This window comes from Adlercreutzia aquisgranensis, from assembly GCF_943193145.1.
GTDB lineage: Bacteria > Actinomycetota > Coriobacteriia > Coriobacteriales > Eggerthellaceae > Xiamenia > Xiamenia aquisgranensis.
The window spans coordinates 115,344-172,281 of the sequence record NZ_CALPDA010000003.1; the positions used below are offsets into that span (position 1 = coordinate 115,344).

49 protein-coding genes and 1 tRNA gene (2 of these 50 only partly in view) are annotated in these 56,938 nt (G+C 64.9%); 31 read left to right on the plus strand and 19 right to left on the minus strand.

The window, feature by feature from the left end:
• Positions 1 to 259 carry the 3' portion of a hypothetical protein gene (locus tag NFR41_RS02590; RefSeq protein WP_251230605.1) on the plus strand. The gene continues 176 nt to the left of window position 1, outside the view, so only the last 259 of its 435 coding nucleotides appear in the window; its start codon lies off the left edge, out of view; its stop codon occupies positions 257 to 259.
• A 199-nt stretch (positions 260 to 458) separates the two neighbouring features.
• Complete coding sequence (locus NFR41_RS02595) at positions 459 to 812, plus strand: hypothetical protein (protein ID WP_251230606.1); 354 nt, start codon at positions 459 to 461, stop codon at positions 810 to 812.
• A 57-nt stretch (positions 813 to 869) separates the two neighbouring features.
• On the opposite strand, the gene NFR41_RS02600 is transcribed toward NFR41_RS02595, so the two are convergent.
• The 4 genes from NFR41_RS02600 to NFR41_RS02615 all read right to left on the minus strand — a co-directional run bounded on the left by NFR41_RS02600 (position 870) and on the right by NFR41_RS02615 (position 4,540).
• Positions 870 to 1,445: a molybdopterin-binding protein gene (locus NFR41_RS02600; RefSeq protein ID WP_251230607.1), complete on the minus strand. Its 576-nt coding sequence runs from the start codon at positions 1,443 to 1,445 to the stop codon at positions 870 to 872.
• A gap of 144 nt (positions 1,446 to 1,589) precedes the next feature.
• On the minus strand, positions 1,590 to 2,414 hold the full coding sequence (locus tag NFR41_RS02605; RefSeq protein ID WP_160212657.1) for a zeta toxin family protein: 825 nt from the start codon (positions 2,412 to 2,414) through the stop codon (positions 1,590 to 1,592).
• A 1-nt stretch (position 2,415) separates the two neighbouring features.
• Positions 2,416 to 2,991 (minus strand): helix-turn-helix domain-containing protein, encoded by a 576-nt coding sequence (locus NFR41_RS02610; protein ID WP_251230608.1) that lies wholly within the window; start codon positions 2,989 to 2,991, stop codon positions 2,416 to 2,418.
• A 169-nt stretch (positions 2,992 to 3,160) separates the two neighbouring features.
• On the minus strand, positions 3,161 to 4,540 hold the full coding sequence (locus NFR41_RS02615) for a purine-cytosine permease family protein (protein WP_251230609.1): 1,380 nt from the start codon (positions 4,538 to 4,540) through the stop codon (positions 3,161 to 3,163).
• A 313-nt stretch (positions 4,541 to 4,853) separates the two neighbouring features.
• On the opposite strand from NFR41_RS02615, the gene NFR41_RS02620 reads away from it, so the two are divergent.
• The 3 genes from NFR41_RS02620 to NFR41_RS02630 all read left to right on the plus strand — a co-directional run bounded on the left by NFR41_RS02620 (position 4,854) and on the right by NFR41_RS02630 (position 9,114).
• Complete coding sequence (locus tag NFR41_RS02620; RefSeq protein WP_251230610.1) at positions 4,854 to 7,127, plus strand: MurT ligase domain-containing protein; 2,274 nt, start codon at positions 4,854 to 4,856, stop codon at positions 7,125 to 7,127.
• Positions 7,124 to 8,056, plus strand: a complete 933-nt coding sequence (gene rsmI / locus NFR41_RS02625) for a 16S rRNA (cytidine(1402)-2'-O)-methyltransferase (RefSeq protein ID WP_251230611.1) — start codon at positions 7,124 to 7,126, stop codon at positions 8,054 to 8,056. Before NFR41_RS02620 ends, rsmI begins: the two co-directional genes overlap by 4 nt.
• A 263-nt stretch (positions 8,057 to 8,319) precedes the next feature.
• A complete protein-coding gene (locus tag NFR41_RS02630; protein ID WP_251230612.1) occupies positions 8,320 to 9,114 on the plus strand; it encodes a hypothetical protein in 795 nt (264 codons plus the stop codon).
• A 259-nt stretch (positions 9,115 to 9,373) separates the two neighbouring features.
• On the opposite strand, the gene NFR41_RS02635 is transcribed toward NFR41_RS02630, so the two are convergent.
• Both NFR41_RS02635 and NFR41_RS02640 read right to left on the minus strand, forming a co-directional pair.
• The gene (locus NFR41_RS02635) at positions 9,374 to 9,661 is read right to left on the minus strand and encodes a HigA family addiction module antitoxin (RefSeq protein ID WP_251230613.1); all 288 of its coding nucleotides are present in this window, start codon (positions 9,659 to 9,661) and stop codon (positions 9,374 to 9,376) included.
• On the minus strand, positions 9,645 to 9,932 hold the full coding sequence (locus tag NFR41_RS02640; protein ID WP_349665467.1) for a type II toxin-antitoxin system RelE/ParE family toxin: 288 nt from the start codon (positions 9,930 to 9,932) through the stop codon (positions 9,645 to 9,647). The genes NFR41_RS02635 and NFR41_RS02640 overlap by 17 nt, the downstream gene beginning before the upstream one ends.
• A gap of 357 nt (positions 9,933 to 10,289) precedes the next feature.
• On the opposite strand from NFR41_RS02640, the gene NFR41_RS02645 reads away from it, so the two are divergent.
• Entirely contained in the window at positions 10,290 to 10,832 is a 543-nt protein-coding gene (locus tag NFR41_RS02645) for a M48 family metallopeptidase (protein WP_251230614.1), read from the plus strand.
• 34 nt (positions 10,833 to 10,866) lie between these two features.
• On the opposite strand, the gene NFR41_RS02650 is transcribed toward NFR41_RS02645, so the two are convergent.
• On the minus strand, positions 10,867 to 12,189 hold the full coding sequence (locus tag NFR41_RS02650) for a coiled-coil domain-containing protein (protein ID WP_251230615.1): 1,323 nt from the start codon (positions 12,187 to 12,189) through the stop codon (positions 10,867 to 10,869).
• Positions 12,190 to 12,305: 116 nt separating this feature from the next.
• Entirely contained in the window at positions 12,306 to 13,724 is a 1,419-nt protein-coding gene (locus NFR41_RS02655) for a coiled-coil domain-containing protein (protein WP_251230616.1), read from the minus strand.
• A gap of 263 nt (positions 13,725 to 13,987) precedes the next feature.
• Here NFR41_RS02655 and metG point away from each other — a divergent pair, with 263 nt between their 5' ends.
• The 9 genes from metG (at position 13,988) to NFR41_RS02700 (ending at position 23,516) form a co-directional block, all read left to right on the plus strand.
• Positions 13,988 to 15,577, plus strand: coding sequence for a methionine--tRNA ligase (gene metG / locus NFR41_RS02660; protein WP_251230617.1), 1,590 nt, complete (start codon positions 13,988 to 13,990; stop codon positions 15,575 to 15,577).
• A gap of 7 nt (positions 15,578 to 15,584) precedes the next feature.
• The gene (locus tag NFR41_RS02665; RefSeq protein WP_251230618.1) at positions 15,585 to 16,685 is read left to right on the plus strand and encodes a TatD family hydrolase; all 1,101 of its coding nucleotides are present in this window, start codon (positions 15,585 to 15,587) and stop codon (positions 16,683 to 16,685) included.
• Entirely contained in the window at positions 16,682 to 17,407 is a 726-nt protein-coding gene (locus NFR41_RS02670; RefSeq protein ID WP_251230619.1) for a flavodoxin family protein, read from the plus strand. Before NFR41_RS02665 ends, NFR41_RS02670 begins: the two co-directional genes overlap by 4 nt.
• Positions 17,400 to 18,509: a ribosomal RNA small subunit methyltransferase A gene (locus tag NFR41_RS02675; RefSeq protein WP_251230620.1), complete on the plus strand. Its 1,110-nt coding sequence runs from the start codon at positions 17,400 to 17,402 to the stop codon at positions 18,507 to 18,509. Before NFR41_RS02670 ends, NFR41_RS02675 begins: the two co-directional genes overlap by 8 nt.
• Positions 18,506 to 18,787, plus strand: a complete 282-nt coding sequence (locus NFR41_RS02680; protein ID WP_160212669.1) for a hypothetical protein — start codon at positions 18,506 to 18,508, stop codon at positions 18,785 to 18,787. Before NFR41_RS02675 ends, NFR41_RS02680 begins: the two co-directional genes overlap by 4 nt.
• The gene (locus NFR41_RS02685; protein WP_251230621.1) at positions 18,784 to 19,614 is read left to right on the plus strand and encodes a tyrosine-protein phosphatase; all 831 of its coding nucleotides are present in this window, start codon (positions 18,784 to 18,786) and stop codon (positions 19,612 to 19,614) included. The genes NFR41_RS02680 and NFR41_RS02685 overlap by 4 nt, the downstream gene beginning before the upstream one ends.
• Positions 19,615 to 19,632: 18 nt before the next feature.
• On the plus strand, positions 19,633 to 20,094 hold the full coding sequence (locus NFR41_RS02690; protein WP_251230622.1) for a low molecular weight protein-tyrosine-phosphatase: 462 nt from the start codon (positions 19,633 to 19,635) through the stop codon (positions 20,092 to 20,094).
• A 124-nt stretch (positions 20,095 to 20,218) separates the two neighbouring features.
• Positions 20,219 to 21,547, plus strand: coding sequence for an MFS transporter (locus tag NFR41_RS02695; protein WP_251230670.1), 1,329 nt, complete (start codon positions 20,219 to 20,221; stop codon positions 21,545 to 21,547).
• Positions 21,548 to 21,632: 85 nt separating this feature from the next.
• Positions 21,633 to 23,516 (plus strand): ABC-F family ATP-binding cassette domain-containing protein, encoded by a 1,884-nt coding sequence (locus NFR41_RS02700; RefSeq protein WP_251230623.1) that lies wholly within the window; start codon positions 21,633 to 21,635, stop codon positions 23,514 to 23,516.
• 172 nt (positions 23,517 to 23,688) lie between these two features.
• Here NFR41_RS02700 and NFR41_RS02705 read toward each other — a convergent pair whose 3' ends face one another.
• Complete coding sequence (locus NFR41_RS02705; protein WP_251230624.1) at positions 23,689 to 25,092, minus strand: aldehyde dehydrogenase; 1,404 nt, start codon at positions 25,090 to 25,092, stop codon at positions 23,689 to 23,691.
• A 275-nt stretch (positions 25,093 to 25,367) separates the two neighbouring features.
• Here NFR41_RS02705 and NFR41_RS02710 point away from each other — a divergent pair, with 275 nt between their 5' ends.
• Positions 25,368 to 27,245 carry a S1C family serine protease gene (locus NFR41_RS02710; RefSeq protein WP_251230625.1) on the plus strand — a complete coding sequence of 626 codons (1,878 nt, stop codon included), beginning with the start codon at positions 25,368 to 25,370 and terminating at the stop codon, positions 27,243 to 27,245.
• Between the two features lie 235 nt (positions 27,246 to 27,480).
• Here NFR41_RS02710 and NFR41_RS02715 read toward each other — a convergent pair whose 3' ends face one another.
• Both NFR41_RS02715 and NFR41_RS02720 read right to left on the minus strand, forming a co-directional pair.
• Positions 27,481 to 28,908 (minus strand): CapA family protein, encoded by a 1,428-nt coding sequence (locus NFR41_RS02715; protein ID WP_251230626.1) that lies wholly within the window; start codon positions 28,906 to 28,908, stop codon positions 27,481 to 27,483.
• Between the two features lie 604 nt (positions 28,909 to 29,512).
• Positions 29,513 to 30,268: a transposase gene (locus NFR41_RS02720; protein ID WP_285833846.1), complete on the minus strand. Its 756-nt coding sequence runs from the start codon at positions 30,266 to 30,268 to the stop codon at positions 29,513 to 29,515.
• Between the two features lie 438 nt (positions 30,269 to 30,706).
• On the opposite strand from NFR41_RS02720, the gene NFR41_RS02725 reads away from it, so the two are divergent.
• The 5 genes from NFR41_RS02725 (at position 30,707) to NFR41_RS02745 (ending at position 39,302) form a co-directional block, all read left to right on the plus strand.
• The gene (locus NFR41_RS02725) at positions 30,707 to 31,186 is read left to right on the plus strand and encodes a MarR family winged helix-turn-helix transcriptional regulator (RefSeq protein WP_160212677.1); all 480 of its coding nucleotides are present in this window, start codon (positions 30,707 to 30,709) and stop codon (positions 31,184 to 31,186) included.
• A 183-nt stretch (positions 31,187 to 31,369) separates the two neighbouring features.
• Positions 31,370 to 32,212: a DegV family protein gene (locus tag NFR41_RS02730; RefSeq protein ID WP_160212678.1), complete on the plus strand. Its 843-nt coding sequence runs from the start codon at positions 31,370 to 31,372 to the stop codon at positions 32,210 to 32,212.
• Positions 32,213 to 32,417: 205 nt separating this feature from the next.
• Positions 32,418 to 33,062, plus strand: coding sequence for a TetR/AcrR family transcriptional regulator (locus NFR41_RS02735; protein WP_251230627.1), 645 nt, complete (start codon positions 32,418 to 32,420; stop codon positions 33,060 to 33,062).
• A gap of 12 nt (positions 33,063 to 33,074) precedes the next feature.
• Positions 33,075 to 37,676 (plus strand): 2-hydroxyacyl-CoA dehydratase, encoded by a 4,602-nt coding sequence (locus NFR41_RS02740; RefSeq protein WP_251230628.1) that lies wholly within the window; start codon positions 33,075 to 33,077, stop codon positions 37,674 to 37,676.
• A 408-nt stretch (positions 37,677 to 38,084) separates the two neighbouring features.
• Positions 38,085 to 39,302, plus strand: a complete 1,218-nt coding sequence (locus NFR41_RS02745) for a diphosphate--fructose-6-phosphate 1-phosphotransferase (protein WP_251230629.1) — start codon at positions 38,085 to 38,087, stop codon at positions 39,300 to 39,302.
• A 74-nt stretch (positions 39,303 to 39,376) separates the two neighbouring features.
• On the opposite strand, the gene NFR41_RS02750 is transcribed toward NFR41_RS02745, so the two are convergent.
• Positions 39,377 to 39,532 (minus strand): hypothetical protein, encoded by a 156-nt coding sequence (locus NFR41_RS02750; protein ID WP_160212681.1) that lies wholly within the window; start codon positions 39,530 to 39,532, stop codon positions 39,377 to 39,379.
• 97 nt (positions 39,533 to 39,629) lie between these two features.
• On the opposite strand from NFR41_RS02750, the gene NFR41_RS02755 reads away from it, so the two are divergent.
• Entirely contained in the window at positions 39,630 to 40,649 is a 1,020-nt protein-coding gene (locus NFR41_RS02755; protein WP_251230630.1) for an SPFH domain-containing protein, read from the plus strand.
• A 525-nt stretch (positions 40,650 to 41,174) separates the two neighbouring features.
• Here the strand turns inward: NFR41_RS02755 and NFR41_RS02760 are convergent.
• A complete protein-coding gene (locus NFR41_RS02760) occupies positions 41,175 to 41,390 on the minus strand; it encodes a helix-turn-helix domain-containing protein (protein ID WP_251230631.1) in 216 nt (71 codons plus the stop codon).
• Positions 41,391 to 41,472: 82 nt separating this feature from the next.
• Here NFR41_RS02760 and NFR41_RS02765 point away from each other — a divergent pair, with 82 nt between their 5' ends.
• Complete coding sequence (locus NFR41_RS02765) at positions 41,473 to 42,711, plus strand: hypothetical protein (RefSeq protein ID WP_251230632.1); 1,239 nt, start codon at positions 41,473 to 41,475, stop codon at positions 42,709 to 42,711.
• A gap of 130 nt (positions 42,712 to 42,841) precedes the next feature.
• Positions 42,842 to 44,221, plus strand: coding sequence for a bifunctional UDP-N-acetylglucosamine diphosphorylase/glucosamine-1-phosphate N-acetyltransferase GlmU (glmU, locus tag NFR41_RS02770; RefSeq protein WP_251230633.1), 1,380 nt, complete (start codon positions 42,842 to 42,844; stop codon positions 44,219 to 44,221).
• A gap of 166 nt (positions 44,222 to 44,387) precedes the next feature.
• On the opposite strand, the gene NFR41_RS02775 is transcribed toward glmU, so the two are convergent.
• Complete coding sequence (locus tag NFR41_RS02775; protein WP_251230634.1) at positions 44,388 to 45,350, minus strand: EamA family transporter; 963 nt, start codon at positions 45,348 to 45,350, stop codon at positions 44,388 to 44,390.
• A gap of 386 nt (positions 45,351 to 45,736) precedes the next feature.
• On the opposite strand from NFR41_RS02775, the gene NFR41_RS02780 reads away from it, so the two are divergent.
• From NFR41_RS02780 to NFR41_RS02790, 3 genes are all read left to right on the plus strand, one after another.
• Positions 45,737 to 46,702 (plus strand): ribose-phosphate diphosphokinase, encoded by a 966-nt coding sequence (locus NFR41_RS02780; RefSeq protein WP_160212685.1) that lies wholly within the window; start codon positions 45,737 to 45,739, stop codon positions 46,700 to 46,702.
• Positions 46,703 to 46,711: 9 nt separating this feature from the next.
• Positions 46,712 to 47,269, plus strand: a complete 558-nt coding sequence (gene pth, locus NFR41_RS02785; RefSeq protein ID WP_160212686.1) for an aminoacyl-tRNA hydrolase — start codon at positions 46,712 to 46,714, stop codon at positions 47,267 to 47,269.
• A gap of 244 nt (positions 47,270 to 47,513) precedes the next feature.
• Positions 47,514 to 47,852, plus strand: coding sequence for a Veg family protein (locus tag NFR41_RS02790; RefSeq protein WP_251230635.1), 339 nt, complete (start codon positions 47,514 to 47,516; stop codon positions 47,850 to 47,852).
• A gap of 199 nt (positions 47,853 to 48,051) precedes the next feature.
• Here NFR41_RS02790 and NFR41_RS02795 read toward each other — a convergent pair whose 3' ends face one another.
• Positions 48,052 to 48,249: a hypothetical protein gene (locus tag NFR41_RS02795; protein WP_160212688.1), complete on the minus strand. Its 198-nt coding sequence runs from the start codon at positions 48,247 to 48,249 to the stop codon at positions 48,052 to 48,054.
• A 334-nt stretch (positions 48,250 to 48,583) separates the two neighbouring features.
• Here NFR41_RS02795 and NFR41_RS02800 point away from each other — a divergent pair.
• Positions 48,584 to 48,659, plus strand: a tRNA-Ala gene (locus tag NFR41_RS02800).
• 281 nt (positions 48,660 to 48,940) lie between these two features.
• Here NFR41_RS02800 and NFR41_RS02805 read toward each other — a convergent pair.
• Complete coding sequence (locus NFR41_RS02805) at positions 48,941 to 49,420, minus strand: universal stress protein (protein ID WP_160212689.1); 480 nt, start codon at positions 49,418 to 49,420, stop codon at positions 48,941 to 48,943.
• Positions 49,421 to 49,747: 327 nt separating this feature from the next.
• Here NFR41_RS02805 and NFR41_RS02810 point away from each other — a divergent pair, with 327 nt between their 5' ends.
• Positions 49,748 to 50,266: a ferritin gene (locus tag NFR41_RS02810; protein WP_251230636.1), complete on the plus strand. Its 519-nt coding sequence runs from the start codon at positions 49,748 to 49,750 to the stop codon at positions 50,264 to 50,266.
• A 492-nt stretch (positions 50,267 to 50,758) separates the two neighbouring features.
• On the opposite strand, the gene NFR41_RS02815 is transcribed toward NFR41_RS02810, so the two are convergent.
• Together NFR41_RS02815 and NFR41_RS02820 are read right to left on the minus strand one after the other, a co-directional pair.
• The gene (locus NFR41_RS02815) at positions 50,759 to 51,529 is read right to left on the minus strand and encodes a gamma-glutamyl-gamma-aminobutyrate hydrolase family protein (RefSeq protein WP_251230637.1); all 771 of its coding nucleotides are present in this window, start codon (positions 51,527 to 51,529) and stop codon (positions 50,759 to 50,761) included.
• 242 nt (positions 51,530 to 51,771) lie between these two features.
• A complete protein-coding gene (locus NFR41_RS02820; RefSeq protein ID WP_160212692.1) occupies positions 51,772 to 52,467 on the minus strand; it encodes a response regulator transcription factor in 696 nt (231 codons plus the stop codon).
• A gap of 222 nt (positions 52,468 to 52,689) precedes the next feature.
• Here NFR41_RS02820 and NFR41_RS02825 point away from each other — a divergent pair, with 222 nt between their 5' ends.
• Positions 52,690 to 53,469, plus strand: coding sequence for a type III pantothenate kinase (locus NFR41_RS02825; protein ID WP_251230638.1), 780 nt, complete (start codon positions 52,690 to 52,692; stop codon positions 53,467 to 53,469).
• Between the two features lie 224 nt (positions 53,470 to 53,693).
• On the plus strand, positions 53,694 to 55,382 hold the full coding sequence (locus NFR41_RS02830) for a formate--tetrahydrofolate ligase (RefSeq protein WP_160212694.1): 1,689 nt from the start codon (positions 53,694 to 53,696) through the stop codon (positions 55,380 to 55,382).
• 281 nt (positions 55,383 to 55,663) lie between these two features.
• Here the strand turns inward: NFR41_RS02830 and NFR41_RS02835 are convergent, their stop codons facing one another.
• A protein-coding gene (locus NFR41_RS02835) for an NCS2 family permease (protein WP_251230639.1) crosses the window boundary here: on the minus strand, positions 55,664 to 56,938 show its 3' portion. The gene runs 81 nt beyond the window's last position; the window shows 1,275 of its 1,356 coding nt (coding positions 82–1,356); the start codon falls outside the window, past its right edge; it ends in the stop codon at positions 55,664 to 55,666.

A 56,938-nucleotide genomic window follows, 5' to 3' on the forward strand; every position in this document is an offset into this window, starting at 1 on the left:
GGAGAAGCATTCTGCCCGTATCCACGGCTACGGGGACGAGCGCATGCACGTGCTGAAGTTCTTCGACGTGAAGGGCTACATCGTTATGGCCGTCATGATGGGCGGCGGTATCGCCTTGCGCAGCTTCGGCATCGTGCCCAGCTGGTTCGTCGCCTTCTTCTACACGGGGCTGGGCCTGGCGCTGGCCTCGGCCGGCATCGGCTTCTTCTGCCAGTTCTTCCTGCGGCACCGCACGGGGCACCCCCGCGCCAGCGTTTAACGGCCCGGTTTGTCGGGTCGATGCGCCTGCCCGCTGTCCTCCATGGACGCTGCGTCAAGGAATTGTCAGTTTTGCGGGGTTTTCTGGACAGCCCCGACGGCGAGTTCCACAATCGGGCCTATCCAAGTCGATAGCAGCGCGCCCTCCCTGCAGGATGCTCGGGGGCTGGTGCGTTGCCGTGAAAGGATCTGATCGCAGGATGTTTGTTGCGGAGTTGCTGGAAGCGGGAATGCTCGTGTGCTTCGGGCTGTCGTGGCCTATGAACGCCTGGAAAGCCTACAAGGCGGGGACGGCCCAGGGGTCCAGTTGGCAGTTCCTGGCGCTTATCTGCGCGGGATACGCGTGCGGCATAGCGGCGAAGCTTACGCTGGGGACGCTGAACTGGGTTCTTGCCGTCTACCTGTTGAACTGCGTGTTCCTGGCGGCCAACTGGGCGGTGTACTTCCGAAACCGCCGGCTGGACGCCCTGCGCGAGGTTCCCGAGGGCACGCACGCGGCGCAAGATACGCCCTCCTGCGCGCTTTCGGCCTCTGCCGCCCGCCCTGCAGCTTAGCCATCCGATCTTGCGAGCCGCCCGTCCCTGCGCCCCAAGCCCTCGCGGGCTTCTGTCCTACTCGATGGCGGCCAGTACCTGGAAGGCGTGGGCTGCGGGGGTGGGGGAGCTCTTGCCGTCCTCGTTCACGCTGCGCACGAGCATGCGGTAGTCGCCCTCTTCCTCGGGAATCCAGTCGAAGGTCCACCAGACCCAGCGGACGGCGTCGGTGCCCTCGGTGGACTGGCGGGTCCAGTGCTCGCCGCCGTCCAGCGAGAACTCCACGGCTATGATGCGTTTGTCGTAATCGTCGGCCCATCCTTCGAAACGCATGGTCTGGCCTACGTAGCCCACGTACTCGGCCTTGCACGATACGTTTGGACGGTTCGTGAAGTCGTGCCCGTCGTCGACGAAGTCGGGCAGCGTCGGGGGCTCGTCCTCTTCGGTGAAGTCGATGGCGACGATGTCGCGGATGAAGTACTTGGCGGGAAATCCCGGAATCCACAGCTGGTTCGAGCATCCCATGACGTCCATGATGTTCTCGCTGTTGATCTTGTCGGCGACGATGGCGCCGCGTTCGATCAGGAAGTCCAACGGAAAGGCCACCTTCATGCCGTCGGATGCGGTGAACGTAACAGTGTTGCAGTCTGCCATGGTCCCCCCTCCAGGACTATGAGCGGGCCGAGACGGCTAACATTTCGGCGTCTCGGTCTTCGCAATCATTCATGGTTGCGAATAATACCACAGCTTACCCCAGGGCAAGCTCGTAGAGCGAAAGCTCCCCGTAATCGATGAAGGCTATGGCTGGGATTGCGTGCCTTTGAGCGTTTCCAGCTGTTGTTGGAGGTGGTCGTAATGGAAGCGTTCCTCTTCGGTCCAGGGGCCGAAGAGGATTGACCGCAGTGCTTCCGAAGCGCTCTCGGGCGCTTTCGTGCTGCGCTTCTTTCGCGTGGGCGTCGACTGGTCATCGCCGCCTTCGCTCGCCCACAGGCACGTGCCGGCTCGGCTGTACAGGCGGATGCCTGTGAACGACCCAGAGTGCTCGAGCTCGTCTAAGTTGCTGGCGATATCCTGAACGATCCTGGCATGGTGGGCTGGGTCGGTGGCTCGGGGCGTGGTGCCGGCAACGCGCATCTGCTCGTAGCGTATCTGGCAGCTTATGAGCGAGATTTCCGGCTTCACGGCCATGAGCGCCAACGAAACGTCGTAGCCGCGCGATCTCAGCAGGTCGGCGGTCTTTAGGGGAACGGCGCTCGTGCGCAGAGTGCCTTCGATGACCAGGTTGTAGCCCATTCGCGAAAACGTATCGATCAGCCCTTCGACAAGCTTACCGGACCAGGCTGCCGTGTAGGAAACCCAGTCGTCCCCGTAGGCCTCTTTGAGCGCCTCGAATCGAGGGTGCTTTGAGCGGTACTCGTCGCCGTTGATGACGATGGTGTTGTTCCCGAGCCTTTTTTCGCATACGCGATGGAGGGTCGTTTTCCCCGCTCCGCTCTGTCCGCCGAGCAGGATGGCCTGTGGACGATCGGGGCGCCTGAGACTCGTGGGGGTAAGCAGGCGCCGAATGATGGTGGCGCGTTCTTGCTCGAGCTCTAAGGGCGTGAAGCTTCCATCGGTGTTCATGCTAAGCTGCCTTGGACAGGAGTGCACGGGAGGCGTGCCTGATCACTTCGAGCTTGTCGTCTATGCAGTCCAAAGCGTGATGGTTCGAGTTCTCTTCGTATACGATGGTTGGTTTGAAGATGGCGATTTGCGTGGCGAGGTCATCAAGGATGAGTGCCGCCGTTCTGTCGTTCGCATCATTGGCTTTTCGGATTAGCCTGTCGAGGTCTGCCATGATTTCCGCTGCCTTCTCGTTCAGGATTTCCTGGCGCAGGGTGATCTCGTAAATCTGATTGATGTCGAGGCTCATCTCGTCCTCCTCCTTGGTGATGGTGCAGAGCGCATATACCAGCTGTTCCGACTTCTCCTTCTGCCGCGGCGGGAGCTCGCTTCCGTCCCGTTCCAGGCAGTCGCGCATGAACTGCGGGTTCTCGGCGGCTCGTATGAGGTTGGCCATGGCTTTCGTAGGGGGGTCGCCGGCCTCGTAGCGAGCCATGGTTGCGGTTCCGATGCCTAGCACTTGGGCGAAGGCCTTCTGGGAAAGTCCGTACTTCGACCTAATCTCGCGGATTCTCTGCGCAGTCACGACGTCCTTCACAGCGTCCTCCTTTCATAGGTTGCTGTAATAGTATAGAAAGATTATTCTATAATCAATAGATTATTATAGGTATTAATAGATAGTGTTTTGAGGGGCAGAAATGCCTATCCAACAAAAAGCCCGCCTGAAAAACAGGCGGGCTTTGAATGCCTACGAGAATCGGCGAAGCTTACAGAACCTCGTCGGTCTCCTTGAACCTGAGGACGTCAACGCCCTTAATCTTGGCACCGATGACCATGATGACCCAGTACAGGACGCCTGCGCAAATGAGCGAGTTCAGTCCGGGGATGCCCCAGCCGATGGCGCTGGTGCCGTAGCCCACGGCGAAGCCTGCTAGCCAGCAGATGAGGGCGATGGGGTTCCAGTTCTCCACGCGGCGAGGCAGCACGCCCTCGGCGCGGGTTTCGTCCAGGATGGCGCGGCTGCGGCGCAGGACGAAGTAGTCGATCACCATGATGCCGGCAATCGGCGGAACGAACACGCCCAGCAGCGACAGAAACTCGGTGAAGTAGTTGATGATGCCCAGCACCGACAGGATCGTGCCGACGATGCCGAGAGCCCACACCAGCATGTCTCGATTGGCTGCTTTGTTGAACAGGGCGTTAATGGCGGTGGCCAGGCCGAGGCTCGACGAGTAGAGGTTCATGTCGTTGAGCTTGACGGTGGAGGCGACCACGATGATGACGCCCAGGATGCCCGACGTCGCGTACATGATGGTCACGATGTCGTCGCTGCCGATAGCGTGCGCCATGATGACGGCGAAGAGGTTCATTCCCAGCTCGCCGACGAACGTGCCGATGAGGGTCATCCAGAACACCTGGGTGCCGTTCTTCAGGAAGCGGGCGTAGTCGGGGGTGCAGATAGCTCCCGCGATGAAGCCGCCGGCCACCATGGTGGTGGCAGCGCCCAGCGACAGCGCCGGTCCCGGAGGTGCCGTCGTCAGCAGCTCGCCGATGGAGTGGTCCTGCAGCACGATGGCGGCCGACCAGACAACGGCGATGATGAACAGCGGCACGAAGATGGTGGCAAAGTTCGCGATGGCCTTGATGCCGAAGACCACGAGCACGGTGATAGCAATGCCGGTGATGATAGCCCAGATGGGATACTCCAAGTCGCCCAGGAAGTCCGTGAGCGGAATCATCGTGGCCATGCCCTCGCCGAACACGCAGTTCTGCACGCCGAACCATCCCACCATGGATATGGCGACGATGGCGCCGAAGACGGCCGAGCCTCCCTTGCCCAAGCCGCACCAGCGGGTGAGCAAGCTGGTCGAAAGGCCCTCGTGCGCAGCGGCGGCACCGAGTGCCCAGCTGACCACCTGCAGCAGCACGGAGCCGAGCATCGTGGCCAGGAACGCGTCGAAAAACGTCATGCCGAAGCCGAGCGCCGCTCCTAGCACCAGCTGCGATACGCAGCAGATTGCGCCGATCCTGATGAAGAGAATCCGCCAGAAGGGCTGTTTCGCTTCAGCAGGAACGCGTGATAGGGTGTAGTCGATGTCCTTGACTTCCTCGGCCTGCGCCTGCTCGATCTGCTTCTCTGTTGCCATGGCTCTCCTCCTTTCCAACCCGCGCCTTCCCAGCGCGGGGAATAGAGCGGGGCGACCGATGCGTAGCCACCGCTATTGGATAGATTCGGGGGATTATACCGTTTGCTGAGTCGTTAACCGTGTGATGTCTCGAAAGTTCACGGGCCAGAAACGAATATTGGCCCCGAAGGGTGTGCAAATTTACGTGAATGGCGTCAAGCCGGCCGCCTGGGGAAGGGGATTTCGTATACTGAAACGAAGCAGAGTCGTTTTCCATCGCGCTCGCATCCCGGGGCCGCTCCGGCTGGCGAAGCGTTCGGACAGGAGGGCAATCATGGGCATCCGTCACGGGGCCGCCAAGGCTGCGGGCGCCGTTTCCACCTGGGGGCTGAAGCACGTGTTCCGCCGGCCGGCGGCCAACTTCCCCGGCAAGGTTGGCTTGTACGCCGACCCGCAGCTCATCGCCCACGAGCGGGGGAAGCTCTCACGTGGCAGCATCGTGGTGGTGGGCACCAACGGCAAGACCACGGTGACCAACCTTCTGGCCGACGTGCTGGAGCGCTCGGGCGCGACGGTGGTGTGCAACCGCACCGGCGCGAACCTTGATTCCGGCATTGCCACGGCGCTGCTGCACGCGGGCCGGGCTGATTGGGGCGTGTTCGAGAGCGACGAGCTGTGGCTGGCGAAGTCGCTGCCCCAGCTGCAGGCGCGCTACGTGGTGCTGCTGAACCTGTTTCGCGACCAGCTGGACCGCTGCGGCGAGATCGACCGCATCCAGGATGCCATCGTGGGGGCCTTGGGGCGCTCCCCCGAAAGCGTGCTCGTCTACAACGCTGACGACCCCTTGTGCGCCGCCATCGCCGATCGGGCGCCCAACCGCTGCGTGTCCTTCGGCGTGGCCCGCTCCATGGGGCTTGCCCAGAACAGCGTGTCCGACGCCACCATGTGCCAGCGCTGCTCCACCATGTTCCGCTACGAGTTTCGCCAATACGGGCAGCTGGGGGAGTACGTGTGCCCGAACTGCGGGTTCTCCCGCCCGCCGCTGGACTATGCCGCCGTCGACGTTGCTCTCGGCGCCGTAGGGCTGTCGTTTTCCGTGGAAGAGCGCGGGGAGGATGGCGCTTCTTCGGCCAGCGTGGCCGCCGAGCCCCTCTCGGCGCCTTTTTCCGGGGCCTACATGGTGTACAACCTGCTGGCCGTGGCCGTTGCGGCCCACCTTGCGGGCGCTTCGGCGGCCGATGTGCAGCGTGCCGTCGACGCCTTCGATCCGAAGAACGGTCGCTTGCAGGAGTTTACCGTGGGGGGGCGCCGGGTGCTGCTGAACCTGGCGAAGAACCCCACGGGCTTCAACCAGAACCTCAAGATCGTGGCGGGAGACCCGAACCCAAAGGTGGTGGGGCTGTTCATCAACGATAAGGAAGCCGACGGGCACGACGTGTCGTGGCTGTGGGACATCGACTTCGAGGAGCTGGCCCACAGCGGCAGCCTGAGCGTGTTCGCCGGAGGGCTGCGCGGCCGCGACATGCAGGTGCGCTTGAAGTACGCGGACATCCCCTCGCGGGTGGTGGAAACCCCCGAGTCCATGCTAGAGGCCCTGGCAGCCTTTCCGACCTCGGTGAACGCGTACTTGATCGCGAACTACACGGCGCTTCCCGCCTGCAAGGCGGCTTTGGAGCGGGCGCAGGAAGAAGCAGGTGCCAAGGGTGCCGAGATCGGGCGTGCCGGCGCTTCGGCGTTCCCGGACGGCGCGATGGGCCCGTGCTCGACGGAGCCGAGCGGGCATGCGGGCGAAACCGCGTCCGATGGCGGCGAAACGCATCCCGGCGAGGTGTCGCCCTCCGATGCGTTGCCGCTGGTCATCTTCCATATGCTGCCCGACCTGCTGAACCTTTACGGCGACGGGGGCAACGTGCGCATCCTGGAGCGACGGCTTGCCTGGCGCGGCATTCCCGTGGAGGTGCGTCGCATCATGCACGGCGATCCTGCGCCCTTCGACGAGGCCGACCTGGTGGTGATGGGGGGCAGCCCCGACCGCGAGCAGGAGCTGGCCAGTGCCGACGTGCGCGCCATGGCCGACGATCTGCGGAGCTACGTGGAGGCCGGCGGCCCGCTTCTGGCCATCTGCGGCAGCTACCAGATGCTGGGCCACGAATGGCTGCTGGACGGCCAGCAGGTGCCGGGCCTGGGCATTCTGGATGCGAGCACCCGCCGTCCCGGCACGTCCGCCGACCGTCTTACCAACAACATAGCCTTAAGCGTGCCCGGCATCGACGAGCCGGTAATCGGCTACGAGAACCATGCCGGCCGTACGTACCTGGGCGAGGGCGTGTGCCCGTTCGGCTCGGTGATAGGCAGCGTGGGCTGCGGCAACAGCGAGCAGTCCAAATCCGACGGCGTCCGTTACAAAAACGTGGTCGGCACCTACCTGCACGGCCCGCTGCTGGCGAAGAATCCCCAGGTGGCAGATGATTTGCTGAAGCTGGCGCTGGAGCGTCACGCCCGCCGGACGGGCTGCGATCTGGGCACGCTCGCCCCCTTGGACGATTCCCAGGAGCTTGATGCCAACCGCGCGCTGGCTCAGCGCTTGGGCGTCAAGGGGCAGCGATGAGCGGCAGCGCGCAAGGGGCCACGAACGCGGTGCCGGGTGACGGGACGGGCGCCGGCCGCCTGGTGGTGTGCCCCACGCCCTTGGGAAACCTGGGGGACATGACCGCGCGATCCCGCGATGCCCTGGCAGCGGCCGACGTGGTATGCGCCGAGGATACCCGCGTGACCGGTAAACTGCTTGCGGCCCTGGGCATCAAGAACAAGCTCGAGCGGCTGGACGAAGCCACCATGCGCCAGCGGGCGGAGGGCCTGGTGGAGCGCATGGCGTCCGGCCAAGTGGTGGCCTACTGCTCCGATGCGGGCATGCCCGGCGTGTCCGATCCCGGCATGCACCTGGTCAGGCTCGCGCGGGCTGCGGGCGTGACCGTGGAGGTGCTGCCCGGTCCCACCGCCGCCGCTACGGCCTACGTGGCCAGCGGAACCGAGTTCGCGCGCTTTTTCTTCGGCGGCTTCTTCCCCCGCAAGCGCGGCGAGCAGCAGGCGCTGCTGGATGGCGTGGCCTCGCTCGACGCGGCGCTCATCTTCTACGAGAGCCCGAACCGCCTGGTCGATGCTTTGGCCGTGCTTGCCGAGCGCTTCCCTTACCGGGAAGGCTGCGTGTGCCGCGAGCTCACGAAACTTCACGAGGAAGTCGTCCGCGACACGCTGCCCCAGCTGGCGGCCCTGTTCGCCGAACGGGCGTGCGCGTTCGCGGCAGGCGAGCCGGGGGCTGCGGGCATCAGAGGCGAGATCGCGCTGGTGATAGACGGCCCCAGCGAGCGCGAGGCCCAGGCCGCCAAGGAACGCTCCCTGACCGGCGCCGAAGACCGCGCCCGCCAGCTGCTCGCCCAAGGCGTGCGCTCCAAAGACGCCGCCCGGCAGCTGTCCCAAGAGCTCAACATCCCCAAAAACGACGCCTACCAGCTGGTGCTGAAGGCCGGGCGAAGATGAAGGGTTCCGATATCTTGCTGAAGGGAAGGACTCGAAATTAGCTGAGGGCTAATGCGGGGAGAACTCTGCTACACTATCATCACCACAACAGCAGCTTCACATACTTGTCTTTGAGACCTGGATTCAATGCGAACCGCCGACAAGGAGGGCACCTGCCTTTAGGACGGTTTGCATTGTCGTCTGCTGTTGTGGTGACTGCGGCGGGCGTCCTCCTTATCTTTTCTCGACGTCCTCCGCTTGGCATCTATCAAGAAGGAGGAGAAATGTTTAAAAAGGTACTGTCCGTGGTTCTGGCTGCGTGCGTGTCTCCCTTGCTGTTCGGGTGCTCTTCGTCGTCTGAGCAGCAAGTCGACAAGGAGGCATCAGTTGGGGGGAGCGCTTCTTCCAGTCAGCCGGAATCGGCCGAAGATGCCGAAAAGGTGTCCGAGCCGCAGAAGGTTGAGAAGGAAGAAACCGCCGAGCCCGAGCCCCTCGTTTTGTCTGACTACGGATACGTTGTCTCGGATAACGGCTATATCCATTATGCCGTTGAAATCGAGAACCCCAATGCCAGTTTCGAGGCGGAATTCCCTGTGATTTCGGTAGTGGGGAAGAACGAGGACGGGTCTATCGCATTCAGCGACGACTGGACTCTTGGCACTATAGCTCCAGGCTCGAAAACGTACTGGGCGACGCAAGCGGGCAACGGGAACGTGACCGAGTCGACTGCTGTCGAGTTCTCCATCAAAGTGGATAAGAACAAATGGAAGGATGGGGCCGAGCCGCTACCGAGCGATCTTTACACATTCGACAATGTGAGCGTGGCCGATGGAAGCTACTGGGGGCTGCAGGCGACGGGCGAGATTACCATGGCCGAAGAGGTGAAGGTTGGCTACGGCGACAGCTGCTCCCCCATGCTTGTTTGCATTTTGCGGAATGGCGAAGGAAGTATCGTCACCGGGTTCAATAGCTATTTGCAAAGTGACTTGGTTGCTGGAGAGGCCGCTGTGTTCGATTTCAGCTCCAGCTTCGATGCCGAGTACGCTACGGCTGAAATGCACGCCAATCCCTGGATGTAGATATGGGGGCTGCCTCTGAGCAGTGATATGATTGGGGCTAATTCGTAGCACGTGACTATGTTTCGAACGGCTGGCTTCGGAGGTGTTTCCGAAGCCAGCCGCTTTATGTTGGCTAATCGCCGCCAGAAGCGGTAAGGGCTTGGGTGAAAACTGTCGGCTTAGGGCGCTTTCGGTTGTTGCCTCGCGAACGGCTTTCTGCTTGATGGCTTCGGCTCGTTGCGCTCGACATGCCTTGGAGAGCTTGCGCTTCGTAGATTCGTCAAAGAGCGAGCGCCGTTACTTGCGGCATGTGGGACTCGTCGATAAGCTTCAGCCGGTAGTCCATCTCGAGATTGAGCCAGAACTGGGGAGTGGTTCCGAGGGCCTTTCCCAAGAGCCATGCCATCTCGGCCGTTATGGCCCTTCGGCCGTGGACGATGTCGGAGATGGCGGATTGAGGCTTCCCGATCGCCTTTGCGAGCCGGTATTGGGAGATGCCAAGCGGCTCCAGGAACTCTTCGAACAGAATCTCGCCAGGACTGGATATGTAATCATGAATGGTAGTCACAGAACTCAACTCCTTGAGCCTCTCCGTCGTGCCAGGTGAAACAAAGCCGCCATTGCTGATTGACCCGAATGCTGAACTGGCCCTTCCTATTCCCTTTCAAAGCCTCGAGGCGATTTCCCGGAGGGACGAGCAAATCTCGCAACTCGCAGGCGGCATTTATGAGCTGAAGCTTGCGGTAGAGGGTTTTACGCAGCTGAGCCGGCGCTCTCATAAGGGGAAACGCTGCAGGGTTTTCCCAGAAGAGGGCAAGGTCTTTGTCCTTGAACTGCATAATCACCTCGAATACTTCTGAATTTCAGAAGTATCATAATCGGTTTTGGCGTCCGCGTCAAGAACCCGGCTGGATAGATGCGGGCGAGGTATTGCGCCGCATAGGGCTGGTCTGCTCGGAAAGACGGGAAAAGAATACGGGATAACGCGAGGATATGATTACTGCAGTAAGCGTTTAGCTTACCGGACGCTGCCGGGCAAGCTGGATTGCACAATTCGCTATCAAACCGTAACGGGACCGTCGCTTGAACACAGGTAGAATGAAACGGTGCGCAATCCGTCGCACCAAGCCGCGGCCGGTGTCCGCGAGAAAGCGGGGCACAGGGTGGGCAAAACGCGAAAAGCCCCACGGGCCGCAGTGGAGGAGTTCGAGGTCGCCGGCATTCCCGTGCGCTTGACTCGCAAGCGCGTTCGGCGGCTCAACCTGCGCATTTCCCGAGACGGCACCTACGTTGAGATGTCCGCGCCCCCGCGCATAGACCTCGCGCAGATCGAAGGGTTCGTCCTCGACAAGCAATCCTGGATCCGCGCCCATATGGCCGAGGCCGTCTCGTCGCCTGCCGGTCAGGCCGAGCATGCAACGGCTCAGGAGGTTTCCGAGTGGAAGACTGCGGTTTCGACCGTGGTGCCGCCGCTGATCAAGGAGTGGGAACCCATCATCGGCGTGAAGGCCGGATCGGTGGTCTACCGCAACATGAAGAGCAAGTGGGGCAGCTGCCAGCCCACCACGGGACGCATCTGCATCAACACGCGCCTTGCCCTCTACCCGCCCGAATGCCTGGAGTACGTGGTGGTGCACGAGCTGTGCCATCTGCGGGAGGCGAACCACGGGCCGGCGTTCCATGGGCTTTTGGACGCCTACATGCCCGATTGGAAGAGTCGCCGCGCGAAGCTGCGCTGAGCTTTGCGGGCGCTGCGTCGCGCTGGGGCAGCCGCTAGATCAAGGCCATGGCGGCGCTTGTGCGGTTGTACCACTCCTGCCAGTTGGGCGGGCAGTACTTCTGCGCGCCCGCTTCGGTGATGGTGTAGCCGTAGCCCGCGGCCAAGCCGGCCACATGGGCGCGGATGGCCTCGTCCCAGCTGCCCCAGCTGGCCGAACCCCAACCCCAGGCGTTGTAGGGGAGGAAGCACGCCGCGCCGCGGGAGCTTTCCGTATTGGCGATAGCGGGGGAGAAGCGCGGGTCAACGCCGTAGTCCCAAGCCGCCTCTGCGAAGATGGTGCCGGTGCCGGCCATGGGGGAGCCGGCCATGAACGCGTCGATGCGCGGGGCCCAGGTGCTTACGAAGGCTTCCTTGTCTGTGCTCCAGTCGGCGCCGTCGCTGCCCGGCCCGCCCACGGTGTCGTCGGGGGTCTCCTCGGACGGTCCCGTGCTGTCCACGGGCGCATCGGGGATTTCCGCGTCGGAGCCGTTGCCCTCCTCGGTCTCGTCGGCCGGTTCGTTGCCGCCCTCTTCCTGGGCTTTGCGGTCGGCCTCCTCCTGAGCGGCGCGTTCCGCCTCGGCTGCGGCCCGGCGCTCGGCTTCCAGGCGTGCGGCTTCTGCGGCTGCCTGGCGCTCGGCCTCCTCCTGGGCGCGACGCTGGGCCTCCTGGCGGGCTGCCTGGGCTGCGGCTAGCGCCTCCTGGGCGCTAGCCTGCTCGACCAGCGCGTCGGCGCGGTCCTGGGCCAGCTGGGCCTGGGTGTCGTCAAGCTGCTGCTTCATCTCGCGCAGCTTCGCCACGGTGTCCAGATGACGCTGCTGTATATGGGTGACGTACTGGAAGTTCACGATGAAGTCGGCGAAGTTGTCGGCGTTGAGCAGCAGCTCTATGAGGCTGGTGGACTGGTACTGCATCTTGTACAGTTCGCGCACCGCGTCGGCGCTGCGCTGCAGCTGGGTGGGAATCTGGTTGTACAGGGTGGACAGCTGCTCCTCGTTCTCGGCGATGCGCGCTTCGATTTCGGAAACCCGAGCGTTTGCCTCGTTCAGCGCGGTTCCGGTGGCCTCTATCTGGGCGGTGAGCTCGTCCATCTCGTCGGTGAGGGCGGCGGTGGGGTCGCTTCCCAGCGAGCTGGTTTCCTGGACACTGTCGTCGGCAAACGCCGCCAGGGGGAACGCCGAAGCAGCTACGAGCGCGAAGGAGAGCAGAAAGGAGAACAGAACTGCGCCTGCTTTCGCCGAGGCGTCGCCTTGGCGAGGGGACGAACCGGCCGCGAAAAGGCCGCGGCGTGCGGTATGGGTCCTGCAGTTCAGCAATCGCTCATCCTTGTTCGGGAACATGACGAACGTTCATTATACGAACAGCGCTTGTTTCGGCGAAGGCAATCCACGAAAGCAACCAGAATGCGTTGCCAGGCCGCTCGGGCGGCGAATCCGCGATAGGCGCCGGCACCGGCCTATGCGTCTTCCGTGTCGCCCCCTTCTTCCTCGACCCAGATCTTCTCCATCTGCTCGCAGGTGTTGCGGTACCACTTGATCCAGTTGGGCGGGCAGTACTTGCGGGCCAGGTAGGGGGTGATGGTGTAGCCGTAGCCTTTCGAGAGCCCCTTCACGTGGGCGTCGATGGCCTCCTCCCAGCTGCCCCAGTCGTTCTGTCCCCAGCCCCAGGCGTTGTGGTTGCGGAAGCAGTAGCGGCCCTTGGAGCTCTCCGTGTTGGAGATGGCGGGCGACCAGCGCGGGTCCACGCCGTAGTTCCAGGCGGCGGTGGCGAAGGCCTTGCCCTGTCCTGCCAGGGGGGAGCCTTCCAGATAGGCGTCGATGCGCTCGGTCCAGGTTTCGATGAAGGCGTCACGGCCCACGGACCAGTCGGCTCCGTCGCGGCCCACCACCTCGAAGGTGCCCGAGGGCTCGGGGGTGGGGTCGTCGTCGCGGGCCTGGCGGCTGGCGCGCTCGTCGATCTCCTCCTGTTCCTTGCGGGCGGCCTCAGCAGCCTCCTCGTCGTCGCCTTCCATGATGCGCTTGCGCTCCTCGGCCTCCTCGGCGGCTTTCCTGTCCGCCTCTTCGGCCAGCTCGGTGACCTCTTCGCACACCTTTTCGGCCTTCTCGTAGGCGTCGTCCTGCATCTTGCGCCGGGCTTCCTGGGCCTCCTCCAGCGCTTCTTCGGCCTCCTCGCGGGTCTTCTGCGCCGCGGCCTGCACGTCGTAGGCGGTTAGCTGCTCGTCCGCAAGCGCCGCCTGGTCCGCCTCCAAGCTCTCGCGGATGCGCTGGGCCTGCTGCTGCAGGTCTACCAGGCGGTCGATCTCGGCCTGGTTGTGGTCCTGGATGTTCTGCAGGTACTGCAGGTTCAAAAGCAGGCTGCCCAGGTTCTCGGCGTTCAGGATGAGGTCGATGACGCCCTGGCCGTCCTGCTGCATCTTGTACAGGGTGCGCACGGCTTCGGCGCAGCGTTGCCGCTGCACGGGGATGCGCTCTTCAAGGCGCGCCAGTTCCTGCTGGTTGGCGTCGATGCGCTCCTGCAGGCTGTCGATGCGCGCCTCCACGTCGGCTATGCGCACGCCGGCGTCGCTTACGGCCCCCTCGGCGCGCTCGAAGGCGTCCCAGCTCTGCTCGATGGCTATGGTGAGCGGGTCGGCGTCCTCGGGGGCGTTGGTGTCGGGGTTGCTGCCGGTATGGGGGGCGTCGGGGTCGTTCGGGTCGGCCAGGGCCATGGCGCTGTCGCCCGAGGCGCTGTCGGCTTCCGCAGCGAGCGCCCGCTCGGCCAGTAGGGACGTGCCCGGCGCAGAGCACAAGAGCAGGGCGGCCAGGGCGAAGGTAGCGGTTCGGCTTGCGCGGTGCAAGGCCGATTGCACGTTCTGGAATGCGTTTTCGCTGCTCATGTCCCTCCCCTCTGCTGTTCCGTTCGCCGCATTCGGAAAGTGCGACCCGACCTTTCCTCCCGAAAGCCCGCAGCCGGCCTTTCGGCTCTCTCGCCGCCAGGCGGGCTGGAAGAAGCGCATTATACGCTGCCGAAAGGAAAAACGCACGGCCGCCACACAAATCCTTGCTCGGGCACATCGAGGCTCGTGATAGAATCAACGATTACCGTTTTCAAGGCGGCCCCGTGTCATCGGCGGGGTGCGCCCGACACAAGGAGATGCCCATGACCAAGGGAACCTATTCGTTCACCACTCCTATTTATTATGTTAACGCGGCCCCTCACTTGGGGACGGCCTACACCACCGTCGCCGCCGACACCGTGGCCCGCTACCAGCGCATGAACGGCTACGATGTGGCCTTCGTCACCGGCATGGACGAGCACGGGCAGAAGGTGGCCGACACCGCCGCCTCCAAGGGCATGCCCCCCCAGGCTTGGTGCGATTCCATGGAGCCGGCCTTCCGCGAGGCGTGGGACATGCTGGGCATCACCTACACCGACTTCGTGCGCACCACCGAGCCGCGCCATGCCCGCACCGTTCAGAAGTTCTGGGGCGACTTGCACGACCGCGGCTACTGCTACAAGGACTCCTACGAGGGCTGGTACTGCGTCCACGAGGAAACCTACTACGCCGAAAGCGACCTGGAGAAGAATGAGGAGGGCCAGCTCGTCTGCCCCGACTGCAAGCGTCCCGTGCAGCGCATGTCCTCGGGCGAGGAGAACTGGTTCTTCCGCCTGTCCGACTTCCAGCAGCCGCTGCTTGACTTCTACGCGTCGCACCCCGACTTCATCCGTCCCGAAACGCGCCGCAACGAGATCGTGGCCTTCGTGGAAGGCGGCCTGAAGGACCTGTCCATCTCCCGCTCCACCTTCGACTGGGGCGTGCCGTTGCCCTTCGACGAGGGGCACGTGGCCTACGTGTGGGCCGACGCGCTGCTGGCCTACCTCACCGGCATCGGCTACGGCGACGACGAGAAGCGCGCCGGCGAGTTCGAAGCCCGCTGGCCCATGCAGTACCACTTCGTGGGCAAGGACATCACCCGCTTCCACTGTGTCATCTGGCCCGCCATGCTCATGGCCGCGGGGCTGCCTGTGACGCACACCGTGTTCGGCCACGGCTTCTTGCTGACCAAGGGCGAGAAGATGTCGAAGTCCAAGGGCAACGGCGTCATGCCCGCCGACCTGGTTGAGGTCTTCGGCGTGGACGCCTACCGCTACTACTTCATGACCGACGTGCAGTTCGGCCAGGACGGCAACATCTCCATGGAGCGCATGGTGCAGGTATACAACGCCGATTTGGCGAACACCTGGGGAAACCTGGTCAGCCGCGTGTTCAACATGACGAAGAAGTACTTCGACGGACGCGTGCCCGAAGCCCTCGTGAACGTGCCCGGCATGGACAATCCGCTGGCCGCGGTGGCCGCCGAGCTGTACGGCACCTACGACGAGTGCATGGCCCAGGTGGACTTCACCGGGGCCGCGGCGGCGGTGCAGAAGCTGGCCGAGGCCGCGAACCTCTACGTCGAGCAGGCGGCGCCGTGGACGTTGGCGAAGGACCCGGCCAAGGCCGACCAGCTGGCCTTCGTCATGTACAACCTGCTGGAGTCCATCCGCATCATCGCGCTGTACATGGCGCCCTTCATGCCCAACACCTCCGCCGAAGTGTGCCGTCGCCTGGGGCTGGCCGACCCTGCGCTGGTGGAGGACATCCAGGCGGCAACGGTGTGGGGCCAGCTGCCCGCCGGTAACGCCGTGGAGGTAGGGGACCCGCTGTTCCCACGCCTCGATACCGATGCCATCAGCCTGGAGGAGTAGGCCTTTCGTGGAGACAGCAGACGTGCAGGGCGCAACGAACGACGAGCCGGCCGAGCCGGTCTTCGGCGACGGGCTCTTCCGCCAGAAGCGCAAGAAGGGGAAGTACCGCGTGGTGCCGCCGCCGATTCCGGCGCTGGAAGCGCCCGTGGCCGACACCCATGCCCATGTGCAGATGCTCGCCGATCCGGCGGCCGAGCTGGCCCGGTGCGCCGTGCACGGGGTGGGCTTCGTCGCCTGCGTGGTCGATCCGTCCGAAGATGGCGACGATCGGGGCTATGGCGAGCTTGCCGGTTGGCGCGAAGGGGCAACGGCGCGGGCCGGGGCCTATGCCGATGGGGTGCGCGGGCAGATGGCGGGGGAGTGCGAGACGACCGAGGGGGGTTCGGAGCGCGATGAGGCTGCGGTTTCGGCCGTGCCGACATGCGACCTTCTGGGGCTGCGGGTGCCCGACGTGCGCTTCATCGTGGGCGTCCACCCCCATAACGCGAAGGACTACGAGGGCGCCCGCGGGCGCCTGCGGGAGCTTCTGGCCGATCCGCGGACGGCGGCGCTCGGCGAAATCGGCCTCGACTACCACTACGACCTGTCCCCCCGCGACGTTCAGCGCCAGGTGTTCCGCGACCAGATTCGGCTTGCCAAAGAGGCGGGGCTGCCCATAGCGCTGCATGTGCGCGAGGCTCACGACGACGCCTTCGCCATCCTGGGCGAGGAAGGGTTCCCGGCCGCGGGCACCCTGCTGCACTGCTTCAACCTGGACGAGGTCGAGGTGGCCCGCTGGGTGGAGGCCGGCTGCTTCGTTGCCTTCGGAGGCCCGCTTACCTTCAAGGCGGCCGACGATGTGCGCCGCGCCGCCGCCCGCGTTCCGCGAAACCGCCTGCTTACGGAAACCGACTCTCCCTACATGACGCCGGAGCCCATGCGCGGGATGCCCTGCGGACCGGCTCATACCGTCTTTACCGCAGCCTGCTTGGCGGAGGTGCTGGGATGCGCTGCCGGCGCGCAGCGGCAGCAGCTGCTCGAGCAGCTTATGGCCAATGCGCGCGGGCTGCTTGACCGGGCGCCTACCGCATGGCAGCTCGCCTATGGGAAAGGGGATGATGCCCGATGAAACGCCTGGTGATTTGCGGTTCCCCCCGTGCGGCGGGACGAAGCCGCGCCCTGGCCGAGGCCGTGGGCGAAACCTATGCCCGTGCCGGCGGCGCGGTGAACCACGTGAACCTCTCCGACGTGCGCATCGCCCCCTGCACCGGCTGCGAGCGGTGCGCCGTTTCCGAGCGCACCCCCGGCATCGACGATCTGTACTGCATCATCGCCGACGACATGATGACGGTGCGCGAACTCATGAACGCAAGCGACGAGCTGACCGTGGTGTGCCCGGTGTACTTCTCCGGGGCGCCTTCCCAGTTCAAGGCTTTTCTCGATCGTTTGCAGCCGTACTACTACAGCTCGAAGTGGCGTGCTGCGAAGAAGCGGCCGGCCCACCTGTTCGTGGTGGGGGAGGGCGGCGACCCGCACGGCTTCGCTCCGCTGGTGGGGGAGGTGCGCTCGGCTCTGTCCGTGGCGGGATTTCGGCTTGATGCCGTCCATGATTGGGTGGGCCGCGTTGAGGCCGACGGGTCGCTTGCGGGGTCCGACCGATTGCGCGAGCAGCCCGAAGCGCTTTTAGCGGAAGGGTCCGCGCCGGCGAGCGACTACCTGTTCATCGAACCCGACGGCATCCGCCCGGCTGGCGCGTTCTCGGCCTGCAAGGCGTCGCATACGCAAGCTGCCGCCTGCGTGTCGGTGCGCCCCTTGGACGATGCGGCAGCGCAGGAGGCGGACTGTGGGTAAGGCGTCCCCCTACGCAAGCCTTTCGGCCACGCGGGCCGTGCTGGACGCCCATGGGCTGCAGGCGAAGTACTCGCTTGGACAGAACTTCCTGGTCAACGACGACATCGTGCGCAAGTCGCTGGAGCTTGCCGAGGTGGGCCCCGGCGATGCGGTGCTGGAGGTGGGTCCCGGCATCGGCACGCTCACCTGCGCGCTTCTGGGTGCGGGCGCCCAGGTTGCGGCGGTGGAGCGCGACGCCGATCTGCCTCCCGTGCTGGCCGAGACGACTGCGCCGTGGGCCGAACGCTTCGCCTTGGTGCGCAAGGATGCCCTCGACCTTTCCGCAGGCGACCTAGCGCAAGCCTTCGACTCGCTCGGCGTTGCGTCCGGTCTCGGCGAGGGCGGTGCGGCGCCTTCGCGTTTTGGGGCGGCGGGGACCGAGCTGACGGCGCCCGCGGCCGAACTCCTTCCCGGCTTCAAGCTGGTTGCCAACCTCCCCTACGCCGTGGCCGCCACCCTGGTGCTCGACTACTTCCAGCGCTTTCCCACCATGACCTCGGCTACGGTCATGGTGCAGCGCGAGGTTGCCGACCGGATGATGGCGCACCCCGGCACCAAGGCCTACGGCGCGTACACGGTGAAGCTGGGCTTCTTCGCCCGTCCGGCGGGTCGTTTCCCCGTGGGGCCTGCGAACTTCTTCCCGCAGCCGCGGGTGGAAAGCGCCGTGATCAGGCTCGACCGAGTTGCGGCTCTCGGCGACGCGTGCGCGTCCGACCCTCGCGCGGGCGCCCGTACCGACGATGTGCCCGACTCCCTCGCCGCTTCGGCCGCCGACCTGTCTGCCGCCTGCCTCATGGCCGACGCCGCCTTCGCCAGCCGCCGCAAGACGCTGGCGAATTCCTGCAAGCAGTTCTTCTCGGGCCGGGGGGCGGCAGGGGCGCGCATGGCCGAGCGGCTCCCGGAGCTTTTCGCCGCGGCCGGCATCGATTCGAAGCGCCGGGGCGAGACCCTCGACCGCGCGGAGTTCATGCGCCTGGCCTGCGCTTGGCGGTCTATGTCGGACGCCGCCCGCGGATGCAAGGACGAGCCGTCGATCGAGAGCGAGGAGGGGCCGGCCGTATGAATTCGGGAAACGTCCACCATGTCGGCCAGCCTATAGTGTTCGAGGGTTACCTCGACGATTTCGACAACGGCGTGGCGGCGGTGCAGTTCAGCTTGGACGACGGGGTGTCCTGGACCGACTACGACACCTCCAATGCCGTGGCGGAAGCGGGCTTGAGCTGGCGGTTCGTCTACACCCCCGAGGAAGCGGGCTGCTATCTGCTCAAGGTGCGCGCGAAGAGCCGCTCCGGGGCGGTGTCCCCGTTGGTCTCCGGCTTCGCCTTCGAGGTGCTTCCATGACGGGCGGTTCCGACTGCGTGCGCTCCCGGCGCTGCGATTCGCTCCCGGGCCGCGAGCCGCCTGCGCTATCCGCCGGCTGCTTCTCCGCCGCCGCACCCGAGACGTTCGGCTCCTTCGGGCTTCGCGCGGTGGGGGGCGGTCCGCTTGAGGGGGCTCGCCTGTTCCGCTCGCGTCAGCTTGCCGGCATGACGGCGGCCGAAGCCGACGGGCTCGCTCACGGCCTGGGCGTTCGCGCTATCTACGACATCCGCGGCCAGCGCGAGGTGCTGGCCGCCCCCGAGCCTTACGTTGTGGGAACCAAGACCATCCAGCTGACCCCCGAGGAGGGGCAGCGTCCGAAGTCGGCGAGCCAGCGCCTGGTGGCCGGCGTGATCGGCGAGTACGGCGCTCCCGAGGAGCGCATGCGGGCGAACTACCGCCGCTACGTGCAGGAGTACCCCCTTATGGGCACCGCTTTGCGCTCCATCGCGGCCGAGGGGGTGCCGGCGCTCATCCATTGCGTGAACGGCAAGGACCGAACCGGCGTGCTGAGCGCGCTCATCATGGTGATCGGGGGCGCGCACCCCGACGACATCATGGCCGACTACCTGGCTACGAACCAGGTGAACGCAGCTCAGATAGCCGAGGAGGCCGAGCGCTTGGGAGAGGGCATGACGCCCTACGAGCGCGCCATCCTCCTGTCGTTTCTGGAAGCGCGCCCCAGCTACCTGGCCGCGTTCTTCGACGAGGTCGCCCGCCACTACGGCTCCCTGGAGCGCTACCTGGTCGAGGGGGTGCGCATCACCGCTCCCCAGCTCGCGCAGCTGCAAGAGCTCTACGGGCGATAGCCACAGAAAGGAAGCACCATGCATCGCATCCTGTTCGTCTGCCACGGCAACATCTGCCGTTCCCCCATGGCGGAGTTCGTTATGAAGGATTTGACGGTCAAGCGCGGGCTGGCCGGGGATTTCGCCATCGAATCGGCGGCGTGCCGACGCGACGAGCTGGGAAATCCCGTTCATCGCGGCACCCGGCAACGGCTGGCCCGGGAGGGCATCTCCTGCGCGGGCAAGACGGCCCGGCTGCTGCGCGCGGACGACTACGACGCCTTCGACGTCATTGCGGCCATGGACGAGGAGAACATGCGCGACATGGCCAGGCTCTTCGGCGGCGATTCGCAGGGGAAGGTGCGCAAGCTGATGTCGTTTGCGGGAAGCTCGCGCGATGTGGCCGATCCTTGGTACACGGGTGATTTCGACGCCACTTACGACGACGTGCTTGCCGGCTGCACGGCGTTGCTCGACATGCTCGAACCTGTGCGGAAATGACGAGCGGCTCTGCTGCTGCGCTACAATCTGGTGTATGAGCAACGATCGAAAACCAAACGACCGGGCGCATGGGGGCGCGTCCGCTGACAAACCGCGCGCTGCCAAGGCGCCCTCGGCCGTGTACATGCTGTTCGCCATCGTGGTGCTGGGCTCTGCGCTGGGCAATTTGTCCCAGACGGCCGTGAACGCCATGATGGCCGACATCATGGTCGGCTTCGGCGCTGGAGTGGAGGTGGGGCAGTGGCTTACCACCAGCTACATGCTGGTGCTGGGCGTCACGGTGCCGGCTTCCACGTACCTGCAGCGCCGCTTCTGCGTGCGGGTGCAGGTGCTTCTGGCCTTCGGGCTGTTCATCGCGGGAACGGCGCTCAGCCTGGCTGCGCAGGGCTTCGCGATACTTCTGGCCGGGCGCATCCTGCAGGCGGTGGCGGCGGGCATTCTGCTGCCGGTCATGCAGACCGTGGCCATGACGGGCTTCGGTCCGGGCAAGCAGGCCACGGCCATGGGCATCGCCGGGGTGGCTTTGGGTTTCGCGCCGAACATCGGGCCCACCATCGGCGGCGCCATGAGCTTCGCCTGGGGTTGGCGCAGCTTCTTCGCGCTCATGCTGGCGTTGCTGGCGGCACTGGCGCTGTGGACGCTGGTCGCCGTGCGCCGGCAGCCCTCGCCCGATTCCTCGGCTCGCCTCGACGCGGTTTCCCTGACGCAGTCGACGCTTGGTTTCGGCGGCGTGCTGCTGGGCTTCTCCAACGCCAGCAGCCTGGGGCTGGCGAGCGCGCTTGTGTGGGGGCCGATGCTGCTGGGCGTGTTGTTCCTGGTGCTGTTCGTTCGCCGCCAGCGGCGCGTGGCCGACCCGCTGGTGTCCATGGGTATTTTCCAGTGTCCGCAGTTCACCTGGGGATTTATCGCCCAGTGCCTGCTCACGGCGTCGTTCATGGGCATTACGCTGCTGGTTCCGCTGTACGTGCAGAACCTTTGCGGCGGCACGGCGCTCGACGCCGGCGTGGTGCTGCTGCCGGGCACCGTGGCCGCATTGGTGCTGAACCCCCTTGCCGGCGTGCTGACCGACCGCGCGGGCATCCGCCCGGTAGCCCTTGCAGGAGGCGTCTTGCTGTCGGCAGGAGCCGTGTCCATGGTGTTTCTTTCCGCCGATACGCCGCTCTGGCTTTCCATGGTGCTGCAGGGCGTTCGCGCCTGCGGGGTTTCCACCCTCATAGGGCCTCTGACGGCGTGGTCGCTGGCGAAGCTGCCGCGCCCGCTGGTTGCCGACGGCTCGGCGTTCTCCATCGCGGCCCGCCAGGCCACCGCATCGTTCGGCACCAGCGTCATGGTGCTGTTCGTGTCGGCGGCGGCGGTGGCGGCGATAGGGGCGGCCGCTTATGTCCTGGCCTTCGGCTTTTCGGCGGTGATGGCCCTGGCGCTGCTGGTCTGCATCGTGGCGAAAGTGCGCTGAGCCGCGTCGTCGTCGGCCATCGCGTATAATCCGTACTCCAGGGCCGCCGACGGGGCTGCCATCTCTCTTAACGAAGGGTGCGTACATGGCGTTTGTGCTGGGATGCGAGAAGCTTTCCGTGGAATTTCCCACGAGGCAGGTGCTCGCCGAGGTGTCGCTGGGCGTCAACGATGGCGACCGTATCGGCATCGTGGGCCGCAACGGCGACGGCAAGTCCACGTTGCTGTCCGCCCTGGCTGGGGTGTTGGAGCCCACGGGTGGCCGCGTGCTGCGCAAAGGCGGCACCACGGTGGGGTTGCTGGGGCAAAGCGACGGCCTGCGCGACGACGACTCGGTGGGGCGCGCCATCGTGGGCGATGCGCCCGAGTACGAATGGGCCGGCAGCGCCCGCATCCGCGATATCCTGGACGGCCTGGTCTCCGACATCCCCTGGGACGCGCCGGTGGGCACGCTTTCCGGAGGCCAGCGCCGCCGCGTGGACCTGGCGCGGCTTTTGGTGGGGGAGTGGGACGTGCTGGCGCTGGACGAGCCGACGAACCACCTGGACGTGCGCGCCATCACCTGGCTGGCGAACCACCTGAAAGGCCGCTGGCGTGCGGGCCAGGGCGTGCTGCTGGTGGTCACCCACGACCGGTGGTTCCTCGACGAGGTGTGCACCGGCATGTGGGAGGTGCACGACGGGCGCGTCGAACCCTTCGAAGGCGGCTTCTCGGCCTACATCCTGCAGCGGGTGGAGCGCGACCGGCTGGCCGCCCTGGCCGAGCAGAAACGCCAGAACGCCGTGCGCCGCGAGCTGGCGTGGCTCTCGCGGGGCGCCCGCGCCCGTTCGACGAAACCGAAGTTCCACGTGAAGGCGGCCCAGGCGCTCATCGCCGACGTGCCGCCCCTGCGAAACGAGCTGGAGCTCAAGCGCATGGCCATGGCGCGTCTGGGCAAGCAGGTGGTCGACCTGGAATCCGTGACCGTGCGCTTCCCGCCCCGCGGCGAGGGCGCGCCGGCCAAGACGGTGCTCGACGGCGTGGAATGGATCATAGGGCCGGGCGACCGCTACGGCATCGTCGGCGACAACGGTGCGGGCAAGACCACGCTGCTGAAGGTGATCGAAGGGGCACTGGCTCCCACCGCCGGGCGCGTGAAGATCGGCAAGACGGTGCGCTTCGCGGTGCTCTCGCAGCATCTGGACAGCCTCTCGCAGTTCGGCGACGACCGCGTGCGCCAGGTCATCGGCCGCTACAGCCGGCGCGTTATGCTGGACGGCAAGGAGCAGACGCCCGCGCAGTTGCTGGAGCGCCTGGGCTTTTCCAAGGCCGACCTCAACGAACCGGTGTGCGATTTGTCCGGCGGGCAGAAGCGGCGGCTCGCGCTCATGCTCATCCTGCTGGACGAGCCCAACGTGCTGGTGCTCGACGAGCCCGGCAACGACCTGGACACCGACATGCTGGCGGCGGTGGAGGACCTGCTCGACGCCTGGCCCGGCACGCTTTTGTTGGTGACCCACGACCGCTACCTCATGGAACGGGTGACCGACCACCAGTTCGCGCTGGTGAACGGCAAGATCGTGCACCTTCCCGGCGGCGTGCAGGACTATCTGGACATGACGGCCGAGCCGGGCGCGGCGCAGACGGGCGCAGGCGTCAAGGGAGCGCCGGCGGCTTCGAAGGCCGCGCGGTCGGCGACGGGCGCCGCGGCTGCCGGCTCCCAGGCGGCAGGCGATGGCGCTGGCGGCGACGGCGAGACGAAGCTTTCCGGCGGCGAGATCCGCGCGCTGCGCAAGGCCATGCAGTCTGCGGAGCGCAAGATGGAGACCCTGCGCGGGAAGATTGAGGCGGCGCAGCAGGCCATGCTGTCGGTCGACCCCACGGACTTTCAGGCCCTAGGCTCCAAACAGGCCGAAATCGACGAGCTGCAGGAAAAGCTCGAAGAGCTGGAGGCGGAATGGCTGGAAGCCGCCGAGGCCCTGGGGGAGTAGCGTTTCGGCGAGAAACTGGCGTGGCGCCTGAAAACGTTGCAAAGGACGGACAGGGCGAGGGCGCTGAGCGATTCCGCAGCGGCGGAGAGCTTCGATCAAGGCAACCGCACGAGCGAGGGCAAGCGAAGCGCCCTTGTCTCGTCTGCCCCATTACGGGCTGTAGGCCAAAAGTCTAGCGCATGAGCAGGTGGATGATCCTGTTCTTCCAGTTTGCCGGCGGCATGTTGCGCACAGGTACGTCGCACCAGGTAGGCTTCGCAAGCGTCGACTTCATGTGGGTGAAGCAGTCGAATCCCGCCTTGCCGTGGTAGGCGCCCATGCCGGAGTTGCCCAGGCCTCCGAAGCCCATGTGGTTGTTCGCCAGGTGCACCACGGTGTCGTTCACGCAGCCGCCGCCGAAGGGCAGCTCCTGAATGACCCGCTGCTGCACTTCCCGGCTCTCGCTGAACACGTAGGTGGCCAGCGGGGTGGGGAAGGTACGCACCACGGCGAAGGCATCGTCCAGGTCGCGATAGGACACGATGGGCAGCACAGGCCCGAAGATCTCCTCGCCCATGACGGCGTCGTCCAAGGTCACGCCGGTCATGACCGTGGGCTCGATGCGCAGGGTTGACTCGTCGAAGCTGCCGCCGAAGGCCACCGCCGCCCGTTCCCCGCGGTTCTCGATCAGTCCCAGCACCCGGCCGAAGTGCTTCTTGTTGATCATGTGCGGCCACCAGTCGCAGGTAAGGGCGTCGTCGGTGTAGTAGGCGGCGAAGCTGCGGCGAAGTTCGGCCACCAGGTCGTCCACCACCGACTCGTGGGCCAGGATGTAGTCGGGAGCCACGCAGGTCTGCCCGCAGTTGAGTCCCTTGCCCCAGGCGATGCGCTCGCCGGCGCGGCGCAGGTTGGCGTCAGCATGCACGATGCAGGGGCTCTTGCCGCCCAGCTCCAGCGTGATCGGCGTCAGGTCGCGGGCCGCTGCTGCCATGATGGTGCGCCCGATGCGGGGGCTGCCGGTGAAGAAGATCTTGTCCCACTTCGCTTCCAGCAGCCAGTCGTTCATAGACCTGGAACCGGGGAAGCCGCATACGAATTCATCGGGAAATGCCTGCTCAAGAATAGAAAGCATCACCTCGGAGGTATGCGCCGACTCGCGCGAGGGCTTAAGCGCCACGCAGTTGCCGGCGGCGATGGCGTCCACGATCGGCACGAGCGCCAGCTGCAGCGGGTAGTTCCACGGGCTCAGCACCAGCACCACGCCGTAGGGCTGCGGGTACACCTTCGAGCTTGCGGTGAAGTGGGCAAGCGGCGTGGGCACCCGTTTCGGCTTCGCCCAGCGGCTCAGGCGGGAAAGGCAGGTGGAGATCTCGTCGTAGACCAGCCCGAGTTCGGTGGCGTAACCTTCGAAAGCGCTTTTCCCCAGGTCGGCGGTGAGGGCTTCCAGAATCCTGTCCTCGTTGGCGCGCAGGGCGTCGCGCAGCTGCACGAGCGCCTGCTTACGGAAGGCCAGCGGGCGCGTGAGGCCCGAATCGAAGGCGGCGCGCATGCGCCGTGCCTGGTCGCGGACGGATTCAAGGCTTTCGAAAGAGCTCATGGTACCTCGATTGGTCGGAATCGGCAGGGTGCGGCTGCCATTGTAGCCATTCCCCATCAGGGCAAAGCCACAAAGCGTAAAACAGCTACGGTACGTAAGGATTACGAAGGGTACACCAGTTGGTGTAATTCCATGTCGCAGAGATGACAATCCCTGCGGTCATCTTTTGCGGAAATGCAGACGTGATAAGGTGGCGCCATCACATTTGCAAACGGTGCGACCGCCCCTTCGGAGAGGATCGGCAGATCGCACAGGACCTTTCAAGGAGATCGAACATGAGCGAGACGAACGGAATCCCCCAGAATCCCTCCCAGCAGCCCCAGGGCGGCGAGCCGGTGCAGCCCGAGGCGCGTCCCGTCGAGAGCGCGCAGATCGTCGAAAGCGTTGAGGGCGCGTCGGCGGTGGAGGTTGCCGAAGCGGTCGAAGCCGCACCTGTGGCCGAGGTAACCGAGGTCGTGGAAGCCGTCGAGGTCGTGCCGGCCGTCGAGAGCGTGCAGGTTGTCGAAGCTGCCGAGACCGTGCCTGTCGTCGAGTCCGCGGTCGCGCCGCAGCCGGTGCAGCCCGCAGCGGCGCCCGTTGCCCCTGCGGCCCCGGTGCAGCCCCAGCACCAGGCCCCTGTGGCGGCCCACCCCCAGCATGCGGCCTACGGCCAGGGTCAGACCCAGCCGCTTCACGGCAGCTACGTGACCATTCCCGCCAACCCGGCCCCCTCTTCGGCCCAGCCCCAGGCGCCCACCGGCCAGCCCTACAACTACACGACCCCGGCCGACCAGCGCGCCGCCCATCAGGCTGCTCCGGCTGCCAAGCCCGCTTCAAACAAGTCCGCAGGCAAGACCTTTGCCATGGGCTTCGCCGGCGCCGCCTTGGCGTGCTGCTTGGGACTTGGTGCCTTCGGCATCTGGGAATCCACCAACGCCCAGCCGGCCAACGCCACCCATTCCGACACCCAAAGCGGTGTGACCCTGGGCGCCACCACCGACAAGGAGATCGTGGTGGACGGCGACGACATCACCCTGCCCGAGGTGGTGGCCGACAAGTGCCTGCCCTCCGTGGTGGCCATCGACGTCTACACCGACGCGTCCGCGGCCTACGGCTACGGTTACGGCTACGGCGTGTCCCAGGACTACGGCTCCAACCTGCAGAAGTCCTCGCTCGGTAGCGGCGTGGTGCTTTCCGAGGACGGCTACATCGTTACGAACAACCACGTGGTGGAAGGTGCCGACGCGCTGAAGGTGACCATCGAGGGTCAGGAGTACGATGCCGAGATCGTGGGCACCGACCCCTCTTCCGACCTGGCCGTGATCAAGGCCAAGGACGCCTCCGGACTCACCCCCATGGAGCTGGGCGACTCCGACGACCTGATCATCGGCGAGTGGGTTATGACCCTTGGCAGCCCCTTCGGCTTCGAGCAATCGGTGGCCACGGGCATCGTGTCCGCTACCAGCCGCTCCCAGACCATGTCCGCTAGCACCGACATGTTCGGCAACGCCACCGGTGACACGACGGTGTACGCGAACCTCATCCAGACCGACGCGGCCATCAACCCGGGCAACTCCGGCGGTGCGCTGGTGAACGCCGAAGGAAAGCTCATCGGCATCAACACCCTGATCACTTCCTATTCCGGCAACTACTCCGGCGTCGGCTTCGCCATCCCGGTGAATTACGCGGTCAACATCGCCCAGCAGATCATCGACGGCAAGACCCCCAGCCATGCGCAGCTCGGCGTGTCGCTGTCCACGGTGACGCCTGAGATGGCCCAGCGCTACGGCCTGGCTTCCGAGAGCGGCGCCTACATCGCTGCGGTGAGCCCCGATTCGGCTGCCGCCGAGGCGGGCATCGAGGCCGGCGACATCGTGACCGGCTTCGATGGCAAGGCGGTGGAGTCCGCCGACGACCTGATGCTGGACGTGCGCGGCAAGAACCCCGGCGACGCGGTGACCCTCACCGTGGTGAAGCCCGACGGCTCCACCAAGGACGTGACCGCCAACCTGGGCTCCGACGAGGCCTCCCAGCTGGCTGCCCAGCAGCAGGAGCTCGAGCAGCAGCAACAGCAGCCCCAGCAGGGCCAGGGCGAGCAGTACGGCTACGGCCAGGGCGGTCGCGGCGGCCAGGGCGGCAGCATCCTGGACGAGCTGTTCGGCTCCAACCGCTAGGAAACGGTCCAAGCCCCAGTGCCCCAGGCGCTGTGCCCATAAGCAGCCTAAACGCTGCGCTCCTCGAAGAAGCGGCCCCCGATCGTCGGGGGTCGCTTCCATGTTTTAGGTCTCTCGGGATTGGTGAATCGTCACTTTTTTGGGTCGAACCGGGGAGACGGCTTCGAAAACGACGGTCTGCCAATTCTCTGGTAGCGTAACTAGCGGCCTCTGTGCGGCTGCTGCCTGCGCGCTGCTACTCTTCGCCTGCTGCAGTGGTGGTCGTGCCGTCGTCCGCTTCGCCACCGTCATCGCTGCTGGCAGGAGCCATGTCGGGGCTCCAGCCCTCTACGGGAAAGTCGCTGCCGGTGGCGTGCACCACTTCGGCGCTCTTCTGCAGCAGCCAGGTCAGGGGGTCGTCCAGCTCTCCGAAGGCGACGTGCGCCGCGGCCAGCTCGGCAGCGTAGTCCTTGAGCGCGTAGACGGCGTGCTCTTCGGCAACTGCTTCGGCGTCGTCGGTGGCTTCCTGGGGCTGCACCGTGTGGTTCACGAGCGGAATCCACCTCACGTTCTCGATGCGAACCTCGGTGCTGCCCGCGTCGCGTACGAAATCGCAGGCCAGCATGCCTTCCAGTTCGTTCAAGGGGCGCGGTTCGTCGTGGTTGCTCATGAAGTCTCCAAGGCTGTAGGCCACCAGCGTTTTGTGCCCGCTTTCCCCTTCTACCCACGCTAGCGGGCCGATGACGTGGGGATGCGACCCCAGCACCACGTCTACGTCCAGGTCGGCCAGAAGCTTCGCCAGCCGCAGCTGCTCGTCGTCGGGATCTGTCTGGTTCTCGGTGCCCCAGTGCATGGCCACCAGCACCACGTCGGCGGCTTCCTTGGCGGCGGCCACGTCGTTGGCTATGCGCTCGTCGTCGATGTAGCTCACCGCGTAGCTCGGCAGCTCCGAGCGTTCGTAGCCGTTCACGCCGTAGGTGTAGTCCAGCAACGCGAAGGTGATGCCGTTGCGCTCGATGGTGGCGATGGCGGCTGCTTCGGCTTCGGATGAGGCTGTGCCCGCGAAGGCGACCGGCTTTGCGTTCCACACTTCGCGGGAATGGTCGTTGGCGCCGAAGTAGCCCCAGTCGTAGGAATGGTTCGAAGAGGATCCTACCAGGTCGAATCCAGCGTCCACCACCGCATCGGCCATTTCGTCGGTGACGTTGAAAGAGGGCCATCCCCTAGGTCCTATGTCGTTGCCTCCCAGATGGGTCTCCTGCTTGATGTAAGCCAGGTCCGCCGCTTCCACATAGGGCTTCACCGGTTCGTAGATCGCGTGGTAGTCGTAGGTGCCGTCGCCCTCCTCGCCGGATTGGGCGTCGGCCCACCAGCCGATTTCGTCGTCGGGCAGGTTGTCGCCCACCGCTACGAAGGACACGCGGGCGGCTTCGGGGCCTTGGGCCTGGGCCACGGGGTCGGTGGCGCTATCGCCTGGCGCTTCCGAGTCGCCGGCAGCGGCCCCTATGGCCGACGCAACGGTGATTAGCGCGGCTAGCGCCGCCAGTGCCGCGACGAAGAGGATCGCCCGCTGCCGCTGGGTGACCGCAGCGTTGGCTGAAGCGGTTCCTTCCAGCCCGGTGCCATGGCGGGGCGTGGGCGTGCGACGGATGGGACCTGCCGACTTGCCTGAAGGTGTGCTCATGCGGATTCCCTCCGTCTCGCTGTTGCAACGGGGGGAGTATACCGCAACAGCCCGCCGCCCTTCGGCTTAACGGTCGTATCTGGGCTCGGTCCGGCTTGCGCGGTGCCGGAGGGCGCCCCGCGGCGAACGAGATCCGCCCCCGGTCCGACTTGCGCGCGGTACGAAAGGACGCCCTGTTGCAAGCGCCTTACCCGCGCCCGGTTTCGGGCTGCCTCTCTGTTCGGTTCTTCCCGCGCCGCATCGGTCCAAGGCGCCTTACCCGCGCCCGGTTTCGGGCTGCCTCGGTAAAACACGCGGCCCGCGCTCTTCCGTCTCTTCGGTTTGCGCATGTAACGGATGACGTTTATGGCACTCGAAACCTGCCACAACCGTCATCCGTTACACGAAATCGTACATAACCGTCGCTCGTTACAGCGTTTTCTGCCATAAACGTCATCCGTTACACGGCGATTGGCGAAGGCTTCCGCCGTACACAGCCGAGCGTGTGTCAGCGGGACGGGGATGATGGCATGGTCATGCCAAGGGGACGGGGGTGTCAGCGGGGTGTCAGCGGGACGGGGATGATGGCATGATCATGCCAAGGGGACGGGGACGACGGCATGAATTACGGTTTCTTTACTGCTGGCTGTATTACGCCGCGGCCTATTCCCGTCAGCCGCTCCAGCTGTCTGATCGAGATGCCCATTCCATGCAGCCGACTGAGGGCCCGGTTGCGCTCCGCTTTCCCCATGGCCGCTATTGCGTCTCCGAAGGATGCGCCAAACGCCTTGCTCGCGATGGCCTTCGCTTCGGCATCGGACACATGGGGCCGATGCGGCGTTCCGTCCAGTATCTCGATGGCATCGCTGCCTATCTCGTGGTATGTCTCGAACTGCTCTCGACCCCCGAAGACGTCCAAGGCGAATTCGGTGTCGCAGATTCCCTCGTTGCCTGCGTATTGGCGATAGCTGCTCCACGGGTAGTCGCGAAAATCATCCTCCCTGTCCCGCGGGTTTAGGTGGATGTACCTGACGGCTCCGAGAAAATGCTCGTTGCTTTCGACGGGAGTGCTAGAGAAGCGCCCTTGCACCACTGGCCCCACATGGCCGTGGCGGCCGTTGTAGTGGTGCGCGAGCGAGGTGTTGATTCTCCTCATCAAGCGGGAGATGTCGTCCAGTTCGCCCCTTAGAAGCAGATGGTAGTGATTGTCCATGAGGCACCAGGCAAAAAGGTCGACCCGGTGCTCTCTGCGCGCATTGTCGAGCTTGCGCACGAAGCGCGCCTTATCCTCATCGTCTTCGAACATCGTTCGGCGTCCCGCTCCTCGCGCGGTCACATGGTAGATATTGGATGCGGACCGCTGTCGTGCTGTTCGGGGCATGGGGACTCCTGTCGTCTGAGGGCGGTTGGTCCCATTATGTCACCAATCGCCCTCTCTGATGCGTTCGAGCGGACAAACGCTTTCGCAGCATGCCATCATCCCCGTCCCCCCGGCATGGTCCCCCCGGCATGGTCCCCCGGCATGGGCTATGCCATCATCCCCGTCCCCCTGGCATGGGTTCATCATGCCATCATCCCCGTCCACCTGGCATGCCTCATGCCATCATCCCCGTCCCCCTGGCATGGGCTAGAGTTTGGTCCCGTGGGTTTCTTGGGCGTGGTCATCTGCGGCGTTTGCGGGGGAGGGGGTAGCTGCTAGACTGGAAGGCACGTGTTTTCGGCACGGTGATTTGAAGACAACGTGGGGCTTTTCCCTTAAGATGTTGATAAATCAACAAGTTGCGGTAGGCTTGTATCTGCAAACCGACAAGGAGGAGCGTTGGACATTCGGCTGGAACCCTCGGAGCTGACCGAGCGATTCGAAGCGTTCGTTCTGATGATCTTGCAGTTGAACCGCGCGGTCACCAAGATCAAGGAACTGGAGATGAATCGCTTGGGTCTGCGGGGCGCCCATGCGAACTGCCTGTTCTTCCTGGGGGAGTACAGCGAGGGCCTTACCATCGGCCAGCTCGCCGAGGCCTGCTGCGAGGACAAGGCGGCCGTCTCCCGCTCCGTCGCGCAGCTGGTGGAGAAGGGTCTGGCCCAAAACGACGCCCCCGAAGGCAGCCGCGGCTATCGCAGCCCGTACCGTCTGACGGCCCGCGGCCAGGTGGTGGCCTCCCAGATGTACGACCGGGTGGAGAAGGTAGTCAGCGTGGGCGGATCCGGCCTGACCGACCAGCAGCGCCGCAGCCTCTACGAGTCGCTGCGCACGGTGCTGGGCAACCTGGACGAGTACTACCGGGAAGAGCCCCGCTAGGACCTGGCGTTCGGTCGTGCCTTCAAGGCCCGCGTGTCGGTTCGCCGCAAGGGCGTTTCGCGCGGCGGCCCCCTAGGGTTTGCGAGAAGACGGGCGCTCCCTGCCGCGTCTTCGGCACGCCGCGGCCCGATTGCGCGCTGCAGCGTCGCCGCCTATCGTTTGCAATCGAGAGAGGACCCTTCCATGGCGCGTATCCGCATCGTGACCGATTCGGCGTCGGACATTCCGTCCGGCATGTACCCGGGCGTGACTGTTGTTCCGCTAGCCGTGACCTTCGGCGACGAAACCTACCTTGACGGCGTCACGCTCACCCACCAGCAGTTCTACGACAAGCTCATCGAATCCGACGAGCTGCCCACCACCTCCATGGTGTCGCCCGGGGAGTTCTCCCAGGTGTTCGCCGAGGCAGCGGAGGCGGGCGAGGACGTGGTGGCCGTGGTGCTGTCCTCGAAGCTGTCGGGCACCTACGAAAGCGCGCTTCTGGCCGCCCGGCAGTTTCCCGGGCGCGTGCACGTGGCCGACACCATGAACGCCACACTGGGCGAGCGCATCCAGGTGGAATACGCCCTGCGGCTGCGCGACGAGGGGTTGGACGCGGCTTCCATCGCCCGTCAGGTGGAGGGCATGCGCGACCGCGTGCGCACCATCGGCGTCCTGGATACCCTGGAATACCTGCGCAAGGGCGGCCGCATCTCGGGGGCGACGGCGGCCGTGGGCGAGGTGCTGTCCATCAAGCCGGTGGTGTGGGTCGACGGCGGCGAAGTGAAGCAGCTGGGCCGGGCGCGCGGCTCGAAGAACGGCAACAACTACCTTATGAAGGCGTGCAAGGAGACCGGGGTCGATTTCGCGATGCCCCATTGCCTGGGCTATACCGGTTTGGACGACAAGCTGCTGGTCAAGTACATGAACGACAGCGCCCCGTTGTGGAAGCCCCATGTGGATGAGCTGCCCGTCGGCTCTATCGGCGCCACCATCGGCACCCACGTGGGCCCGGGCGCCATCGCCGTGGCCTTCTACGCCCGCTAGTGCGAGGGGAGGCGTGCCATGCGTGCCGGGGGAGAGGGCGCGCCATGCGTGTCGCCGCATCCCCTGGCGCACCTGGCGCTCGGTTCAGCCCCCCGGTTTCGGTGCGTGCTCATGCTGCGGTTCCCCTTGCATCCTTGGGCCTTGGCGGATAGAATGCGTTATTAAACAATGTGTTGAATAATGCCCATTCTGTTCAGGAGGATGCTTGAGCCAGACGACTTGCACCGAGGCCGAGCCCGCGCGCGGCGCGGCGCCCGTGGACCGTCGGGTGGCGAAGACCCGTCGCGCCCTGCGCCAGGCGCTCATCGAGCTGACCGAAGAGCGGGGACTGGACGCCCTTGGCGTAGGGGACATCTGCGAGCGGGCCGACATAAACCGCGGCACGTTCTATAACCATTTCGCCGACAAAGAATCCCTGGTCATCGCTTTGGAGGACGAGCTTTTGGCCCAGCTGGAGCTCTTCCGCGCTCGCATCGCCGAGCTGGATGCGCTGGGATTCGCGAAGCTGAGGCTGACCAAGCGCCCGCTGCCGGTGCTGGTCGACCTGTTCGACACGCTGCGCGATCAGGGCGACTTCCTGCACGCTATGCTGGGGCCCCGCGGCGATGCCAGCTTCGGCCCGCGCCTGCGCGACTGCGTGTGCACCGACCTCGTCTATTCCGTGCTCCACGAACGCTACCGCGCCTCGGCAGACCCGTTCGTGGGCTACTACGTGTCGTTCTACGCCGCTGCCTACCTGGGCGTCATCATGCGCTGGGTGGAGACGGGCATGACCGAATCGTCCGAGACCATGGCCCGTATCGCCATGAGGCTCTTCTTCATCAAACCCGGCGAGACCATCGTTCTGTAAACGGAGGTAACAGTGGACGCAGCATCGAACAACCGACTTTCCCTGGGCATCGACGTGGGCTCCACCACGGTGAAGGTGGCCGTGCTCGACGAGCGCAACGAGGTGCGCTACGCGGTGTACCGGCGCCACCATGCCGACGTGCGCGCCACCATCGTGGAGGTGCTGGAGGAGGCAGCCGCCGCCGGCGACCCCGTTACCGGCGAGCGCCTAGGTGAAGTGCCCATGACCATCGCCATCACCGGCTCGGGCGGCCTGCTTCTGGCCCAATGGCTGGGGGTTTCCTTCGTGCAGGAGGTCATCGCCAGCAAGACGGCCGTGGAGGCCTTCATCCCCCGGACCGACGTGGCCATCGAGCTGGGCGGTGAGGACGCAAAGATCATCTACTTCGACCAGGGCATAGAACAGCGCATGAACGGCACCTGCGCCGGCGGCACGGGCGCCTTCATCGACCAGATGGCAAGCCTGCTCAACACCGACGCGGGCGGTCTGAACCAGCTGGCGGAAAGCCACAGCACGATCTATCCCATCGCCAGCCGCTGCGGCGTGTTCGCCAAGACCGACGTGCAGCCGCTGCTCAACGAGGGCGCCCGCCGCGAGGACATCGCCGCCTCCATCTTCCAGTCCGTGGTCACCCAGACCATCTCGGGCCTGGCCTGCGGGCGGCCCATCCGCGGCAACGTGGCGTTCCTGGGCGGCCCTCTGCAGTACCTGCCCGAGCTGCGCAAGCGCTTCTACGAGACGCTGAACCTGGAGGACGACGCCATCATCGTGCCCGAGAACGCCCACCTGTTCGTGGCCAGCGGCTGCGCTTTGGCGGGCCGGGCGGAGGGAGCCGCCCCCGAGCGGCTGGACGAGGTGTTGGTGCGCCTGCGCAACCTGGGCGACATCCAGGGAAGCGAAGTGGTGCGCATGGCCCCGCTGTTCGCCACCGACGCCGAGTACGCGGCTTTCAAGGAGCGCCACGACGCCGAACGGGTGCGCCGGGGCAGCCTGGCCGACTACCGCGGCGAGGCCTACCTGGGCATCGACGCCGGTTCCACCACGTTCAAGGCGGCGCTGGTGGGACGCGACGGCGAGCTTCTGTGGTCCACCTACGCGTCGAACAAAGGCGACGTGCTGGGGTGCGCCAAGGCGGCCGTGGCCGAGCTCTACGCCGCGTTGCCCACTGATCAGCAGACCGAAGAGCCGCTGGTCAGTCTGGGGCATGCCACGGTGACCGGCTACGGCGAGGGACTTCTGCTGGAGGCGCTGCAGGTGGATTCCGGCGAGATCGAGACCGTGGCTCACCTGCGCGGCGCCCAGGAGATGCTGCCCGGCGTGGAGTTCATCCTGGACATCGGCGGCCAGGACATGAAGTGCCTGCGCGTGAAGGACGGCGTCATCGACCACATCATGCTCAACGAAGCCTGCTCGTCGGGCTGCGGCAGCTTCATCGAGAGCTTCGCCAGCGGCCTTGGGCTTGACGTGTCGGAGTTCGCCCGCACGGCCATCCAGGCGGAAAACCCCGTCGATCTGGGCAGTCGCTGCACCGTGTTCATGAACAGCCGCGTGAAGCAGGCCCAGAAGGAAGGCGCCACGGTGGGTGACATCGCCGCGGGCCTGGCCATCTCGGTCATCAAGAACGCCCTGTTCAAGGTTATCAAGATCCGCGACCCCCACGACGTGGGCACAAAGGTCATCGTCCAGGGCGGCACCTTCCTCAACGACGCTGTGCTGCGGGCCTTCGAGCAGCTCTCCGAGGTGAGCGCCGTGCGCCCCGACATCGCCGGCAACATGGGGGCCTACGGCGCCGCGCTGCTGGCCCGCGACAGGGCGGCTTCGAGCGGGCACCGCTCGCGGCTGCTCACTTTGGACCAGATCCAAGAGCTCGCGCCCACGCACCGCACCGTGCGCTGCAAGGGCTGCTCGAACAGCTGCCTGCTCACCGTGAACGACTTCGGCGTAGACGAGGCCACGGGCAAGCACCGCCGCTTTATCACCGGCAACCGCTGCGAGAAGGGGGAGAGCCTGGGGGCGTCCAGCCGCGCCTCCGAGGTGCCCAACCTCTTCGAGTACAAGGCGCAGCGCACCTTCGGCTACACGCCGCTTGCCGCCGAGGACGCCCCCCGCGGCACCGTGGGCATCCCGCGGGCGCTCAACATGTACGAGAACTATCCCTTCTGGTTCACCTTCTTCACGAAGCTGGGCTACCGCGTGGTACTGTCCGACCCGTCCACGAAGAAGACCTACGAGGCGGGCATCGAGTCCATGCCTTCGGAAAGCGTGTGCTACCCGGCGAAGCTCTCCCACGGTCACATCATGAACCTGCTGGAGAAGGCCCCCGACTTCATCTGGATGCCCTGCGCGAAGTGGGAGCGCCAGGAGGACGAGACGGCCGGCAACCATTTCAACTGCCCCATCGTGGCAAGCTACCCCGAGGCGCTGCGCCTGAACATCGACGAGCTGCGCGATTCGCAGACCGCCTTTGTGAGTCCCTGGATCCCCTACGACGACAAGGAGAAGCTGAAGCGCCGTCTGTTCGAAGAGCTGGGCGGCAACTTCGCAGCCCAGGCCAACGGGCACGGGCCCAAGCTCACCCAGGCCGAGATCAACGCTGCAGTGGACGCCGCTTGGGAGGAGGACGAGGCCTTCAAGCGCGACATCCGCACCAAGGGCGTGGAGACCCTGGCGTGGATGGAGCGCACGGGCACCCACGGCATCGTGCTGGCGGGGCGTCCCTACCATCAGGACCCCGAGATCAACCACGCCATCCCCGAGCTGCTCACCGGCTTCGGGCTGGCGGTGCTCACCGAGGACTCCGTCGCGCACCTGGGCCAGCTTGAGCGCCCTATCCGCGTGGTGGACCAGTGGATGTACCACACGCGCCTCTACGCCGCGGCAAAGGTGGTCACCCAGCGCCGCGACCTGGACCTCATCCAGCTGAACTCCTTCGGCTGCGGACTCGATGCGCTCACCACCGACCAGGTGCAGGAGGTGCTGGAAGCGGCCGGCAAGGTGTACACGGTGCTCAAGATCGACGAGGTGTCGAACCTGGGGGCCGCCCGCATCCGCGTACGCAGCCTGCTGGCGGCTCTGAAGGACCAGGCCGACCGCGAGGCCGAGGCGCAAAGCGACGCTGCCGCCGAGAAGCGCGGCTGCCCTGCGGCCTGCATCAGCCTGGACAATCTGGACAAGCTGGTGCCCGAATCGTTCTCCCAGAAGGCCGACGGCGTGGTGGCAGCGGCCGAGGTTGAGCAGCGCGAGGGCGTATCCACGGAGTTCGCGCGCCCGCAGTTCACCGAGCGCATGCGCGAGGAGGGTTGGACGGTGCTGGCGCCGCAGATGGCCCCTTACCACTTCGAGCTGCTGGTGCCCATCTTCCACCGCTTCGGCTACAACGTGGATTTGCTGCCCTCGGTGGACCATGGCGCGGTGGATGCGGGCCTGAAGTACGTCAACAACGACATCTGCTATCCGTCTGTGCTGGTCACGGGACAGATTATGGAAGCCGTGCTGTCGGGCAAGTACGACACCGACAAGCTGGCGGTGCTTATCACCCAGACCGGTGGCGGCTGCCGCGCCACCAACTACATCTCGCTCATCCGCAAGGCGCTCAAGGCGGCCGGCCTTGCTCATATCCCGGTGATTGCTCTGTCGTTCAAGGACCTGGGCGAGGAGAACCCCGGCTTCAAGATCACGCCGAAGATGCTCTACCAGGCCCTGTTCGCCCTGCAGTACGGCGACCTGCTCATGATGTGTTTGTACCGCACGCGCCCCTACGAGGTGGAGACGGGCAGCGCCAACCGCCTGTTCGACTACTGGATGGCCCAGTGCAAGGACCAGCTGTCCCGCGGCATCGGCATGGGCGAGTTCAAGCGCACGGTGAACCGCATCGTCGGGGACTTCGACACGCTGCCGCTTGCGGGCGAGGGCACCAAGCCGCGCGTGGGCGTGGTGGGCGAGATCCTGGTGAAGTTCCATCCCACGGCCAACAACCAGATCGTGGACGTCATCGAGCGCGAGGGCTGCGAGGCCGTGGTGCCGGGGCTCATCGAGTTCTTCCTGTTCGGCATCGCCGGCGGCATCTTCCAGCGGCCCATCGGCAAGACGGCGAAGAGCGCGCTTGGCAGCCGTGCGGGGCTTGCGGCCATCAAGCAGCTGCGTAAGCCCGTGACCGATGCCCTGGCCCGGTCGGCGCGCTTCCATCCGCCGGCCAACATCTACGAGATCGCCGAGTACGCCGAGTCGGTGCTGTCGCTGTGCAACTCCATGGGCGAGGGATGGCTGCTCACGGGCGAGATGGTGGAGCTCATCCGCTCCGGCTGCCCCAACGTGGTGTGCACCCAGCCCTTCGCCTGCCTGCCGAACCACGTGGTGGGCAAGGCCACCATCAAGGAGCTGCGCCGCCAGTACCCCGAAAGCAACATCGTGGCAGTGGACTACGACCCCGGCGCCTCCGAGGTCAACCAGCTCAACCGCATCAAGCTCATGATCTCGGTGGCCAAGGCCAACCTTGCCGAAAGCGAGCAGAAAGCCCGCGCCGAGCGAAACGCCTTCGTAGTCGAGAGCGCATCGGGCGCCAAGGCGCCCTGCGAGGAAGCGGGTCAGCTGGAAGTGGAGGTAAAGCGCGGCTAGCTCTGTCGCGCGGCCCCTCCCGACTCGCCCCGCTCCGCCCCGGCCCGCCCTCCGGCCGGAAGCCAGCAGAATCGGCATGTTCGTGCGAAAAAATGCATGAACATGCCGATTCTGTATGATTGGGGCGGGGCTCCTCATGCGCGGTCGCATGACCGTGCGGCTGCGACCGCGACCGTGACCGCGTGGCCGTGCGTTTTGGGGCGGCTTGCGGTCCGCGCTGTTGAGCCGGAGGGCGCGGCGTGTGCTTGGGGCGAGACATGCGTTCCAAATGGGAAACAGATGGGCGGTCGGAAGGCCCCTCGCGGGCGGAAGGCGCCATACTCTAGCGTGAGCGCTTCCGCCGCTGGCCTTGCTGGCGAGACGTCAAAGCTGGCGGCCGCTCATCTGCGCACGAGGAAAGGAAGCCCCATGAGCAACTGCCTGGTAGCCCAATCCGGCGGCCCCACCGCCGTCATCAACGACAGCCTGGCCGGCGTCATCCGCGCCAACCAGCTGAACCCCCTCTACGAGCGCGTCTACGGCGGCCTCTACGGCATCGAGGGCGTCCTGGCCGACAAGCTCTACGACTTGACCGACCTGCCCACCCACGAGATCGACGTGCTCAAGCAGACGCCCTCTTCGGCGCTGGGCACCTGCCGCTACAAGCTCAAGCGCGGCAACGACGCCGACTTCCGCAAGCTCATCGACATCATGGACGCTCACGACATATCCACCCTGTTCTACATCGGCGGCAACGACTCCATGGACACGGTGGACGCGCTGACGCAGTGGGCCACGGACAATGCGCCGGGCAAACGCTTCATCGGCATTCCGAAAACCGTGGACAACGACCTGGTGCCTGTGGACCACTGCCCCGGTTTTCCCAGCGCGGCGAAGCTGGCGAACCTGGTGACCCACGCCACGCGGCTGGACTACGACGCTTACGACCGTCCCGAGGTGTTCGTGCTGGAGACCATGGGCCGCGATGCCGGCTGGCTGGCCGCCAGCTGCTGCATCACCGGGGACGTGGATTTGTTGCTACTCCCCGAGGTGGCCTTCGACTACGACGCGTTCATGGCCCAGGTGGCACGCAAGATGGAGCTTACCGGCGAGTGCTACATCGTGGTTTCCGAGGGCGCCCGTTACGCCGACGGGCGCTACCTGTCTGCCGGCGAGGCCGCCAACGACGGATTCGCCCACGCGGTGCTGGGGGGCGCGGCCCAAACGCTCAAGCAGATGATCGTGGATGCCGGCATTGCCCCGCGCGGCGTGGTGCAGGACCTTTCGCGCGTGGCCCGTTCCAGCAACTTCGCCCAGTCGGCGGTGGATGTGCGTGAGGCCTACGAGCTGGGGGTGAGCGCCCACATGCGCAGCGCCGACCCGGCGTTTCGGGGCCAGGTGGTGGGTATCCGCCGCAACGCGCAGGCGTGGAAGGAGGAGGGCCGCTACGTCGCCGAGTTCTTCGCGGGGCCGGCAAGCGAGTTCGCCAACTACGTGAAGACCTTCCCCCTGGATTGGATTCTGCCGAACTACCAGGGCATCACCTTGGAGGCCATCGAGTTTCTGCGGCCGCTCATCGCCGGCGAGCCGAAGCTTCTGTACAAGGACGGCATGCCCGAGACCATCGTGCCTTTCAACCGCCGCTGAGTTTGCGCGTTGCTTCCGCGCTCGCGCTGCTCTGCGCATTTGCCCGCATTTTCCGAAAGCCCCGTCGCGCCCCCTCAAAGCTGCGGCGGGGCTTTCGCACCCTGACGCTTCAAATCAAAGCCTCTTTCACGAAAAGCAATCGGTTCAACAGGGGTTTCCTGCAAGGCGTCCGGCTTGCGCCCTCGGCGTTCGTTGGCTAAAAAGCGAAGTTGGGCATCCCGCCATCCCATGCGTGGCGCCTTCGGGTAGAATGGTGTTTCGACGGGCGGGCGCGAGGGCGTTGCGAGCCGTCTCGGTATATGTCCGACGTGCTCGAAAGGAGCGTCCATGTTCATCGTCCCTCTGGTTATTCTCATTGTCTGCGCGGCCGCCGTGCTGTCCACCATCTACATCGTGCCGCAGCAGAAGGCCTACGTCATCGAGCGTCTGGGCAAGTACAACCGCATCTCGCATCCGGGCCTGCACGTGCGCATTCCCGTGATCGAGAAGATCGTCGGCAAGATCGATCTGCGCACGAACCAGTCGGTGCTGGCCATCGACGCGAAGACCCAGGACAACGTCACCATCACCATGCAGGTGGCCGTGCAGTATCACGTGGACGGAACCGGTGCTGGCTACCATCTGCAGGCTGCCGCTTCCGCCCCGCAAGGCACCCCCATGGCCCCCGGCGCTCCCGTTCCCGGCGCCGCACCCCAGGTCCCCGGCGTGCCCCAGGTGAGCGTCCAGGCGCGCAATGCGGGCATCTACAACGCCTTCTACATCCTGTCGAACCCGGTGGAGCAGATGAAGGCCTACGTGGCCGACGCCCTGCGCTCGTCCATTCCTCGCTACACCATCGACGAGGTCTACGACCGTAAGGACGACATCGCCAACGACGTGCAGCATATCATCGCCGCCACCATGATCGGCTACGGCTACGTGGTGGTGAGCACGCTCATCGTCAACATCGAGCTGCCGCGCGACGTGGAAGCGGCCATGAACGAGATCAACACTGCCCAGCGCAAGCAGGTGGCGGCCCAGGCGCTGGCCGAGGCCGAGCGCATCAAGGTGGTCACCGAGGCGAAGGCCCAGGCCGAAGCGGCGGAGCAGGCCGGTATCGGCATCGCGAACCAGCGCAAGGCCATCGCCGTGGGCATCAACGAGTCCATCCGCGAGATTCGCGAGTCCGGCATGACCGATCACGAGGCCAACCTGCTGTTCATGTTCACTCAGTGGACCGACATGATGACCCAGTTCGGCCAGAACCCCAGCTCGTCCACCGTGGTGCTGCCCGCCGACTTCCGCGAGACCTCCAGCATGTTCGAGCAGATGCTGGTAGCCAACGAAGCCGAGGACGCGCAGAGGTAGCCCGCCCCCGTCGAGAACCCGCAGCGCTTGAGAGCCGGCAGCCGCGACCCTCGAGCGCTGCGGGTTCTCGCACCGCGCAAGCCCCCTGGCGAAGGGGGCTTTCTTGTCGCGCAGGTTCTCCGGCGCCGCGTGCTTTCGCTCCACGCAGGCTTTCCGGCGGCCAGGGCCTCCGGTGGCGCGGCTGTCGACTTTGGGCGAGGCAATCTATTGAAAATCGGATTATTTGGCAAGCACAATAGCTAAAAAACACGGCTATCATCAGGAGACTCTTGCATATTGCCTGATGAGAAGCTTGTCCAAAAAATCCGATTTTCAATATCAGCCCAGCGCGAGAGATGGAAAAGGCGCACGGGGGCACGAGAGCACGGGCGCACGAGAGCGCGGGCGCACGAGAGGCGCGAGAGGGCGAGGGGTGCAAAAGGGACGAGGGCGCAAGGGGGCGCAAGGGGCGGGAAAGGCACTGGGGGCGGCCGTCGAACGCGCAAAGCCTTAGCTGCCGGCTAATGCGCGTTTCGGCGCAGCGGTCTAGAATGGCAGCAGCTTCGAGACGGATATGTCCAAGGCCTCGGCTATGCGGGCGAGGTCGTCGATGCCGACGCCCACTCGGCCCGATTCGATGCGCCAGATATGGGACTTGCTGCTGCCGATCATGTGCGCAAGGGTCTGCTGGGACAGCCGCTGTTCCAGTCTGCGCTCGCGCACTGCGGCGCCCAAGGCGATTCGCTTCTCCTCTGTATTCACGCCTGAATCCTATGTGCTATAGTTTCGCCAATGATTTCAAATATGAAGTCAAATGTCTTGTTGGATACAGGAGATGGTTGTCGTGGGCGAAGAAGTAATTTCTCCTAGGGGTTCTGGTTTTCTCGGCTGCGCGGTAGGGAACGAAGAAGCATATTTGGCGTTGACGGATATTTACGTTGAGCCGAGCAAGGCAACTCGCCTCCCGTTTAGCGTTATCCCCTCTCTTGGGGTGGGGCTCGCTTCTCTGCTGCCTGCGTTCCATTCTGCGTCAACGGCGGCTGGCTTTCCCTCTCTATTCGTGGCAACCGACAAGCTCGGTCGCCCCCTCGATCCGTCTAGGCTTCAATCGTTCAAAGATGGCTCAGGGCTCATGGGTTCGTTTCGCGATGCCGCGACAGGATTCGGTCAAGCTCGTTTTCACGCCGTTGACGGTGGGGCTGCTCAGACTGTCGCGGTTGTTCCTTACGACCCAACGATGCTCCTCGTGGCGGCTGTTCTCGTTCAGGTCAACCAAAAGCTCGATTCGATTCAAAGCGCCGTTGACGAGATGTTCGAGCATATGCGCGACAGGGACAAGGCTCAGTTGCGCGGAAACGTCATTGCCCTACAAGGGTATTTAAGCGAGTATGGCTTTAACTGGGATAACGATATTTGGCTGTCTAACTCGCACAAAGAGGCGATGGAGATCAAGCGAGAGTCCGAGCAGGCTGTTGTCCATTTGCGCTCCCAGATTAGAAGGAAGCTACATGGCAAACGCTCAGTTGAAGGTCGGGTGGCTGTTAAGGGCCGGCTCGAAGAAGTGCTCGATCGCCTGAAGGAGTACCAGCTGGCAGTCTATGCCTATGCCTTTTCGTCTTTCCTTGAGCCGTTGCTGAGTGGCAATTGCGATGAGGCATACCTGTCTTCTATCATTGAAAGAATAAGAGACCAGGGAAACGGGTACCGCGAGCTATACACTGAGTGCTATAACGCTATAGAGTTGTCCGCCGGCAGATCGGTTGACACTGCCGTGCTTGGAGGGTTTGGCGCCGTACTTGGTGGGTTTGGCGACCTGGTTGAGCGCACGCCTGTAGGGGATTTGACTTCTCTGGATGAGGCTATTTCGGGCGCTGGTGAGCGCGTTCAAAGGTTCAACGACGGTCTCTCGTCCGGCCTTATCGAAAAGCTCCATCAGGCGAAGGCTCCTGACTTGCTTCCTTTTATTAAGACGCTCTGCGCAATATCTCGCTTCTGTAATCATCCCTACCAGGTTGCCGTAGACGCGGATGCTCTCTACTTTCTGCCCGAGGGCGAAACCCTCGCAAACGCTTCCAGTTCGTGATTTCGTTCTGAGCTGCCACGCTTTTCACGGCGCTTTCGCAGGGTTGCGCTATACTCGGGCGCCTAGGTGCGCCGAACCTGCCTTGTGCGGCGGGCGGCGAACGCGATCGCTTCGAGAGAGAGACCTGTTTATGGAAGCTGCTGCCGTTGTTTTGGCTGCGGGCGCCGGAACCCGCATGAAGTCCAAGAAGCCGAAGGTCGCCCACGAAATTCTGGGCAAGCCGCTGGTCCGTTGGGTGGTTGACAGCGCTCGGGCCGCGGGCGTCGATCGTGTGGTGTCCGTGGTCGGCCACGAGCGCGAGCAGGTGATTCCCCTGGTGGAAGCCGATACCGAAGTGGTCGTGCAGCCCGAGCGCAAGGGCACGGCCGACGCCGTGGCCGTGTGCGCCGACGCCCTGGCCGACTTCGACGGGTCGCTGCTGGTGCTCTCGGGCGATTGCCCGCTCATCACCGCCGACACCTTGGGCCGTCTGGTGCGGGCGCGCGAAGAGGCCGACGCTGCCGTGGTGGTGCTCACCATGCAGCCCGCCAATCCCTTCGGTTACGGGCGCATCATCCGCGACGAGGCCGGGGACGTGGCCCGCATCGTGGAGCAGAAGGACGCCACGCCCGAAGAGGCTGCAGTGGGGGAGTGCAACTCCGGTTTCTACTGCTTCGACGCGAAAGCGCTCTTCGACGCCCTGAAGCGCGTGGGCAACGACAACGCCCAGGGCGAGTACTACCTGACCGATGTGCTGGAGATCTGCCGAAGCGATGGCCGGCGCGTACTGGGGCTTCTGTGCGAGGACGACGCCGAATGCCTGGGCGTGAACTCCCGGGTGCAGCTGGCCGAGGCGTCGAAGCTGCTGCAGCGTCGCATCAACCGCGCGCACATGGACGCCGGCGTGACCATGCTCGACCCCGACCTGGTGTGGATCGGCCCCGACGTGGTCATCGAACCCGACGTTGAGCTGCTGCAGAACGTGACGCTCATGGGCGCGACCCGCATCGGCGAGGACAGCGTCATCGGTCCCGACAGCCGTCTGACCGACACCGTGGTGGGCCGTGGCTGCACCATCGACGAGACTGTGGCCGAGCAGGCGATCGTGGACGACGGCGCCACCTGCGGCCCGCGCGCCTACCTGCGCCCCGGCGCGCACCTATGCGAGGGAGCCAAGGCCGGCACCCACGTGGAGATCAAGAAGTCCACCATCGGGCGTGGCAGCAAGGTGCCGCATCTGTCCTACATCGGCGACACCACCATGGGCGAGGGCGTCAACATCGGCGCCGGCTCCATCACCTGCAACTACGACGGCAAGAAAAAGTGGCCCACGGTCATCGGCGACAACGTGTTCGTGGGCAGCGACACCATGATGGTGGCGCCCGTGACTATCGGCGACGGGGCCATCATCGGCGCCGGCTCCTGCATCACCCGCGACGTGTCCGCCGACGCTTTGGCCCTCACGCGCCCGAAGCAGCAGGAAGTGGAGGGCTGGGCCGCCGAGAAGCGCCGCCGCCAGGCCCAGGAGTAGCATCCGGCCGCAAGCGGGAAGTGCAGCAGTCAAGCGCCGCAGCCAAGAGAAAGGCTGCGGCGCTTTTGGCTTGCCGGGTTTCGCGGCACGAGGGTCGGGCTCGATGGCGGAGGGAATGCAGGCTGCCCGCGCTGGCTGCAGGCGGCAGGGTGCGTCGAACGCTTAGTTAGCTGGTGCCGCCCTTCGACACCGTCATCCCCCGAAAGCTCGGTAGCTGGGCCACTACCACGCCCAGCAGGATGACTGCTACCCCCGCCAGCTGCAGCGGGGTCACCGCCTCGTGCAGCACCAGCACCGCGCAGGCGATGGATATGGGCAGCTCGGAAGAGGCCATGATGGTGGAAAGCCCCGGGCTGATACGGGCGCAGCCGATGCCGAAGAGCATCATCGGCAGCACGAAGGACAGCGGCCCCAGCACTAGCCCGTAGCTCCACAGGCCGCTGGTCAGGGCGCCGCTTGCGAAGTAGTCGGGGCATACGGCCAGTCCTGCGGCGAAATATCCCACCGATGCCCAGAGCCCTCGCTGCTGTACGGGGGCATCGGTGACCACGCGTCCGGACAGGAACATGAAGCTGGCGCAGCACACGGCCGCCGCCAGCCCGCACAGGATGCCCAGGGGGTTGAGCGCTTCCAGCGTGCCCTCCGCAAGGCCGCTTGCGAGCACGGTGCCGCCCAGGATGACCGCCACCGAAACTAGCGACGCACCATGGGGCCGCTTGCGGGTGCAGGCCACTTCGAACACCAGGCCCATCCAGGTGAACTGGAACAACAGCGCGATGGCCACGCTTGCGGGCAGCATTGACAGCGACAGATAGTAGAACGTGGTGGTGCCTGCGCTCACCAGGCCCATGGCCCCCAGCTGCAGCCGCTCCTTCCACGACAGCCGCACCCGGCGAAAACCGCGCAGCTTGTCGAAGAGCGCAAGCAGCAGAAACGTCGCCAGGGCGAACACCGTTTGCGTGCAGGTGACCTGGGGAAACGTGAAGCCGTCGCCATAGGCCAGCTTCACTACCGACCCGATGATGCCGTAGCAGGCGCCTCCGGCGAACACGATCAGCGAATAGCGCAGTCGCGAGCTTCCGTGGGCGCTCGATTGGACGAGGTTGTGCGCAGACGGCGTGTCGGGCATGGTTCAGCTTTCGGATCGGCAGGGGACGAGGCGGGCGCCGCCCGCAATGGCTTCGACGCCGAAGAAGCATTCTACCAATTCGGCGCATCGGCCGCACGGCCGTCGGAGCATCGTTGCCCGTTCGGTGCGCTCCCGGGTGCGATTCGCTCTTGCCGTGCGCATCGGCCGCACGGCCGCCGACGGGATGCGGGGTGTCCCGTCGGCGCCTCGCCGCATCCTTGCCGCCGCGCCCGCGAACGTTGGGTGGAAATATGGCCGCTCTCGCGCCCCGCAGCTTTCTCGCTGGGTACAATGGGCGCATCGAAAAGCGCGGCAGGCGCGCGGGTGGCCCATGGTGCCGCGACGCCCTGCCCAAAGCAGCCGTGCACCAGGTAAGGAGCCCGTTCATGACCGAGATGCAGAAGTCCATGGCCGTATTCGCCGGGTCCGTCAACCCGCCTTTGGCCGAGCGCATTGCCAAAGAGCTGAACGTGTCGCTGGGCAACGTGCGGCTCGAGAAGTTCGCCAACGGCGAGATCTACGCCCGCTACCAGGACAGCGTCCGCGGCGCCGACGTGTTCATCATCCAGTCGGTATGCGCCGGCAACGGCTACGACGTCAACGACGCCCTCATGGAGCTGCTCATCATGGTGGACGCCGCCAAGCGCGCCTCGGCCCGCCAGGTTTCCGCCGTCATCACCCATTACGGCTACGCGCGCCAGGACCGCAAGGCCGCCCCGCGCGAGCCCATCACCGCCAAGCTGGTGGCCGACCTGCTCACCGCCGCCGGCGTGGACAACGTCATCACCATCGACCTGCACCAGGACGCCATCCAGGGCTTCTTCGACCTGCCGGTGAACCATATGACCGCCATGCCCATCTTCGTTGACTACTTCCAGAACCTGGGGCTTGACAAGGATCGTCTGTGCGTGGTGTCGCCGGACGTGGGCCGGGCCAAGGCGGCCAAGAAGTTCTCCACCCTTATGGACTGCGACCTGGCCATCATGCACAAGGATCGTCCGAACCACAACATGGCCGAGATTACGGCGCTCATCGGAGATGTGGACGGCAAGATCTGCATCCTCAACGACGACATGATCGATACGGCCGGTTCCCTGGTTGCGGCCGCTGCCACCCTTAAGGCCAAGGGCGCCGACCAGGTGTACGCCTGCGCCACCCACGGCCTGTTCAGCGGCCCGGCTTACGATCGCATCGAGAACTCCGCCATCGAGCAGGTGGTGGTCACCAACGCCGTGCCCGTGCCGCTCGAGCGCCAGACCGGCAAGATTAAGGTGCTCTCCGTGGGGCCGCTGTTCGCTAAGACCATCAGCAACGTATACACCAACGGTTCCGTGGCCCAGCTGTTCGAGTAGGAAGCGCCCATGTACCTTGTCGTCGGCCTGGGAAACCCCGGGGAGGAGTACGCGCACACGCGCCACAACGCCGGCTTCGACGCCGTCGACCGCTTGGCCGAGGAAGTAGGAGCCCGTTACTGGAAGAGCGAGGGCGGGGCGCTTACGGCCAAGGGAAGCTGGCGCGGGCACGACGTGGTGCTGGCAAAGCCCCAAAGCTACATGAACACCTCCGGCGGCCCCGTGAAGACGCTCCTGAAGACCTACGGAGTGCAGCCCGACCACCTCATCGTCATCCACGACGAGCTGGACATCGATCCGGGCACTATTCGCGTGAAGTTCGGCGGAGGCCATGCGGGTCACAACGGCCTGCGCTCCATCTGCGACAAGCTGCAGACCCGCGACTGGTTCCGCATTCGTTGCGGCATCGGGCGGCCTCCGGGGCGCATGCCCGTGGTCGACTGGGTGCTCAGCCGCCCGAAGCGCGAGGCCGAGGAGGACTTCGCCCAAGCCTGCGACCAGGCGTCCCAGGCGGCGTTGCTCCTGATGGAGCACGGGCTGGAGAAGACTCAGCAGCAGTTCAACTAGGGTGTAGCAGGGCAAGCCCCCGACGCCTTTCCTCCGGATGCGCCCTACGATGGGATGGCGTCCGGTATAGGGTGACGATGCGGTTTCCCCAGGGTACGCCGCCCGCCCCGCGAGGACGGCCGTCCGCCCGTCCGCGGCCAGTCGGTTCTCTGTCGTCTTGGGGAAGACGCAGGACAGAGGTTGACTGACGTGATAAAATGCTACCTCGTCGTTTTGTTGTCAACCTTCGATGGGAAGTTCTAACATGGACCTAGCAAAGCAGGCGCAGATCGTTGATTCGATTCACGATACGCTCAACGATTTCGTAGGCCAGCGTCTGAAGGTGCGTGCCAACATGGGCCGCTCGAAGATCGTCGAGAACGAGGGTACGCTGATGCAGGTGCATCCCCAGCTGTTCATCCTGGAGATGGACCGCAAGCGTGGTCGCACCGCCCGCCAGTCCTACCAGTACGTCGACGTGCTCACCGGCATGGTGGAGCTTTCCCAGAACGGCGAGCCCCTGTTCCAGCCCTTCGTCCCCGAAGAGGGCGACGTTTTTTCCGACATGATGGACGAGCCGCTGGAGGAGAGCGTCCTAGCCTAGCGCTGGATGCGAAGCAGCGTTCGGCCTTCGCGTTTTCATGAACGAGCCTTAATCGACGGGCCCTTCCGCGCTCCCACCGAAAGGGGAGAGCGGAAGGGCCCGTCGGCATGTGGTGCGCTTCAGCCTTGACCAGCCCCGTCCTTCTGCGCCTGATGACGTATGGTGAAAGGGTCTAGCGACGTGCGGTACGCTCTAGCTGCTAGTTTTGGGATTGGGGAAACGGCAGGCCCTGATCGGGCTGGTCTTCAAGGAAGATGACCGTGCTTTCAGGCAGTCCCTCCTCGACGCCCGGACCCCGCTGCGGGCAATCCGCTTCACCTGACCCGAAGAACGACCCGATAAGGCGCGAAACAGCAATGATCCGCTCGTTCAGTTCCTGGTCTGCCGTGGCCGACATGTCTATCGCTCCTTCCACTGCGCTGCGGGTTGGGACGGGCGTCTCGCCGGGTGTGGGCAAGGACGGACGGGCTGTGTTTGCACTACGACTGCCCGCCTTGCACCTGCGCACTAATATACAACGGTTTGGAAACAAACGCTAGGGGTAATTAATGTTTACAAACCTGGAAAAGACCAGGTGATTCCTTATATATAAGGCGAATAGATATTCATAGCAAAAAGCTATGGTTTGTTTCTGCGCCTGGCTGGAGTGCCTTGCTTGGGAATGTTCGTTCTTGACAGATGCCCGCCGTTGCGGCAAAATAATGAGTCGCGCATCATGCGCACCGATCCGTGGGGATGTAGCTCAGCTGGGAGAGCACCACGTTCGCAACGTGGGGGTCGGGGGTTCGAGCCCCCTCATCTCCACCACTGATGGTAAAGGCGGCCACCTGGTAAACCGGGTGCCCGCCTTTTTCTGTTATGCGCAGCACGGCTCGTCGGATGCGTTGCGTGCAATCTGTCGGATGCGCACTGCACGATATGCCGGATATGCAGCGCACAACCGGCATGTCGTGCAGCGAATCGCCGGCTCTCTGAACTGGCATGATGCCCTGTCTTACCAGGTCAGAGAGCATGTATCGAGTTGTCTATTGTGCGGCCGAATCAACCGAAGGCCGCCTCTCGGCTGCCGCCGCCGCGTGCCCCGGCTGCTACTTGATGGTGAGCACCGGCACGTCGGTGTGCTCCTGCACGCCCTTGGCTACGCCGCCGAGCAGGCCTCGCAGGCCGCCTGCGCCATGGCGGCCCATGACGATCATACCCACGTTGTGCTCCTTGGCAAACCCTGCGATAGCGGTCGCAACGTCGGGGCCGACTACCGTGACGTACTTCACGCTGCCTTCGGGCACGCCGGCATAGGCTTCCGCACCGGCTTTCTCCATGGCGTCCATGGCGTGCTGCACGTCGATATGGCTCACCTTGTCGGCCTCGATGTAGTTGAAGATGGCCGTTCCTCCAATGCCCACGCCGGCTTCTGCGCTCAGCGCCGACAGGTCGATCGCTTCATCGACCACGGTGAGCACGATGACGGGCACGTCGGGAAAGTCCTTCAGAATGGTCGCGGAAACCTCCATAGCCTTGGTTGCGTGAACTGACCCGTCGAAGGGAACGAGTACGGTTTTCGAATCCATGATGGCCTCCTTGCGTTGTCCGAAGGGCTGCGTCCCTGCTTCTGCCGCAAGCTCGAGTGCTGGGGGGCGGACCCTTGCGCCTCAAATAAAACCCTTGAAGTCATCATATGCCTGCTCACGTATGCGGGAGCCAGTGTGCAGAAGTTGTCAACGCAGCGATACCTTTGCGGGAATTCGTCCGCTGGGCAACCTGCCTGTAAAGGTTGAGTTGAGATTGCGGCGGCAGGTCGAGGGAGCCCCTAGGAAAGCGCTATGATTTGCCAAGCTGCGTTCGTCCGGACGCGGCCTGGCATCGAAACCTGAACCTAACGCCAAGGAGGCACCATCATGGATCAGCGTGTGTACGAACTGCTTAACGACCAGATCAACAAGGAGCTGTACTCCTCCTACCTGTACCTGTCCTTCGCCGACTACTACGAGCAGAAGGGCCTGAAGGGCTTCGCCAACTGGTACAACATCCAGGCCAAGGAGGAGCTCGACCACGCCCTTATCTTCCGCAACTACCTGCATGAGAACAGCTGCGATGTGAAGCTTCTCGCCATCGATCAGCCCAACAAGGAGTTCACCGACTTCGTGCAGCCCCTGGAGGCCGCCCTCGAGCACGAGAAGTACGTCACCAGCCTCATCCACGCCATCTACGCTGCGGCCTTCGAGGCTCACGACTACCGCACCATGAACTTCCTGTCCTGGTTCATCGAGGAACAGCAGGAGGAAGAGGACAATGCGGAAACCATGGTCACGCGCATGAAGCTGTTCGGCGACGACGCCAAGGCGCTTTACGACCTCGACCAGGAGAACGCGGCGCGCACCTACAGCGTGCCCAGCCCTCTGGCCGGCAAGGAGTAAGCGCGCCCGTCGGCTGGCCGGCAAGGAGTAGGCGCGTCCGTCGGCTGGCCGGCGCGCTCGGCGAGGGCGTCGGGCTCGGCCTGTATCGGCTGCCTGCCTATCGGTGATTGCGCAGGCGGCATTACGTGGTTCAGATGCGAGGGAGGTGCCCTGAAGGCGCTCCCTCGCTTTGCGTTTTCGGCCGTCGGCGGATGGCTGCAGACTGCAAGGCAAGCCGGACCCTCGCGCTCCCGACCATATGGAGAAGGGGTTTGCAACGTCGTAATAATTTTGTACAATACCCGCCACCGATGGCTTTGCCATGCAACGCTTCCGACGACTGTCTTCGCCAAGTACAGGTCCACAAGCTTTTTGCGGCAACCCCGTCGCCAACGGGTTCGGGCGTTTGAACCGCCTGCCAAGCTGTCGGTATTCCTTTCGATGGGGCCGGGGTGCGCACCTCGGCCCCATTGCGTTGCCCTTCGAGCTAACCGCCTTCGGTCTGGCTGCCTGCTAGCTCCTTCGGCATGCCTCCACCAGCGCGGTGAAGAGGGCGGCATGGTCGGGAAGGTACTCGGGATGCCACTGGACGCCCAGGAAGAAGCGTTTCGACGGCGCCTCGATAGCTTCCACGATGCCGTCCGCATCCTTCGCCGACGGCACCAGTTGGGGGGCCACCTGGTCCACGGCCTGATGGTGCATGGAGTTCACGGCCAGCGAGTCGGTGTCGAAGATGCGCGAGAGCAGCGTGTCCGGCGCCACGTCGACGACGTGGGACGTCTCCTGGTAGGGAACCTGCTGGCTGTGGGATGCCCCTATGGCCAGGTCAGGAACGTGCTGGTAGAGCGTGCCGCCCAGGGCGACGTCCATCATCTGCATGCCTCGACAAATGCCCAAGGTGGGCAGGTCGGCCAGAAACGCCGCGCGGGCAAGCGCCTGCTCAAGCGTGTCGCGCTCGAAGCGAGCTGGCGCGGTTTCGGCATGGGGGTCTTGGTCGTAGAGGGCGGGGTTGAGGTCGCGCCCTCCCGAAAGCACCAGGGCATCCAAGCGTCCAACCAGCTCTTTCGCCTGGTCGTGCGCCTTGTCCTTAACGATGCGCTGCCATTCCTGCGGTCCCGATTCCAGCTGCAGCTTGCGGTGGCCGGCGTGCATGGGCGGGATGAGCACTACGGTGGTGCCTGTGTTCTGCAGAGCCGAGATGTATTCGATGGCCACGCGCTCGATGCGGGTGAGCTCGTCCGGCTGCTCGATTTCCGAGTACATGGTGGTGATGCCGACGATCATGGCGAACCTCCTGGAGCGTCTTCGCTGGTCCGCTCTATTGTAAGCAATCAGCCCCTCGTTGCGTCCAACCGTATGCGTGCTGAAACGAAAGATCGGCATGGCGGGCGCCCTGATGCTAGGTGCCGGGCGCCGGTGCCGCCCGCCTGCCCGGTGCGGCGGGGGCCGGCGCGCGCAAAAAAAGGCGCACCCGCGAAGGATGCGCCCTGTCTGCTCCGGCAATACGGTAGCGCTTCGGCTCTGCGCTACGCCTTGAATCGGTACCCGTAGCCGCGGACCGTTTCCACCAGCGCCGGGTCGTAGCCGGCGGATTCGATCTTGTCGCGCAGGCGTTTGATGTGCGTGTCCACGGTCTTGGTCTCGGTCAGGTACTCCCAACCCCAGGCGTCGCGCAGCAAATCCTCGCGGGAGACCACGCGCCCGGCGTTCTTCATAAGACTGGCTAGCAGCTCGAACTCGCGCGGGGTGAGCTCGATCTCGCCATGGTCGCCCGAAGCGGTGTGGGCGTCTTCGTCCAGCGTGATGCCGGAGGCGGTGATGGCGTGGTTGGCGCCCGGGAAGTCGCCGCCGTTGCCGCGGCGCAGCAGCGCGCGCACGCGGGCGATGAGCTCGCGCACGCCGAAGGGCTTGGCCAGGTAGTCGTCGCCGCCGATTTCCAGGCCCACCACCTTGTCAAGCTCGGTGTCGCGGGCGGAGAGGAACAGCACGGGCACCGACGTGCGCGCCCGCAGGCGGCGGCACAGCTCGTAGCCGTCCATGCCCGGCAGCATGATGTCCAAAACGAACAGGTCGTAGCTGTTCTTCGCAGCCAGGTTCAGGGCTTCTTCGCCGTTGTCGACGACATCGACCGTGAAGCCTTCCTTTTTCAGGGCGTAGCTCACGAATTCGGTTATGGAGGGCTCGTCGTCGCAGACGAGGATGCGGTGCATTGTTTCGCGCATAGTGTGCCTTCCGATCGTAGCTTGAAGATGTGCGCTTCGCTTCGCGGTGCCTTCGGGCGGCCGCGGTTTCCAGCGGTTCTACTCCCAAAGGCAACCTTATTGGTGACAATCGTAGCGTTTGCCCGACGGTTTCCCATCAACGCGTTATCATATCACCGAAACAATTATAACTATATCTTTCCAATGGTGACCTTCTTCCTAAACAAGGAGCCTGTAAATAATATGTTACTTGTAATAGATGTGGGAAACACTCATACCGTTATCGGCGTATTCCGCGGGTCTGAGCTGGTGCAACGCTGGCGCATGGCTACGAACAAGCTGCATACGGCCGACGAGCTTCGCCTGAAGCTGCAGCCGCTGCTGGCCTCTGCGGAGCTGTCGGCGCAAGACCTTGACGGGGCGTGCATCGCAAGCGTGGTTCCGAAGCTGACCGATGCGTGGGGCGAGGCGGCTTTCGTGCTTTTGGGCGTTATGCCCGTCATCTGCAACGCCCGTGCGGCCGGCGCCCTGTTCGAGACCGATTATCCCAACCCCAGCGAAATAGGCGCCGACCGCGTGGCCGATGCCGTGGGGGCGAAGGCTTTGTACGGCTCGCCAGTGGTGACGGTGGACTTCGGCACGGCCACCAACATGGAAGTGATCGACAAGGACGGGAAGTTCGTAGGCGGCGTCATCGCCCCCGGTATCGACACGTCGGCATCCGCCCTGACCGAGCGCGCCACCAAGCTGGGAGCCATCGATTTCGCCGACCCCCATACAGCCATCGGGCGCAACACCGCTGAGGCCATGCAGGTGGGCATCGTCTACGGCGAGGCCGACCGGGTGGACGGCATCGTGAACCGCATTTTCGACCAGCTGGGCTACCGGGCCCCGGTGATCGCCACGGGCGGCTTGGCCTACCGCGTAGCCAAGATTAGCAGCACCATCACCGACACGAACCCCGACCTCACCCTGGAGGGCCTGCGCCTGGTCTACAACGAGTTCGTGAGCAACCACGGCTAGCAGCCCCGCGCCCAGCCCGCACCGGCGGCCGCCTCGCTTTCCTGCGCTCCCGATTGCGCCGATGCTTGCCGCCGCGTCGACGCCCGCGCGGTTCTTCGTCGAGGGAGACTGCTCGTTCGGCGCGCGCCGTCCGTGTTGCGCTCTTCGGGCGCTATACTTTGCACCAAGCGAATCGGCCGAGGTGCGAGGGGCCGAACGGTCATCCGACGAGAAAGCAGGTTTCCATGCTCAGCGACATCGAGATTGCCCAGGCGGCGAACCCCAAGCATATTTCCGAGATCGCGCAGGCGGCCGGCGTTCCCCAGGAGTACCTGGAGATGTACGGCACGAACAAGGCGAAGGTGGACTACAACCTGCTGTCCGACCAGGAGCATGCGCCGGGCAAGCTCATCCTGGTAACGGCCATCAACCCCACGCCGGCCGGCGAGGGCAAGACCACCACCACCGTGGGTCTGGCCGATGCGCTTGCCAAGCGCGGCAAAAACGTGGTGGTGGCCCTGCGCGAGCCTAGCCTGGGGCCGGTGTTCGGCATCAAGGGCGGCGCTGCGGGCGGCGGCTACGCCCAGGTGGTGCCCATGGAGGACATCAACCTGCACTTCACCGGCGACTTCCACGCCATCGGCGCTGCGAACAACCTGCTGGCGGCGCTTTTGGACGCCCACATCCAGAACGGCAACGAGCTGGGTATCGACGTGCGCAAGATCACCTGGAAGCGCGTGGTGGACATGAACGACCGCCAGCTGCGCCATATCGTGGACGGCCTGGGCGGCAAGGCCCACGGCGTGCCCCGCGAGGACGGCTTCGACATCACCGTGGCCTCCGAGGTCATGGCCATCTTCTGCCTGGCCACCTCCATCACCGACCTGAAGGAGCGCCTGGGGCGCATCGTGGTGGGCTACACCTACGACGACGCGCCGGTCACCGCCCACGACCTGCATGCCGAAGGCGCCATGGCCGCGCTGCTCAAGGACGCGCTGAAGCCGAACCTGGTGCAGACCCTGGAAGGCACTCCGGCCTTCGTGCACGGCGGCCCCTTCGCCAACATCGCCCACGGCTGCAACTCCATCATGGCTACGCGCATGGCGCTGGCCCTGGGAGACTACTGCGTGACCGAAGCCGGCTTCGGCGCCGACCTTGGTGCGGAGAAGTTCCTGGACATCAAGTGCCGTCTGGCCGGCCTTAAGCCCGACGCGGTGGTGGTGGTTGCCACGGTGCGGGCGCTCAAGAACCACGGCGGCGTTGCCAAGGCGGACCTCGCCGAGGAGAACCTGGAGGCGCTGGAGGCGGGCCTGCCGAACCTGCTGCAGCATGTTGAGAACATCACCAACGTGTACAACCTGCCCTGCGTGGTGGCCATCAACGCGTTCCCCACCGACACGAAGGCCGAGCTCGACCTGGTGGAGGCCAAGTGCCGCGAGCTGGGCGTGAACGTGGCGCTCTCCGAAGTGTGGGCGCGCGGCGGCGAGGGCGGCCTGGCGCTTGCCGACGAGGTGGTGGCCTTGTGCGAGCACGGCGACGCCGCCGGCCGCAGCGCCGACACCTTCACCTTCTCCTACGACGATTCGCTCACCCTCGCCGAGAAGATCGAGGCCATCGCCAAGCGCATCTACCATGCCGACGGCGTTGTCTTCGAGCCCAGCGCCCAGAAGCAGCTGGCGCAGCTGGAGGCTCTCGGCTTCGGCGGCATGCCCGTGTGCATGGCCAAGACCCAGTACTCCTTCAGCGACGACGCCTCGAAGCTGGGGGCGCCCCGCGGCTTCACCGTCACGGTGCGCGAGGTGAAGGTTTCCGCCGGCGCCGGCTTCGTGGTGGCGCTCACCGGCTCGATCATGACCATGCCGGGCCTGGGCAAGAACCCCGCCGCCTTCAAGATCGACGTCGATGAGAAGGGCGTGATCAGCGGCCTGTTCTAAGGATTGCTGGCATGGGGTGCCCCGGCTTTGAACCGCATCCCGGTTCTTGGGCGGGGCGCCCCGGTTTGTCGCGAGCGCAACGCACGAGGGCGGGGTTTCGCAGGATTTCGAGCAGAACCCCGCCCTCGTGCGTTGTAATACGCGGCTTCTGATAGAGGCGACAAAACCGAACGCCCCCCGCTGGATGCTCTGGCGGGGGGCGTTCGGTTTCGGGGTTCTGCCGGCGTTGTGCTGCTGCGCCGGCCGTTGCTTCGCCCGGGGGCGCGCTTGCCGGGGCCCGGCTATACCACCAGCGTCACGATGCGCAGGGCGAACAGCGCCGCCGCAATCCACATGACCCAGTGCACCTCCTTGGCGCGGCCCTGGCAGATGCGCACAATCACGAAGGACAGCATGCCGAACATGATGCCGTTGGCGATGGAGTAGGTGAAGGGCATCATGATGAGGGCCAGGAATCCGCCGATGGCGCTGGCGGCGTCGGCGGAGAAGTCCATCTCGGTCACCGACGAGATCATGAGCAGGCCCACGAACACCAAGGCCGGCGTGGTGGCGAAGCTGGGGATGGCCAGGAAGATGGGGGAGAGCAGCAGCGACACCACGAACAGCACGCCGGTGGTGAGCGCCGTGAGTCCCGTGCGGCCGCCGGCAGCTACGCCGGCGCTGCTCTCGACGTAGCTGGTCACCGTGGAGGTGCCCATCATGGAACCGAAGACGGTGCCTACGGCGTCGGACATGAGCGCCTGCTTGGCGCGGGGCAGCTTGCCCTCCTTGTCAAGCAGGCCGCCCTTGCTGGCCACGCCGATGAGCGTGCCCGCGGTGTCGAACAAATCGACGAACAGGAACGCGAACACGATCACCAGGAAGTCGATGAAGTGGCTGGCCACGAATTCGAAGTTGAACTGGCAGAAGTAGGGGGCGGTGAAGGTGATGCCGCTGCTGAAGTCGGGCAGCAGCGAGTACACGCCGGCTTCGGGGTCAACCTGGTACCAGCCGATGGCCTGGGCGATCATGCCCAGCACCCACGTGCCCAGGATGCCCCATAGGATGTAGCCGGGCACCTTGTAGTGGTACATGACGGCCACCAGCAGAAGGCCTATGCAGGCCAGAGCCATCTCCGGCGTGGCGAACGAGCCCAGGTCGATGAGCGTGGACGGGTTGCCCACCACAACGCCGGCGCCCTCCAGGCCCACCAGGGCAATGAACAGGCCGATACCGGCGGAAATGCCCAGCTTCAGGTTGCGCGGCACGTCGTTGACCAGGGCCTCGCGGAATTTGCAGACGGTCAGCAGGATGAAGATGAGGCCTTCCACCAGCACCGCCGTGAGCGCCACGGTCCACGGGTCGTTGATGCCCTGCTCGGCCAGGGGAATGCACACCGAGTAGGCGAAATAGGCGTTGAGCCCCATGCCGCTGGCCAGCGCGATGGGGTAGTTCGCGTAGAACGCCATGAACAGCGTGGCGAAGGCCGCCGACACCGCCGTGGCCGTGAACACCGCGCCGGCGTCCATTCCCGAAGCCGACAGGATGGACGGGTTCACGGCCAAAATGTAGACCAT

Excerpts from the sequence above, each read along its gene's own strand:
- NFR41_RS02595 (WP_251230606.1), top strand. The coding sequence starts at position 459 with ATGTTTGTTGCGGAGTTGCTGGAAGCGGGAATGCTCGTGTGCTTCGGG.
- NFR41_RS02600 (WP_251230607.1), bottom strand. The coding sequence starts at position 1,445 with ATGGCAGACTGCAACACTGTTACGTTCACCGCATCCGACGGCATGAAG.
- NFR41_RS02605 (WP_160212657.1), bottom strand. The coding sequence starts at position 2,414 with ATGAACACCGATGGAAGCTTCACGCCCTTAGAGCTCGAGCAAGAACGC.
- NFR41_RS02615 (WP_251230609.1), bottom strand. The coding sequence starts at position 4,540 with ATGGCAACAGAGAAGCAGATCGAGCAGGCGCAGGCCGAGGAAGTCAAG.
- NFR41_RS02620 (WP_251230610.1), top strand. The coding sequence starts at position 4,854 with ATGGGCATCCGTCACGGGGCCGCCAAGGCTGCGGGCGCCGTTTCCACC.
- rsmI (WP_251230611.1), top strand. The coding sequence starts at position 7,124 with ATGAGCGGCAGCGCGCAAGGGGCCACGAACGCGGTGCCGGGTGACGGG.
- NFR41_RS02630 (WP_251230612.1), top strand. The coding sequence starts at position 8,320 with ATGTTTAAAAAGGTACTGTCCGTGGTTCTGGCTGCGTGCGTGTCTCCC.
- NFR41_RS02640 (WP_349665467.1), bottom strand. The coding sequence starts at position 9,932 with ATGCAGTTCAAGGACAAAGACCTTGCCCTCTTCTGGGAAAACCCTGCA.
- NFR41_RS02650 (WP_251230615.1), bottom strand. The coding sequence starts at position 12,189 with ATGTTCCCGAACAAGGATGAGCGATTGCTGAACTGCAGGACCCATACC.
- NFR41_RS02655 (WP_251230616.1), bottom strand. The coding sequence starts at position 13,724 with ATGAGCAGCGAAAACGCATTCCAGAACGTGCAATCGGCCTTGCACCGC.
- metG (WP_251230617.1), top strand. The coding sequence starts at position 13,988 with ATGACCAAGGGAACCTATTCGTTCACCACTCCTATTTATTATGTTAAC.
- NFR41_RS02670 (WP_251230619.1), top strand. The coding sequence starts at position 16,682 with ATGAAACGCCTGGTGATTTGCGGTTCCCCCCGTGCGGCGGGACGAAGC.
- NFR41_RS02680 (WP_160212669.1), top strand. The coding sequence starts at position 18,506 with ATGAATTCGGGAAACGTCCACCATGTCGGCCAGCCTATAGTGTTCGAG.
- NFR41_RS02685 (WP_251230621.1), top strand. The coding sequence starts at position 18,784 with ATGACGGGCGGTTCCGACTGCGTGCGCTCCCGGCGCTGCGATTCGCTC.
- NFR41_RS02690 (WP_251230622.1), top strand. The coding sequence starts at position 19,633 with ATGCATCGCATCCTGTTCGTCTGCCACGGCAACATCTGCCGTTCCCCC.
- NFR41_RS02695 (WP_251230670.1), top strand. The coding sequence starts at position 20,219 with ATGCTGTTCGCCATCGTGGTGCTGGGCTCTGCGCTGGGCAATTTGTCC.
- NFR41_RS02700 (WP_251230623.1), top strand. The coding sequence starts at position 21,633 with ATGGCGTTTGTGCTGGGATGCGAGAAGCTTTCCGTGGAATTTCCCACG.
- NFR41_RS02705 (WP_251230624.1), bottom strand. The coding sequence starts at position 25,092 with ATGAGCTCTTTCGAAAGCCTTGAATCCGTCCGCGACCAGGCACGGCGC.
- NFR41_RS02710 (WP_251230625.1), top strand. The coding sequence starts at position 25,368 with ATGAGCGAGACGAACGGAATCCCCCAGAATCCCTCCCAGCAGCCCCAG.
- NFR41_RS02715 (WP_251230626.1), bottom strand. The coding sequence starts at position 28,908 with ATGAGCACACCTTCAGGCAAGTCGGCAGGTCCCATCCGTCGCACGCCC.
- NFR41_RS02720 (WP_285833846.1), bottom strand. The coding sequence starts at position 30,268 with ATGCCCCGAACAGCACGACAGCGGTCCGCATCCAATATCTACCATGTG.
- NFR41_RS02730 (WP_160212678.1), top strand. The coding sequence starts at position 31,370 with ATGGCGCGTATCCGCATCGTGACCGATTCGGCGTCGGACATTCCGTCC.
- NFR41_RS02745 (WP_251230629.1), top strand. The coding sequence starts at position 38,085 with ATGAGCAACTGCCTGGTAGCCCAATCCGGCGGCCCCACCGCCGTCATC.
- NFR41_RS02750 (WP_160212681.1), bottom strand. The coding sequence starts at position 39,532 with ATGGGATGGCGGGATGCCCAACTTCGCTTTTTAGCCAACGAACGCCGA.
- NFR41_RS02755 (WP_251230630.1), top strand. The coding sequence starts at position 39,630 with ATGTTCATCGTCCCTCTGGTTATTCTCATTGTCTGCGCGGCCGCCGTG.
- glmU (WP_251230633.1), top strand. The coding sequence starts at position 42,842 with ATGGAAGCTGCTGCCGTTGTTTTGGCTGCGGGCGCCGGAACCCGCATG.
- NFR41_RS02775 (WP_251230634.1), bottom strand. The coding sequence starts at position 45,350 with ATGCCCGACACGCCGTCTGCGCACAACCTCGTCCAATCGAGCGCCCAC.
- NFR41_RS02780 (WP_160212685.1), top strand. The coding sequence starts at position 45,737 with ATGACCGAGATGCAGAAGTCCATGGCCGTATTCGCCGGGTCCGTCAAC.
- pth (WP_160212686.1), top strand. The coding sequence starts at position 46,712 with ATGTACCTTGTCGTCGGCCTGGGAAACCCCGGGGAGGAGTACGCGCAC.
- NFR41_RS02790 (WP_251230635.1), top strand. The coding sequence starts at position 47,514 with ATGGACCTAGCAAAGCAGGCGCAGATCGTTGATTCGATTCACGATACG.
- NFR41_RS02795 (WP_160212688.1), bottom strand. The coding sequence starts at position 48,249 with ATGTCGGCCACGGCAGACCAGGAACTGAACGAGCGGATCATTGCTGTT.
- NFR41_RS02805 (WP_160212689.1), bottom strand. The coding sequence starts at position 49,420 with ATGGATTCGAAAACCGTACTCGTTCCCTTCGACGGGTCAGTTCACGCA.
- NFR41_RS02810 (WP_251230636.1), top strand. The coding sequence starts at position 49,748 with ATGGATCAGCGTGTGTACGAACTGCTTAACGACCAGATCAACAAGGAG.
- NFR41_RS02815 (WP_251230637.1), bottom strand. The coding sequence starts at position 51,529 with ATGATCGTCGGCATCACCACCATGTACTCGGAAATCGAGCAGCCGGAC.
- NFR41_RS02820 (WP_160212692.1), bottom strand. The coding sequence starts at position 52,467 with ATGCGCGAAACAATGCACCGCATCCTCGTCTGCGACGACGAGCCCTCC.
- NFR41_RS02825 (WP_251230638.1), top strand. The coding sequence starts at position 52,690 with ATGTTACTTGTAATAGATGTGGGAAACACTCATACCGTTATCGGCGTA.
- NFR41_RS02830 (WP_160212694.1), top strand. The coding sequence starts at position 53,694 with ATGCTCAGCGACATCGAGATTGCCCAGGCGGCGAACCCCAAGCATATT.